Source organism: Streptomyces sp. NPDC054770 (assembly GCF_053611985.1).
On the sequence record NZ_JBSHBL010000015.1, the window covers coordinates 115,344 to 158,986 of the forward strand.

The 43,643-nt window shown below is 70.8% G+C and carries 34 protein-coding genes (1 of these 34 only partly in view); 19 read left to right on the forward strand and 15 right to left on the reverse strand.

The annotated features are described in order from the left end of the window. The 6 genes from ACWGKQ_RS16305 to ACWGKQ_RS16330 all read right to left on the reverse strand — a co-directional run. Positions 1 to 1,222, reverse strand: the 5' portion of a protein-coding gene (locus tag ACWGKQ_RS16305; protein WP_453292572.1) for a dipeptide/oligopeptide/nickel ABC transporter permease/ATP-binding protein. The gene continues 632 nt to the left of window position 1, outside the view; 1,222 of the gene's 1,854 nt are visible here — the first part of the coding sequence; it begins with the start codon at positions 1,220 to 1,222; its stop codon lies off the left edge, out of view. After that, positions 1,219 to 2,160, reverse strand: a complete 942-nt coding sequence (locus ACWGKQ_RS16310; RefSeq protein ID WP_453292573.1) for an ABC transporter permease — start codon at positions 2,158 to 2,160, stop codon at positions 1,219 to 1,221. The genes ACWGKQ_RS16305 and ACWGKQ_RS16310 overlap by 4 nt, the downstream gene beginning before the upstream one ends. A 90-nt stretch (positions 2,161 to 2,250) precedes the next feature. Continuing rightward, positions 2,251 to 3,780 carry an ABC transporter substrate-binding protein gene (locus ACWGKQ_RS16315; protein WP_453292574.1) on the reverse strand — a complete coding sequence of 510 codons (1,530 nt, stop codon included), beginning with the start codon at positions 3,778 to 3,780 and terminating at the stop codon, positions 2,251 to 2,253. Between the two features lie 371 nt (positions 3,781 to 4,151). Continuing rightward, positions 4,152 to 5,147, reverse strand: a complete 996-nt coding sequence (locus ACWGKQ_RS16320; RefSeq protein ID WP_453292575.1) for a LacI family DNA-binding transcriptional regulator — start codon at positions 5,145 to 5,147, stop codon at positions 4,152 to 4,154. A 118-nt stretch (positions 5,148 to 5,265) separates the two neighbouring features. Beyond that, a complete protein-coding gene (locus ACWGKQ_RS16325) occupies positions 5,266 to 5,967 on the reverse strand; it encodes a hypothetical protein (protein WP_453292576.1) in 702 nt (233 codons plus the stop codon). Positions 5,968 to 6,117: 150 nt separating this feature from the next. Next, the gene (locus ACWGKQ_RS16330; RefSeq protein ID WP_453292577.1) at positions 6,118 to 9,765 is read right to left on the reverse strand and encodes a discoidin domain-containing protein; all 3,648 of its coding nucleotides are present in this window, start codon (positions 9,763 to 9,765) and stop codon (positions 6,118 to 6,120) included. 164 nt (positions 9,766 to 9,929) lie between these two features. Here ACWGKQ_RS16330 and ACWGKQ_RS16335 point away from each other — a divergent pair, with 164 nt between their 5' ends. Genes ACWGKQ_RS16335 through ACWGKQ_RS16385 form a run of 11 tightly spaced genes read left to right on the forward strand, consistent with a single transcriptional unit; the run spans position 9,930 to position 22,633 of the window. Beyond that, the gene (locus ACWGKQ_RS16335) at positions 9,930 to 12,155 is read left to right on the forward strand and encodes a glycoside hydrolase family 27 protein (RefSeq protein WP_453292578.1); all 2,226 of its coding nucleotides are present in this window, start codon (positions 9,930 to 9,932) and stop codon (positions 12,153 to 12,155) included. A gap of 14 nt (positions 12,156 to 12,169) precedes the next feature. After that, the gene (locus ACWGKQ_RS16340; RefSeq protein WP_453292579.1) at positions 12,170 to 13,459 is read left to right on the forward strand and encodes an ABC transporter substrate-binding protein; all 1,290 of its coding nucleotides are present in this window, start codon (positions 12,170 to 12,172) and stop codon (positions 13,457 to 13,459) included. Between the two features lies 1 nt (position 13,460). Further along, on the forward strand, positions 13,461 to 14,396 hold the full coding sequence (locus ACWGKQ_RS16345; protein ID WP_453292580.1) for a carbohydrate ABC transporter permease: 936 nt from the start codon (positions 13,461 to 13,463) through the stop codon (positions 14,394 to 14,396). After that, entirely contained in the window at positions 14,396 to 15,268 is an 873-nt protein-coding gene (locus tag ACWGKQ_RS16350) for a carbohydrate ABC transporter permease (protein WP_453292581.1), read from the forward strand. Before ACWGKQ_RS16345 ends, ACWGKQ_RS16350 begins: the two co-directional genes overlap by 1 nt. After that, positions 15,265 to 17,328 carry an alpha-galactosidase gene (locus tag ACWGKQ_RS16355; protein WP_453292582.1) on the forward strand — a complete coding sequence of 688 codons (2,064 nt, stop codon included), beginning with the start codon at positions 15,265 to 15,267 and terminating at the stop codon, positions 17,326 to 17,328. Before ACWGKQ_RS16350 ends, ACWGKQ_RS16355 begins: the two co-directional genes overlap by 4 nt. A 40-nt stretch (positions 17,329 to 17,368) precedes the next feature. Continuing rightward, positions 17,369 to 18,142 (forward strand): SDR family NAD(P)-dependent oxidoreductase, encoded by a 774-nt coding sequence (locus tag ACWGKQ_RS16360; RefSeq protein WP_453292583.1) that lies wholly within the window; start codon positions 17,369 to 17,371, stop codon positions 18,140 to 18,142. Between the two features lie 28 nt (positions 18,143 to 18,170). Beyond that, positions 18,171 to 18,980, forward strand: coding sequence for a FadR/GntR family transcriptional regulator (locus tag ACWGKQ_RS16365; protein ID WP_453292584.1), 810 nt, complete (start codon positions 18,171 to 18,173; stop codon positions 18,978 to 18,980). Beyond that, positions 18,977 to 20,122 carry a galactonate dehydratase gene (gene dgoD / locus ACWGKQ_RS16370; protein WP_453292585.1) on the forward strand — a complete coding sequence of 382 codons (1,146 nt, stop codon included), beginning with the start codon at positions 18,977 to 18,979 and terminating at the stop codon, positions 20,120 to 20,122. The genes ACWGKQ_RS16365 and dgoD overlap by 4 nt, the downstream gene beginning before the upstream one ends. Before the next feature lie 2 nt (positions 20,123 to 20,124). Further along, a complete protein-coding gene (locus tag ACWGKQ_RS16375; protein WP_453292586.1) occupies positions 20,125 to 20,946 on the forward strand; it encodes a hypothetical protein in 822 nt (273 codons plus the stop codon). A 20-nt stretch (positions 20,947 to 20,966) separates the two neighbouring features. Beyond that, the gene (locus ACWGKQ_RS16380) at positions 20,967 to 21,602 is read left to right on the forward strand and encodes a bifunctional 4-hydroxy-2-oxoglutarate aldolase/2-dehydro-3-deoxy-phosphogluconate aldolase (RefSeq protein WP_453292587.1); all 636 of its coding nucleotides are present in this window, start codon (positions 20,967 to 20,969) and stop codon (positions 21,600 to 21,602) included. After that, complete coding sequence (locus ACWGKQ_RS16385) at positions 21,599 to 22,633, forward strand: sugar kinase (protein ID WP_453292588.1); 1,035 nt, start codon at positions 21,599 to 21,601, stop codon at positions 22,631 to 22,633. The genes ACWGKQ_RS16380 and ACWGKQ_RS16385 overlap by 4 nt, the downstream gene beginning before the upstream one ends. Before the next feature lie 21 nt (positions 22,634 to 22,654). Here ACWGKQ_RS16385 and ACWGKQ_RS16390 read toward each other — a convergent pair whose 3' ends face one another. Beyond that, positions 22,655 to 24,775: a CHAT domain-containing WD40 repeat protein gene (locus ACWGKQ_RS16390; RefSeq protein WP_453292589.1), complete on the reverse strand. Its 2,121-nt coding sequence runs from the start codon at positions 24,773 to 24,775 to the stop codon at positions 22,655 to 22,657. A 23-nt stretch (positions 24,776 to 24,798) separates the two neighbouring features. Then, positions 24,799 to 25,494 (reverse strand): hypothetical protein, encoded by a 696-nt coding sequence (locus ACWGKQ_RS16395; protein WP_453292590.1) that lies wholly within the window; start codon positions 25,492 to 25,494, stop codon positions 24,799 to 24,801. A 150-nt stretch (positions 25,495 to 25,644) separates the two neighbouring features. On the opposite strand from ACWGKQ_RS16395, the gene ACWGKQ_RS16400 reads away from it, so the two are divergent. The 3 genes from ACWGKQ_RS16400 to ACWGKQ_RS16410 all read left to right on the forward strand — a co-directional run bounded on the left by ACWGKQ_RS16400 (position 25,645) and on the right by ACWGKQ_RS16410 (position 29,146). Next, a complete protein-coding gene (locus ACWGKQ_RS16400; RefSeq protein WP_453292591.1) occupies positions 25,645 to 25,962 on the forward strand; it encodes a CU044_2847 family protein in 318 nt (105 codons plus the stop codon). Between the two features lie 174 nt (positions 25,963 to 26,136). Next, positions 26,137 to 27,957: an ABC transporter ATP-binding protein gene (locus ACWGKQ_RS16405; RefSeq protein ID WP_453292592.1), complete on the forward strand. Its 1,821-nt coding sequence runs from the start codon at positions 26,137 to 26,139 to the stop codon at positions 27,955 to 27,957. 202 nt (positions 27,958 to 28,159) lie between these two features. Beyond that, entirely contained in the window at positions 28,160 to 29,146 is a 987-nt protein-coding gene (locus tag ACWGKQ_RS16410; RefSeq protein ID WP_453292593.1) for an aldo/keto reductase, read from the forward strand. On the opposite strand, the gene ACWGKQ_RS16415 is transcribed toward ACWGKQ_RS16410, so the two are convergent. From ACWGKQ_RS16415 to iolD, 7 genes are all read right to left on the reverse strand, one after another. After that, positions 29,140 to 31,149, reverse strand: a complete 2,010-nt coding sequence (locus ACWGKQ_RS16415) for a beta-galactosidase (protein WP_453292594.1) — start codon at positions 31,147 to 31,149, stop codon at positions 29,140 to 29,142. The genes ACWGKQ_RS16410 and ACWGKQ_RS16415 overlap by 7 nt on opposite strands. Then, positions 31,146 to 32,468: a glycoside hydrolase family 36 protein gene (locus tag ACWGKQ_RS16420; protein WP_453292595.1), complete on the reverse strand. Its 1,323-nt coding sequence runs from the start codon at positions 32,466 to 32,468 to the stop codon at positions 31,146 to 31,148. The genes ACWGKQ_RS16415 and ACWGKQ_RS16420 overlap by 4 nt, the downstream gene beginning before the upstream one ends. A gap of 26 nt (positions 32,469 to 32,494) precedes the next feature. After that, a complete protein-coding gene (locus tag ACWGKQ_RS16425; protein WP_453292596.1) occupies positions 32,495 to 33,385 on the reverse strand; it encodes a carbohydrate ABC transporter permease in 891 nt (296 codons plus the stop codon). Then, positions 33,382 to 34,362 (reverse strand): carbohydrate ABC transporter permease, encoded by a 981-nt coding sequence (locus ACWGKQ_RS16430; RefSeq protein ID WP_453292597.1) that lies wholly within the window; start codon positions 34,360 to 34,362, stop codon positions 33,382 to 33,384. Before ACWGKQ_RS16430 ends, ACWGKQ_RS16425 begins: the two co-directional genes overlap by 4 nt. Before the next feature lie 9 nt (positions 34,363 to 34,371). After that, on the reverse strand, positions 34,372 to 35,688 hold the full coding sequence (locus ACWGKQ_RS16435; protein WP_453292598.1) for an ABC transporter substrate-binding protein: 1,317 nt from the start codon (positions 35,686 to 35,688) through the stop codon (positions 34,372 to 34,374). Between the two features lie 320 nt (positions 35,689 to 36,008). Then, positions 36,009 to 36,794, reverse strand: coding sequence for a GntR family transcriptional regulator (locus ACWGKQ_RS16440; protein ID WP_453292599.1), 786 nt, complete (start codon positions 36,792 to 36,794; stop codon positions 36,009 to 36,011). A gap of 41 nt (positions 36,795 to 36,835) precedes the next feature. After that, a complete protein-coding gene (gene iolD, locus ACWGKQ_RS16445; protein WP_453292600.1) occupies positions 36,836 to 38,707 on the reverse strand; it encodes a 3D-(3,5/4)-trihydroxycyclohexane-1,2-dione acylhydrolase (decyclizing) in 1,872 nt (623 codons plus the stop codon). Between the two features lie 316 nt (positions 38,708 to 39,023). Between iolD and ACWGKQ_RS16450 the strand changes: the two genes are divergently transcribed. From ACWGKQ_RS16450 to ACWGKQ_RS16470, 5 genes are all read left to right on the forward strand, one after another. Beyond that, complete coding sequence (locus ACWGKQ_RS16450) at positions 39,024 to 40,043, forward strand: sugar ABC transporter substrate-binding protein (RefSeq protein WP_453292601.1); 1,020 nt, start codon at positions 39,024 to 39,026, stop codon at positions 40,041 to 40,043. 5 nt (positions 40,044 to 40,048) lie between these two features. Continuing rightward, on the forward strand, positions 40,049 to 41,119 hold the full coding sequence (locus ACWGKQ_RS16455) for an ABC transporter permease (RefSeq protein ID WP_453292602.1): 1,071 nt from the start codon (positions 40,049 to 40,051) through the stop codon (positions 41,117 to 41,119). A 4-nt stretch (positions 41,120 to 41,123) separates the two neighbouring features. After that, positions 41,124 to 42,035 carry an ATP-binding cassette domain-containing protein gene (locus tag ACWGKQ_RS16460; RefSeq protein WP_453292603.1) on the forward strand — a complete coding sequence of 304 codons (912 nt, stop codon included), beginning with the start codon at positions 41,124 to 41,126 and terminating at the stop codon, positions 42,033 to 42,035. 4 nt (positions 42,036 to 42,039) lie between these two features. Further along, a complete protein-coding gene (locus tag ACWGKQ_RS16465; protein ID WP_453292604.1) occupies positions 42,040 to 42,942 on the forward strand; it encodes a sugar phosphate isomerase/epimerase family protein in 903 nt (300 codons plus the stop codon). A 129-nt stretch (positions 42,943 to 43,071) separates the two neighbouring features. Next, positions 43,072 to 43,242, forward strand: a complete 171-nt coding sequence (locus tag ACWGKQ_RS16470) for a hypothetical protein (RefSeq protein WP_453292605.1) — start codon at positions 43,072 to 43,074, stop codon at positions 43,240 to 43,242. Positions 43,243 to 43,643 lie beyond the last annotated feature (401 nt).

A 43,643-nucleotide genomic window follows, 5' to 3' on the forward strand; every position in this document is an offset into this window, starting at 1 on the left:
GGTTCAGCTCCGCGCGGCCGAGCCCCGCCAGCTCCTTGCCGTCGAACACCAGTCGGCCGCTGGAGACCCGGGCCTCCCGGGGCAGCAGACCGAGGACGGCGAAGGCGGTCTGGCTCTTGCCCGAGCCCGATTCCCCCACGAGTCCGAGGACTTCACCCCGGCGCACCGTCAGGGAGACACCGTCGACGACCGTCTTCTCTCCCACGGCCCTCGGATAGGAGACCGTCAGGCCTTCGAGGACGAGCAGGGCGTCGTCCGCCGCGGTGGTCTCGGCGGTGACGGGCGGTGCCTTCTTGTCCGCGACCTGCTTGCGGGCCGCAGCGCCGCGCGGCCGCCGCCCGCCGGTCGCGCTCCCGTCCAGCGCATCCCGCAGGGCGTTGCCCAGCAGACCGAACGCTGCGACGGTCACCGCGAGCGCCACTCCGGGCCAGACCATCAGGACCGGCTTGGTGTAGATGTTGCCGAAGGCGTCGTTGAGCATGGAGCCCCAGCTCGCCTGGCTCGCCGAGCCCAGGCCGAGGAACTCGAGCCCGGACTGGATGACGATGCCGAGACCGAGCATCTGGGCGGCCTGGATGATGGTCGGCGCCTGTACGACGGGCAGGATGTGCCGGCGGATGATCCGGGGGTCGGTCAGGCCGGACACCCGCGCCGCGTCCACGTACAGCTCCTCGCGTACGGAGATCACCGAGGCGCGGATCAGCCGGAAGACACCCGGCGACATCAGCACGCCGAAGACCGCCATGGCGACGTACGTGTTCTGCCCCACCGCGGACATCACGACCAGCAGCACGATGATCGCCGGCACGGCCATCAGCAGGTTGGACAGCCAACTGCTCACGGCGTCGAACCACTTGCGGTAGTAGCCGGCCACCAGACCGGCGGGAACACCGATCACCAGGGCGACGGCCACCGCGAGCAGGGCTCCCAGCAGGCTCGTACGAGTGCCGTAGAGCAGCCGGGCCAGGACGTCACGGCCGACGCCGTCACCGCCCAGGGGATGCCTGCCGCTCATCGGGGCCAGGCTGTCGGTCAGTGAGGTGTGGGCCGGGTCCTGGCTGGTCAGGAGCGGGGCGAACAGGCCGGCCAGCGAGATGAGCGCGAGGAGCAGCAGACAGGCCACGGCCACCGGGTCGCGCAGCAGCCGGCGCAGGAGTCCGGCCCGCCCTGATGCGGCGACGGCCACCGTGCGGGCCGTTTCTTCGGGCTGAGGGAGCGTCATCCGACACGCACCTTCGGGTTGAGCCATCCGTACGCGAGGTCCATCAGGATGTTCACCACCACGACGAGGGCGACCATCACCACGACGACGCCCATGACGACCGGGGTGTCGCCCTGGGATCCGGCGGTTGTCGCCTGGCTGCCGATCCCGTTGAGGCCGAAGACCTTCTCGACGACCACCGCGCCGCCGACCAGGCCGATGAACTGCAGGGCCAGCACGGTCAGCGCGGCCGGGGCCGCGTTGCGCAGGGCATGCCGGAACAGCAGGCTCCGCTCGCTGACGCCACGGCTGCGGAGAGTGCGTATGTAGTCGGCGCGCAGTACGTCGACCATGGAGCCGCGCACCTGCTGGGCGGTGGCCGCGATCGCTCCGACGGCGAGCGACAACGCCGGGAGGGTGATCGACCGGAGCCAGCCACCCGCCGAGTCCGCCAGCGGCACGTAACCGGTCGCGGGCAGCCAGCCCAGGTCGACGCCGATCACCACGGCGAACACCAGGGCGACCAGGAAGCTGGGCACGGCGAACCCGAGGACCGCGAGGAACTGCACCAACTGGTCCAGTACGCCCCGGCGGACCGCGGCGGCCGCTCCCAGCACCGTGCTCAGTACCGCCGACAGCAGCAGCGCCGCCAGCACGATCGACAGCGTGACCGGCAGCTTGTTGGCGAGTGAACTCGTCACGGACTCACCGCTGAACCACGAGCTGCCGAGGTTGCCGTGCACCGCGTCCGCGAGCCAGTGCCCGTAGCGGACCACGAAGGGCTGGTCGAGTCCGAGTTCGGCGGACTTGGCGGCCACCTGCTGCCGGGTGGCGGTCTGCCCCACGATCTGGCGCACCGGATCGGAACCGGTGAGACCCATCAACGCGAAGGTCGTGGTCGCGATCACCAGGACCAGGACCAGTCCGGCGGCGATGCGCCGGACCAAGAAAACAATCATCAGTCTCTCCACCTTGCCTTTCCCTGACCGGTGTTGACCGGCGGCCGGGTGGGAGCGGGGCCACCACCCCCGCCCGGCCCGCCGCCCGGCTCAGCCGGCGGGCTTGAAGTTGTAGATCGGCGGAACGGCGGCGAACTCCTGCGGGGTGAAGGTGACGCCCTTGGTCGTCGCGTAGGTGGCCACCACGGAGTCCCAGGGCGCGTTCCACGCCTGGTCGACGAGGTAGGTGTTGAGCTGCTTGAACAGCGCGTCCTGGGCGGCGCCGGTCGCCGACCGGGCCTTGGTGACGAGGTCGGTGACCTTGGCGTCCTCGGTGTGCAGCGGATTCCACAGCGCGCTCTTGGCCACCTCGATCTGGATGGTGTCCCAGGGGCGGAAGGAGGCCAGGGTCATGTAGGACAGCGGGTACTTGCCCGCGAGAAGGGCGCTGATGAACTGGGCGACCGGGATCTTGTCGACCTTGACCTTGATCCCGATGTCCTCCAACTGCTGGACCATGGCCGCCTGCTGGTCCGGGAAGACCGCCGAGACATCCGGGACGGTGACCGAGAAGCCGTGCGGATAGCCCGCCTCGGCCAGCAACTGCTTGGCCTTCGCCGGGTCGTAGGGGTACTTGGAGTTCAGCGAGCTGTCGAAGGCCGAGCCCGCCGGGTTGAAGATCTGGGTCGTCGCCTTGCCCAGCCCCTGCTTCGCCGTCCTGACGATCGTGGAACGGTCGAAGGCGTAGTTCAGGGCCTGGCGGACCCGGACGTCGCCGAGCGCCTTGACGATCTTTCCTGCGCGGTCCCAGATGTACACACCCTCGACGTCACCGGAGGTGTACTCGGTGACGTTCAGCCCGCTGCTCCTGGCCGGTGCGATGTTCTTGGCGCTCGCCAGCAGCGCCCCGTTGACCTGTCCCGAGCGCAGCGCGTTGAGCACGGCGGTCGGATCGGTCAGCGGCTTCAGGACGATCTTGTCGAAGGGGAAGGCGGCCTTGTTCCAGTAGCCCGGATTGCGTACGAAGGTGTACGTGCTGCCCGCCGTGGTGGCGGACTTGTCCAGGGTGTACGGGCCGGAGCCCACCGGGGTGGTCTTGATCGTCCCCGCGGCGATGGCCTTGGGGCTGGCCATCATGCCGGCCACGTTGCCGAGGTTCGGCACCAGCGAGGGGTCGGGGGCCGAGAGCTTGATCGCGACCGTGCTGGCGTTGACCACGTCGACGCCGCTGATGCTCGTGAGCTGGCCCGCCGCCTCGCTGCTGCCCCCCTTGGTGTGCAGCAGATTGGCCTTGACCGCCGCCGCGTCCAGGGCGGTGCCGTCGGTGAACTTGACGCCGCTGCGCAAGGTCAGCGTGAGTACCGTGCGAGCCGCGTTGTACGACCACTTGGTGGCCAGGTTGGGCTTGACCTCGGCCGTCGGGGACAGCCGGAACAGCGAGTCGTACACGGGCTGGTAGTACTGCGCGTTGTTGCCGAGTCCGGCGTCGGCCAGGTCCCACGGCTGCGCCGCGACGAGGGGGGCCAGGGTGAGGGTGCCGCCGGTGGCCGCGTTGCCCGAACCGGAACCTGAGCCCGAGCCGCACGCGGCCGCGGACAACATCAGGGCCGCGGATACGGCCGTCAGCGCGATTCTTCGCATGGGTGCTCCGCTGGTGAGTTGATGACCGGGCGGCGTCGGGCATCGAGCCGCCCGCAAGGGCCTCGGAGGTAAGGGGGGAACCAGGTCCTGACGCGGCCTGGACCGCTCTTGGCGGTCAGCCGTACCTGGCGGGAGGGGTTCTGCCGCCACCGTTTGCGATGGGTTGAAACCAGCCACTGATACGTACAAGTGAAACGTATGCGTAACGTAGCCCCGCCCTAGGCGGGCCACAAGACCCTTGCATCAAGCGTTTTCCGGAAAGCCGGAAATCGGCGGAGCGGCGGCATGACGCGCCGGGGGATGATCTTGGCCGGAATCCGCCCGGAGGAGTCCTGGCCGGGCCGGCGCCCGCGGGGCCCGGCCTGCGTCCGTCAGGCCGACTCGCGTACGACCAGGCTCAGCGGAGTCGCCTGGGGCGGCGTCGGCAGCGATCGGCCGGTCACGCCACTGACGATCATCCGGGCCGCGCGGCCCACGACGACATCGAGGTTGTTGTCGATCGTCGTCAGTGGCGGCATCGCGAAGGGCGCCAGCTTGTCGTTGTCGACACCGATCACGGCCAGGTCGCGGGGGGCGGAGAGGCCCACCCGGCGCATGCCCGCGAGAAGGGCGAAAGCCGTCTCGTCGTTGTACGCGCACACTCCCGTGACGGCTGGGACGGCCGAGTGCCAGTGCTCGGCCGCCGCGGCGGCGGCCGAGATGTCGAGGGGCACCTCCAGCACCACGGGGGGTTCGAGGCCGAGTTCGGCACAGGCGGCGCGGGCGCCGTCGAGCCGCAGGGTCAAGAAGCCCTGGAGCCGGGGGTCCCCGGGAGCGGCATAGCCGACGAGCGTGTGCCCCGTCGCCGCCAGCCGCTCGACCTGCATGGTGCCGATGAGACGCTGGGGAATGGTCAGGACGCCCGGGTCGACCGACGGGCCCATCCCGGCGCTGACCACGTGGATGCCGGCCGCCCTCATGCTGGCCACGTCCTCGGCGGAGACGTCGAAGGTCGTCATCACGGCCGCCGGCATGAGTTCCCGCCACAGCGACTCGAGCGGGGCGTGCCGTTCGCGCCGCGTGACGAGGTTCAGGCCGTGGCGCTCCAGCTCGTCGCCGAGCAGCTCCACCAGGGTCGTCAGGGTGCCGCCCACGGGAACGTCCGGAAGGAACATCAGCACCAGATCGCTGCGGCCCAGGCGGAGCGCGCGTGCGGCGGCCGACGGCTTGTAGCCCAGTTTGGCCACCGCATCCAGCACTTTGCGCCGGGTCTGCTCGGAGATCTTCTGGTGCGGCACGTCGTTCAGCACATAGCTGACCGTGGTCTGCGAGACCCCTGCCTCCTTGGCGACGTCGGTCGCCGTCACGCGGCCGGTGCTGCGCGCCATGGGAGCCTCCCGGGAACATCTTGGACAAGCCGATACAGCGCGCTCGACTCGACGGTGAGCATCACTGAATCGTAACAGTGAGGATGCGGCGGTGTCCGAGAACCCGGACATGACCGGGCTACGCCTGGATGAGGACAGTGAGCCATTCGGCTTCCCGGGGCCGGTACCCGTAGCGATCCCACAGTCCCGACACGATCGCCGGGACGTGGCCGGCTCCGTAGACGACGGCCACCCGGATCGGCTGGGCGCCGCGCTCCGCGTGGATCTCGCCGAGCGCGTCGAGCAACCGCTGGTCGCGCCGCCCCGTCATCGCCTGCTCCACGGGATTGTCGGCCATCATCTCCGCCCGCAGTGTCGAGGGCAGATCCTCGACCGCCAGGTCTTCGTCGAAGAAGACGCTCGGACCGCGCAGGGCGAACACCAGGCCCATCACCGGGGCCGCGACCATGAGCAGCAGGTACATCCACCGCGGCAGTGTCTTCAGGTCCGCGATCGCCTCGGTCGCGGTCACGTCCGGGTTGATGACCGGCACGCCCTTGGGAAGCAGGAACTCGTCGCGCTGTTCCTGCAGGCCGTTGCGCCGTCGGCGGGGGGCGAACCGGTAGGCAAGCGTGAGGGCGCTCACTCCGGCGGACTTCCCCCGGATTCCCTCGAGGACGATGAGGTCGCATTCCCTGAGCCTGAGCCGGACCTGGGAGTAGAACGTCGGCGAGGCCACATGCAGCATCGGGAAGATCACGAACTCGAGCGGCGCCCCCGTCCGCCGCATGGTGATCACAGCAGATCGGACGGAATACCCGGTCACCTCGATGATCTGCATGATTCCCCCGCGAACCTCGCCCGGTCTCGCTTCCGTCCGTATCAGGACACGAGCCTGCCCGGAGCCGCGGTTCCCTCCCGGCGTCCCGGTGCCGGATCCCGCCCGCCGCGGCCTGCGCGTCGGCGGGAGGTTTCCGGCACACCCCCTTGCTCATGGTGTGGTGGTGCGGAGGACGTTGTAGCCCTCGACCCGCACACTCGGCCGGGTGACCGGCAGGCCGGCCTGCCAGGTGGCGGTGACGGTCCGGGACTCTCCCGGGAGCAGCCACAGGTAGTTGTCGCTGTACAGCGTCGGCAGCACGCGGTGTCCCGAGCGGGCGTCGAGGAGGGAGACCCGGAGCATGGCCGCCACGGCCCGGCCCCGGTTGGTCACCCGGGCGGTCACCGTGCGGCGGCCGGGGCGGGTGACGTCGACGGAGACCCGCGTCCGCGCCATGCCGTTCAGGGCCCGCATGGCCTCGGGGGAGCGATAGCGCCAGTACGTGTTCTCCGAGAGCAACGCGCCCCGTGCGTCCGTGAGGCGCAGCCGCAGCAGGTGGAGGTCCGGCAGGTCGTCCTGCACGGGCGCGGTGAACGCGGTGGTGGTGGCGGACGGCGCGATGTCGACGGTGGCGCGCCGCTCGGGGGTGACCTGCCGGCCCGTGAGGTCGTACCAGCGGGCGGTCACGGTCGCGCCGCCGACCGGCCGCGGGGTGTGGTTCACCGCGATCACCCGGCCGTCGACGGGACCGGCCTGCACATGGACCGGTTCCGCGGCCTTCCGGGCACCGTAGTAGGCGCCGTTGACGTCGAAGTCGTAGTCGTAGGTCTGCCAGACCGTGCTGTACCAGGCAGGGTGCGACATCCACAGCATCAGCCCGCTCGCGTCGTCCCAGAGCCGGGCGTTCCAGGCCTCGAACATGGCCCGGAAGTTCTCGTAGTTGACGAACTGCGCCTTGCGGCAGAAGTCGTCCAGGTCCGTCGCCGTTCCGAGGCGGGACTCGATGGCGGCCCGGTAGTTCTGCGGTGCCTGGTTCCCCTTGGTGCTCCAGTCGTGCAGGTACCAGGCGCCGCCGACGGGCCACTCGGGCTCGTCGCCGACGAGGCGGCGCATCGTCTCGGCGGTCGGCACCACCGGCATGCCGATCTCCGTGTGGAAGCCGAAGCTCCCGCCGCCGTAGGTCGAGGGGGACGAGTAGCGCTCGGGCTCGATCCAGCCGTACGGGCCGCCGCCGGAGACGATCCCGGCCGCGGAGTTGTTCTGGTAGAGGACTCCGGGCGCCTCCTCACGGACCGCGGCGCGCATGCCGTCGTCGACCGGGCCGGGCGGGTTGCCCTCGTTGGCGCCGCACCACACGACCACACTGGGGTGGATCCGGTAGCGCCGGACGGTGTCCCGGGCGAGGTCGAGGAACGCCTGGTGGTCCGGCGGGTCCATGGCCCAGGCGTTGGGGAAGTCGTTCCACACGAGCAGCCCGTGCTCGTCGCAACTGGCGTAGAACTCCTCGCGGTTGCTGCTGCCCACCCAGTTGCGGACCATCGTGAGGTTCATGTCGCGGTGCATCCGCACGGCCGTGTCCATGCGCGCGGCCGGCATCCGCCGCAGCAGTTCGTCCCAGCCCCAGTTGCCGCCGCGGCAGAACACCCGGACGCCGTTGACACTGATCTTCAGCGGCACGGTGGAGTTGTCCACGGACCGTACGTCGGTCCAGTCGGAGCCGTCGTCGGAGGCCTGGACGGTGTACGTCCGTGCGTACGCCGTCTCCCAGGTGATGACGACCCGGTCGAAGGACACCGCGCTCCCCAGGTCGACCTGGATCCACTGGTCGTCCTCGAAGGCGGACGACCAGCGGGTGCCCGGGTCGCCGTCGGTGGCGTTGCCCGGCCCGTGCCCGGGGTCGTCGACGGAGGACGCGGTGGCCGCCCGGTGCAGGGCCAGATCGGTGTCCGGCGCCGCGCTGTCCAGCACCGCCAGGCTCCACATCGACACGCCCCAGCCCGTGGCGCGGGTGCCGCACCGGACGCGTACGTACCGTGCCGTCCGCCGGTCGAGGTCCACGGTCTGCGCGACCGAGTTGCCGCCGGGCGGGAAAGTGAGCGGAACCTCGTACTCGTAGCCGAACTGGCGTATCCCGAAGCGGGTCGTGCGCCGGTCGCTCTCCTCGCCCGCGACGGCGGCGGTGAGGGTCAGCCGGTGCAGGGCCGGCTCACCGTAGCCGTTGGGCCACCACAACTCGGGCTCATTTAGGCGTAGTTGGGGATGGTCGGCGGGGGTGAGGACGACGTCGGCGGTCTCGCCCGCGGCGACGGTCACCGTCTGCGAGACCCGTACGTCCCCGAAGGCGGCGGTGACGGTGACGCGCGCGGACCCGGTGCCGGTGTTGCGCACCGGGGCCACGACGGTCAGCTCGGCCGTGCGCGTGTCGGGCAGGTCGGGCAGCCTGGTGTCCACCCGGGGGTCGCCGAGCACCGCCGGGCCGGTCGAGCGCAGCCGGACGTGGTTCCAGATGCCGGCCGCCCGGTCCCGGACCGCCGGCATCCAGTCCCAGCCCGAAGCGGCCAGGTACGTGGGCGAGTTGCGGTTCATCATGTTGGCGCCCGCGTCCACGAAGGCCAGCCCGGCCGGGCCCTTGTCGGCGGGGCTGCCCGGGAAGGGCATCGGGGTGATCCGGACGGCGAGGGTCTGCGACGCCGGGCCGTCGGCGAGCAGCTCCGTGACGTCGAAGGCGGCGCGGGCGAAGGGGAAGGTCAGGTCACCGACCCGGCCGCCGTTGAACCAGACCTCGGCCCGGTGGTTGATCCCGTCGAACTCAAGCCAGACCCGGCGTCCGGCGCCGGTGCGCAGGCCCCCGGGGAGGCGGAACTCGCGCCGGTACCACCAGGAGTGCCGTGACAGCGCCTCCGGGACCCGGAGGTTGTGCAGGCCGGACACCGGGTCGGGCAGCTTGCCCTGGTCGACGAGCGAGGTCAGTACGGTGCCGGGCACCGTGGCCGGCAGCCAACGGCTGGTGTCCACCGAGGACTTGGACAGCGCGGTGCCGTCGCCGTCGGCCCAGTCGTCCAGGGTCAGGTCCCAGCCGGACTCCAGCGGGACGGTGCCGTCGGCCGCGACGTGCAGGGGTTCGGGGGTGCGGGGATGCCTGCCCCAGTCCGTCCAGCCGGTGGCGTCGGGGCGCGGCGCGCGGCACGTGCCGTACACCTGGAACCCGTTGAGCCCCAGCGGGTTGGTGTTGGAGCGCCGGTGCACCGTCATGCGCACCCAGCGTGCGTCCACCGGTTCGGACAGGGCGATCTCCACGACCCCGCCGGTGCCGGAGTCGGTGCGGTGCACCGTGGTCCAGGAGCCGCCCTCGCGCGAGGTCTCGATGACGAAGCCGACCGCGCAACTCGACAGGATCTCCTGTCCCGTCGTGTCGTTGCGCGGGCTGCCGCTGGGCGAGTCGGTGAACGGCGGGTCGTCCACGGTCGCCTCGAAGACGAGCCGCAGTGACTCGACCCGGCACAGGGCCTGGAGGTCGACGGAGATCCACTGCGGGTCGCCGGCGGCGGCCCGCCATCCGGAGCCCCGGACGCCGGCCGTGCCGAGCCCGTCCACGGCGAACTCCGCGGGCGTGGCCGCGTAGTCCGTGGAGGACACCGAGACCGGCCGGTAGGCGGCGAGTTCGCTGCCGGAGGCCCCTGAGGAGCCTTGCTGCGACTGTCCGGATCCGGCCGTGGCGACGGTGGCGAACGGACCCATGCCGAGCCCGAATCCGGCCAGCAGGGTGGATCCGGCCGAGAGCACGGAACGGCGGGACGGCGGAGTTGACTGATCCGACATGGACGAGGCCTCCGATCAGGGGAGTTCGTGCCGGGCACCAGGGCGATGACAACGTTGCCATCGCCCGTGACAACGTTGCCGAACATTGCCGTCGCGAGGTGGGCCTGTCAAGACTCCGTGCGCACCTCCGTGCTGCTTCTATTAAATTAGTAATTATTCTTGACATGGTTTCGGCCGCAGGCCACAGTCTTCGCCGTGACGCCGTAGGCCCGCTCCGGCAGAGCGGCCCGCGTCCCGTTCTCCTGCTTCCCGACCCCTGGGAGACGTACGTGACCTCGCACCCGCCCGCACCGAGATCCCCGCACCACCGGTTCACCCGGCCCGCCCTCGCGGCCGCCGTCGCGGTGGTCCTGGCCGCCACCGTGACCCCCGACGCCTTCGCACGGACGGCCGTCGACCAAGGCGCACCCGCCGGCTACGACAGCGGCCTCGCGCCGACGCCCTACATGGGCTGGAACACCTACTACGGGCTCGGCGCGCCCACCGAGAAGGAGGTGCGCGCCGTCGCCGACAAGCTGGTCAGCAGCGGTCTGCGGGACGCCGGCTACGACATCGTGTGGCTGGACGGCGGCTGGCAGGCCGACAACCCCCGCGACGCGCAGGGCCGTCTGACGGCCAACCCGGACCGCTTCCCCTCCGGCATTCCGGCTCTCGTCTCCTACCTGCACAAGCGCGGACTCAGGGCCGGCATCTACACCGATGCCGGTACCTACGACGGCGGCAAGAGCTGCGGTCTCGGCAGCCGTGGGTACTACGACCAGGACGCACGGCAGTTCGCGAGCTGGAAGATCGACGCGATCAAGGTCGACTTCCTGTGCGGGATCGGTGCGAAGCTCGATCCGGGGCCCGCGTACAAGGAGTTCAGCGACGCGGTCGCCAAGTCCGGCCGCAAGATGCTGCTGAACCTCTGCAACCCGCTCACCGACGACTGGGGCCTGCCGCACACCCCCGAGCAGGACGCCCACAACACCTACGTCTACGCCCCCGAGATCGCCGACTCCTGGCGCACCGGCACCGACATCGCCTGGGGCACCCCGAGCCCCGGCGAGTGGCCCAACATCCTGCGCAACATGGACGCCAACGCCTGGCACCCCGAGGCGCAGGGCCCCGGCCACTACAACGACCCCGACTACCTCATCCCCATGCGGAAGATGACCGACGGGACGTACGAGCTCACACAGGAGGAGTCCACCACCCAGTTCGTGATGTGGGCCGAGATGGGCTCCCCGCTGATGCTGGGGTCCGACCCGCGCACCCTGTCCGACTCGATGCTCGGGACCCTCCGCAACCCGGAGATCATCGCCGTCGACCAGGACCCCCTCGCCGTCCAGGGCGTACGGATCGCGACCGACTCCGTCGGCGACGTCTACAGCAAGGTCCTCCAGGGACACGGCCGGCGCGCGGTCGTCCTGCTCAACCGCTCCGACCAGCCGGCCCAGCGCACCGTGCAGTTCGCCGACACCGGCCTCGGCGGGCCGGTGCGGGTCCGTGACCTGCGGGCGCGTGCCGACCGGGGCACGCACACCGGGTCTTACACCGTCGAGGTCCCCGCGCACGGCACCGCGTTCCTCACGCTGACCGGCGCCGACGCGCTGCCGGGGACGGACCTGGGCGCGACGGCCACCGCGAGCCCGGCCGTGACGAGCGACGGCAGCACGTTCTTCCGGGGGCCGCACGGCTCGCTCGTCGAGAAGACCGGCGGGCGGACACAGGACCTCGGCGGCCCCGCACAGGGCAGGATCCTCGGCCAGCCCGCCGCCTACGCCTCCGCCGGCGGCCGGATCGACGTCTTCGTGCGCGGCGCCGACTCGCGGGCCTACCGGCGGGTCTACGCCGACGGCCGCTGGGGGCACTGGCAGTCCCTGGGCGGCGAGCTGACCGACGCGCCGTCCGTGGCCTTCACCGATCCCGCGCACTGGACGCTGTTCGCACGCGGCGCCGACGGCACGGTCGTGCAGCGCGGTCCGGCGACCGGCTGGTCCTCGCTCGGCGCGCCCGCCGGCGTGCAGGTCTCCGGCCGGCCGTCCGCCGCCGTCGACGCGCAGGGACGCGTCCACGTCGTTGTCCGCACCACCGCCGACGACGTGTGGACCCGGACCCGGGACACCTCGGGGGAGTGGTCCGACTGGACCTCCCTCGGCGGGACCGTCAGCGGCAGCCCGACGCTGGTCGCCGCCGGAGACGCGGTGCTGCTCTACGCGCGGGCCGCCGACTACACGCTCTGGCAGCAGCGGTACGCCGACGGCGCCTGGCAGGGCTGGAGCAAGCGGCAGGAGTTCCCGAGCGCCGCGTTCGACGGAGCGCTCGGCGCGGTCGCCGGCCCGGACGGAGCCGTGGACGCGGTCTTCCGCGGAGTCGACGGCCACGTGTACCGGACCCAATTCAAGTGAACGAGGAATCCAACATGGCCAACCCCCAGACCAGCAGGCGGCGGTTCCTCGCCGGAGTCGGTGCCGCCGGGACCGCGGCACTGCTCAGCGGCTGCGTCACCTCCACCTCCTCCGGCAAGGGCTCCTCGAAGGGCGCGGTGACCCTCCAGTCCAACCTGTCCGCCCCGCAGGCCAAGACCGCGATGGAGGACCTGGTCGCGGCGTACGGCAAGAAGGGGTCCGGCAGGGCGAGCCTGAACACGGTCGCCGCCGAGACCTTCCGCACCCAGCTGCCGACCTACCTCACCTCGGCCAACCCGCCGGACGTGTACACCTGGTACCCCGGCTCGGTGGCGGACGCCTACGCCAAGAAGAACCTGCTCCTCGACCTCGACGAGGCGTGGAGCTCCTCGCCCGACCTCAAGCGGTACACCAAGGCCCTGCACTCGCTGTGCACCGCGAGCTCCGGCAAGAAGGTCTTCGTGCCCAACACCTACTACTGGTGGGGCATGTTCTACCGGAAGTCCAACTTCGCCAAGTGGGGCGTGAGCGTGCCCACCAGCTGGGACGGCTTCCTCGACCTGTGCGACAAGCTCAAGGGCAAGGGCGTCGCCCCGATCGGGCTCGGCGCGGGCGGCAACACCCCCTGGGTGGCGTCGGCCTGGTTCGACTACCTGGACATCCGGATCAACGGCGCCCAGTACCACCGCGAACTCCTCGCCGGGAAGCACCGGTTCGACGACCCCGAGGTGCGCAAGGTCTTCGACCGCTGGCAGGAGGTGCTGCCGTACTTCGACCCGAACGGCACCGCCCTCGCCTTCCAGGACGCCACGACCGCGCTGCTGGGCGGCAAGACCGGCATGATGCTCATCGGCACCTTCTTCGCCGACTCGGCACCCAAGAGCGCCCTGGACGACATCGACTTCTTCCGCTTCCCGGTCATCGACTCCAAGGTCCCGCTCGCCGAGGAGGCGCCGGTCGACGGCTACTTCGCCAGCGCCCGCACCGGCCGCCGCGACCAGGTCATCGACCTGATGAAGTACCTCGCCACCGCCGAGGCCCAGGAGATCTACATCAAGGGCTCCTCCGGCACCGTCCTGCCCTGCAACCCGGACGCCAAGGACGCCGGCACCGCACTGGTGAAGAAGGGCCGCGCACACGTCGCCGAGGCCGCCGAGATCACCCAGTTCTTCAACCGCGACTCCAGCGACGCCCTCCAGCCCACCGCGGACACCGCCCTGACCAAGTTCCTGGCCAAGCCGAAGCAGATCGGCAGCATCCTGACCGACTGGCAGCGCGATGCCCAGAAGATCTGGAACGCCTGACGTGGCTGTGCTGACCGCCCCCGACCGGAAGTCCCCGGCCCGCCTGCCCGTCAGCGGCAGGCGGCCCCGGGGCCCCCGGCGCACCCCGCCGATGGTCCTCGCGTTCGTCCTGGTCCCGCTGCTCGCGGAGGCCCTGTGGGTGTTCTGGCCCGCGCTCCAGGGCTTCTACCTCGCCCTCACCAAGTGGGACGGCGTCTCCCCGCCGCAGTTCGTCGGCCTGGACAACTTCCGGGAGATGGCCCACGACGACGTCTTCCGCAGCGCGCTCGGCCACACCGTGCTGTGGCTGGTCCTCTTCGGCGGCCTGTCCGCCGTCCTGGGGCTCGCCGCCGCGCTGCTGCTCCAGCAGGAACGGCGCGGCGTCGGCTTCTACCGGGCCGCCCTGTTCCTGCCCGTCGTCTTCTCGCTGGTCGCCACCGCCCTCGTCTGGCAGGCGATCTACCAGCCCGACGGCGTCCTGAACCGGGTCCTTGGCGGGGTCGGCCTCGGCAGCCTCCGGCACGCCTGGCTCGCCGACCAGGACACCGCCCTGTACGCGGTGATCGTGCCCGCCCTGTGGCGCCAGATCGGCTACGTCATGGTCCTGTACCTGGCCGGCCTCAAGGGCATCGACCCGGCGCTCTACGAGGCCGCCAAGGTCGACGGCGCGAGCGCCTGGCAGCGGTTCCGGCACGTCACACTGCCCCAACTGCGCAGTGTCAACGCGGTGGTCCTGTCGGTCATCATCATCGACTCGCTGCGCTCCTTCGACGTCGTCTGGTCACTCACCCGCGGCGGCCCCTACCACTCGTCCGAGCTGCTGAGCACCTACATGTACTCGACCGCCTTCCAGTCCCTGCGACTCGGCTACGGCTCCGCCCTGGCCGTCGTCATCTTCGTCCTGGCCTTCGGGGTCATCGCCTCCTACCTCGTGCGCGCCTTCCGGGAGGCCGACTGATGTCCGCCGACGCCACAGCCGGCTCCACGGCCAACTCCACGGCGCTGCGCCGCAGAAGAGCGGCCACCGCCGGATTCCACCTCGGCGCCGGCGCCCTGGCCGTGCTGTGGCTGCTGCCCATCGCCCTGGTCCTGGTGACCAGCCTGCGCTCCTTCGACGACATCGCCGCCCACGGCCTGGGCAGCTGGCCGCGCTCCTTCACCCTGGCCAACTTCGGCCAGGCCTGGACCGACGGCGGCCAGCAGCAGGCCCTGATCAACAGCCTGATCGTCACCATCCCCTGCGTCCTGGTGACCCTGGCCCTCGCCGCGATGGCCGCGTTCGCCCTCAGCCGCTACGAACTCCGCTTCCGGCGCTCCCTGTTGCTGCTCATGCTCGGCGGCAACCTGCTGCCGCCGCAGATCCTGCTCATCCCGGTGTCCAAGCTCAGCGAGGTGATGGGCGTCTACGACACCCTGCCCGCGCTGATCGGCGTGCAGATCGGCTTCGGCGTCGGCTTCTACGTCTTCGTCCTGCACGGGTTCATGCGGTCGATCCCGATGGAGATCCAGCAGGCGGCGGTCGTCGACGGCGCCGGGCCCTGGCAGATCTTCTGGCGGATCATCCTCCCGCTGACCCGGCCCGCCCTGGCCGCCCTCAGCGCCCTGTCCTTCACCTGGATCTTCAACGACCTGCTCTGGGCGATCACCGTCCTGCGCAGCGACACCAAGATGCCGATCACCGCCGCCCTCATCGGACTCCAGGGCCAGTACGTGTCGGAGTGGAACGTGATCGCCGCCGGATCGGTCATCGCCGCCGCGCCCACGGTCGCCGTCTTCCTGCGCTTCCAGCGGCACTTCGTGGCGGGCCTCAACCTGGGAGCGGTCAAGTGACGTACCAGCGCTGGACCTTGCGGACGGAGCACACCAGCTACACCGTCCGCATTTCCCCGGACGGGCCGTGGGCCGAGCTCGACGCCTGGGGCCCGCTCGGCGTCGAGGACGGGCCGTCCGCCCTGGACTGGTCGCACCGCACCCACTTCATCACGCCCGCCGACGCGGCCCCGGCCGAGTACCTGCCCTACGGGCTGCGGCCGTTCACCGGATCCGAACTGGTGGTGGCACGTCCGGGCGCGGACCGGGGCGTGTGGTGGGAGTTCGACGGCGCCGAGGAGACGGACGGGAGCCTGCGACTCGCGTTCGCCGACGAGGTGACCGGCCTGCGGACGGTCCTCTGCTACCGGACCGTCCCCGGCACCGACGTGATCCTCCGCTGGGCCGAGTTCACCGCCACGGCCGAACTCCGCCTGGAGCGGCTCGACTCGGCCGCCGTCACGATCCCGGTCACGGGCCCGGCCCGGCTGACCTACCTCACCGGACAGTGGTCGCAGGAGTTCCAGCGCACCCAACTCGACCTCACCAGAGGCACGTTCACCATCGGCAGCCTGCAGAGTGTGCCCGGCCACGCCTACGCGCCCTGGCTCGCCGTGCAGGACGGGGACGCCACCTACGGTGTCGCCCTCGAATGGCCGGGCAACTGGCACATCACGGCGGAGGCCGAACCGGGCGGGACCGTCCGGATCCGGGCCGGCCGGGTCCCGCACGAGGGCGCCGTACACCTGACCCCCGGGGAGACCCTCGCGACCCCGCGCCTCGCCTGCGCCTTCAGCCCGGACGGACTCGACGGCCTGTCCCGGGTCTGGCACCGCTACGAGCGCCGCCTCACCTGCGACCGGCTGCACCGCCCCCGCAAGGTGCTCTACAACTCCTGGGAGGCCACCGGCTTCGACGTCGACGCGGCCGGGCAGCTGGAGCTGGCGAAGGCGGCCGCCGACATCGGGGCCGAGCTGTTCGTCGTGGACGACGGCTGGTTCACCGGCCGCGCCGACGACACCGGGGGACTGGGCGACTGGTACCCGGACCCGGCGGCGTTCCCGCAGGGCTTCGACCGGTTCGTGGCCGACGTCCGCGCCCTCGGCCTGGACTTCGGCCTGTGGGTGGAGCCGGAGGCGGTCAGCCCCGGCAGCCGGCTGTACGCCGAACACCCCGAGTGGGTCTACCGCATCGACGGCCGCCCGGCCCGCCTGGTCCGCAACCAGCTGCTGCTCGACCTGGGCCGCACCGACGTCCAGGACTTCGTCATCGGCACCCTCGACCGGTTGCTCGGCACCTACGGCATCGGCTATCTGAAGTGGGACATGAACCGCCCGCCCACCGAACGCGGCCGCCCCGGCGCCGGTCCCGCCGACCAGGTCGACCTGGACGCCGAGCACGTCGCCGGATACCTGCGGGTCCTTGACCACCTGCGCGCCGCCCACCCCGGCGTCACCGTCGAGGGCTGCGCCGGTGGCGGCGGCCGGATCGAGCACGCCACCCTCGCCCGGACCGACGTGGTCTGGCCCAGCGACAACACCGCGCCGCTGGACCGGCTGCGCATCCAGTACGGCTTCCTGCACGCCCACGCACCCCACGTCATGAGCTCCTGGGTCACCGACGCCCCCGGCATCTTCGACCCGCGCCCGCGCAGCCTCGCCTTCCGCTTCGTCAACGCCATGTGCGGAGTCCTCGGGATCGGCGCCGACCTGCGCGCCTGGAACCCGGAGCAGCGGGCCGAGGCCGCCCGGTGGATCGCCCGGTACAAGGAGGTGCGGGACGTCGTCCACCACGGGGAGGCCCGGCTGCTCGGCACGCCGGACGACCCCACCTGCGGCGTGCAGTACGACGCCGGTGACCGGACCGTCGTCGCCGCGCTCTCCACCGGTCGCCTCGACGGCGCACCGCTGGTGCCCGGCCGCCCCGCCCGGCTGCGGCTGCGCGGCCTGGACCCGGCGGCGCGCTACCGGGACACGGCGACCGGAACGCCGTACAGCGGAGCCCATCTGCTCCACCACGGACTGCCGTTCGCGTGGACTGCCGAGCACGACGCCGACCTGGTGGTGCTGAGGCGCCTGTAGGACGCATATGTTTCCAGCAGCTCACCCTCTAAGGAGCCCGATGGACCAGTCCGTACGACGGTACGGTGCCCGCTACACCGGCCGTACCGCCGTGGTGACCGGCGCCGCCTCCGGCATCGGAGCCGCCACCGCCGCACGTCTCGCCGGGGAGGGCGCGGCCGTCGTGCTCGCCGACATCGCGGACGAACGCGGCCAGGCCGTGGTGGACGGGATCGAGAAGGACGGCGGCCGGGCCCGGTACGTGCACGCGGACGTCGCCGCCGAGGACGACTGGGCGCGGATCGTGACCGCCGCCCACGCCTTCGGCCCGGTCGACGTGCTCGTCAGCAACGCCTACACCGTCGAGGTCCGGCCGGCCGACGAGATGACCCTGCCGTCCTGGCAGCGGCAGCTCGCCGTCAACCTCACCGGCAGCTTCCTCGGCGTGAAGGCGGTCCTGCCCGACCTGCGCGCCCGTCACGGCGCGGTGCTGCTCACCTCGTCGGTGCACGCCCACGCGGGCATCCCCGGCCACCCCGCCTACGCCGCGGCCAAGGGCGGCCTGCTGTCCCTGTGCGGGCAGCTCGCCGTCGAGTACGGGCCCGAGGTACGCGTCAACGCGGTACTCCCCGGGCCCATCCTGACCGGGGCCTGGAACCGGGTGCCGCCCGACGAACGGCAACGCAGCATCGCCCAAACGGCCGCCCGCCGCTTCGGCACCCCCGAGGAGGTCGCCGCGGCGATCGCGTTCCTCTGCGCCGACGAGGCCTCCTACATCACCGGGTCCAGTCTCGTCGTGGACGGCGGCTGGAGCGTCGTGAAGGCCTCCGCATGATGCCCTTTGAACAGAAAGGCTGTACGACATGACGCCCTACGCCCGCCGCGGTGTGCACGGCCAGACCGTGGAGGCCCTGGCGCGCCGCATCCTCGGCGGCGAGATCCCGGAAGGGGCCACGCTCGACCTGGTGGCGTTGCAGAGCGAACTGGACGTCAGCCTCACCGCCCTGCGCGAGTCCCTCAAGGTGCTCGCCGCCAAGGGCATGGTCGACGCCCGCCAGAAACGCGGCACCTTCGTGCGGGCCCGCGCGGACTGGAACCTGCTCGACGCCGACGTGCTGCGCTGGCAGTTCGAGGGCGGCGGGACGACCGGCGCGGAATGGTCGCTGCTGCGCAACCTCGCCGAGGTCCGCGCCATCATCGAGCCGGCCGCCGTCCGGCTCGCCGCCGAGCGCCGCACCGAGGCCGACCTGCTGTTGCTGGAGACGGCCGTGGAGGCGATGGCGCGGGAGGGCGCCGACCCGGGCCACGCCGTCGACGCCGACCTCGCCTTCCACCGCGCCCTGCTCGCCGCCACCCACAACGAACTGCTCGAACGCATGGAGATGGTGATCGAGTCGGGGCTGGCCCACCGCGACCGGATCGTGCACAGCTCCCCGCACAGCGAGGACCCCGTGCCGGCCCACCGCGCCGTCCTGGACGCCGTGCGCGACCGCGACCCACAGGCGGCCGAGACCGCCATGCGGGCCCTGCTCGACCAGGCGGGCCGCGACCTGGCCCGGCTCGACGGCCCCGAGGACGAGACCGGACCCGAAGCGGCGACCGGACCCGGAGAAACGACCGGGACCGAAGAAACGACCGGGACCGACGACACGAAAGGCAACGGCGGCCAGTGAAGATCGACCGGATAGAGACCTTCCTCGTCCCGCCGCGCTGGCTCTTCTGCCGCGTCGAGACCGACGACGGGGTGGTCGGCTGGGGCGAGCCCGTCGTCGAGGGCCGCGCCGAGGTCGTCCGCGCGGCCGTCGACGTCCTCGCCGAATACCTGCTGGGGCAGGACCCGTTGCGCATCCAGGACCACTGGCAGGTGCTCACCAAGGGCGGCTTCTACCGGGGCGGTCCGGTGCTGTCGAGCGCCGTCGCGGGCCTCGACCAGGCCCTGTGGGACATCGCAGGCAAGACCTACGGCGCGCCCGTGCACGCCCTGCTGGGCGGTCCGGTGCGCGACCGGGCGAGGGTCTACGCCTGGGTCGGCGGCGACGAACCAGCCCAGCTGACCGAGCAGATATCGGCCCAGGTCGAGGCGGGCTTCACCGCGGTCAAGATGAACGCCGCCGGGGCCACCTCACCGCTGACCACGGTGGCGGAGACGGCGGCCGTGGTCGCCCGGGTGAGTGCCGCCCGGGACGCCCTCGGCCCGGACCGGGACGTCGCCGTCGACTTCCACGGCCGCTTCACCGCCGCCAGCGCCCGCCGCGTCCTCACCGAACTCGCCCCGCTGCACCCGCTGTTCGTGGAGGAACCGGTCCTCCCCGAGCAGGGCCACCTGCTGCCCGGTCTGGTCACCGCGAGTTCGGTGCCGCTGGCCACCGGCGAACGCCTGTACTCGCGCGCCGAGTTCCTGCCCGCCCTGGCCGCCGGCATCGCGGTCGCCCAGCCGGACCTCTCGCACGCCGGCGGCATCTCCGAGGTGCACCGCATCGCCTCGCTCGCCGAGACCTACGGCGCCCAGCTCGCCCCGCACTGCCCGCTCGGCCCCATCGCCCTCGCCGCCAGCCTCCAAGTCGCCTTCGCCACACCGAACTTCTTGATCCAGGAGCAGAGCCGCGGCATCCACTACAACAAGGACGCCGACCTCCTCTCCTACCTCGTCGACCCCGAGCCCTTCCGCTTCGTGGACGGGCACGCGCACCGCGGTGACGCCCCCGGGCTCGGCATCACCATCGACGAGGCGGCCGTACGCGCGGCCGACCGCACGGGCCACCGGTGGCGCAACCCGGTCTGGCGGCACGCCGACGGCTCCTTCGCGGAGTGGTGACCATGCCCCTCGACGTCGTGACCGACCTCGCGCACGGCGGCCGCTGGACCTCGCTGCGGCACGGTGGCCGCGAGTGGCTGTGGCGGCGCGACAGCCCCGAACGCCGCCGCGTCACACCGGGCGAGGCGTTCGTGGACGCGGGCGGACTGGAGGAGTGCGTCCCCACCGTCCGCGGCACCCCCGACCACGGCGACGCCTGGTCCCGGCCCTGGACGCGCGACGAGGACGGCACCGGGGAGACCGTCCACTGCGAGCGCTTCGTCCTGACCCGCACGCTGCGTGGCACGGCCGACGGTGTGGAGGCCGACTATGTGCTGACGGCCGACCCCGGCTTCCGTTTCGTCTGGGCCGCCCACGCGCTCCTCGACCTCTCCGAGGAGGCCGTCCTGCGGGTCCGGGAGGGCGCGCCCACCCGGCTGTTCCCGGAGGCCGCGCCCCTGCTGGACCGTCCCTGGCCGGACGGCGCCCCCTGGGTGGCGGGCACCTGGCCCGCGCCCCTGGGGCTGCGGCTCGACCGCTTCGGGCCGGACGACGGTACGGCCGTCGGGGCCGTGGTCGACGGCGGCCGCTGCTGTGTGCACGACGGCCCGGACCAACTCGCCTTCGCCGTCGAGGCGGAGGGGCAGCCGCTCTCCGTCGCCCTGTGGCGCAACCTCGGCGGCTTCCCCGCCGACCGGCCCTACCGCAGTACGGGCGTCGAGCCGATGCTCGGCCGCGTCTTCGACCTCGCCGACGCGGGCCCGGACGACGCCGCCCGCGTCCCCGCCTCGGGCGAGGTCCGCTGGCGGCTCACCGTCGGCGCCGACTGCCCGTGCACCCGCTGACCATGGAAGGAGCCCCGCTCGTGGATCTGCGAGCCGCCCTCGCCGCCCGTCGCCTGCTCGCCATCGTGCGCGGCGGCGACCCGGACGCCGCCCTGCGCACCGTACTGACCCTCGCCGAGGAGGGCATCGAACTGATCGAGGTGTCGCTCAGCGGCGCCGACGCACTCACCGTCATCGCCCGGGCCCACAAGGAACTCGGCCCCGGCCGGCCGCTGGGCGCCGGCACGGTGCTGACCGCCGCCGACGCACACGCCGCCCATCGCGCGGGCGCCGGCTTCGCGGTCACTCCCGGTCTCGGCGCCGGCGCCGACACCGCGCGGCAGCTCGGCATGCCGGTCCTGGCGGGCGTGCTGACCCCCACCGACGTGATCGCGGCGCAGGCCGGCGGCGCCGCGGCCCTGAAGCTCTTCCCGGCCGCCGAGGCCGGGGGAGCGGCGTACCTGAAGGCGCTGCGCGGGCCGTTCCCCGACACCGCGTTCGTCCCGGTCAGCGGTGTCGACGTGCCGGCCGCGCGGGCCTACCTGGCCGCCGGGGCGACCGCCGTCGGCGTCGGCTCACCGCTCGTCGGCGACGCGGCGGACGGCGGCAGCATCAGCGACCTGCGCGACCGGGCCCGCGCGTTCCGGGCCGCCGTACCGGAGGAGGGACCGGCATGACGGCCTCCTGGTGTCCGGCCCCTGGCCCGGTCGTCTGCCTCGGCGAGACCATGGCCGCCCTCGCCCCCGACCCGCCCCGGCCGCTGGCGGACGCCGAGCAACTGCGGGTGTCCGTCGCGGGAGCGGAGTCCAACGTGGCCATGTACCTCGCGGACCACGGCGTCCCGGCCCGCTGGCTCTCGGCCGTCGGTGACGATCCGCTGGGCCGCCGGGTGCGCGCCGCGGTCGCCGCCGCCGGGGTCGACGTGACGCACGTCCGCACCGACCCGCACCGGCCCACCGGCCTCCTTCTCAAGAACCCGGGCCCCGCCGGCACCCGCGTCCACTACTACCGCACCGGCTCGGCGGCCTCGGCCCTCGGCCCCGGCCTGCTCGACGGCGAACCCCTGCGCTCGGCGGCCCTCCTGCACCTCACCGGGATCACCCCCGCCCTCTCCGCGTCCTGCCGCGCCCTGGTGACCCGGGTCCTCGACACGCCCGCCGCCGAACGGCCGTACGCCGTCAGTTTCGACGTCAACCACCGGGCCGCGCTGTGGCCGGACGGCACCGCACCCGTGGTGCTGCGCGCCCTCGCGGACCAGGCTGACATCGTTTTCGTGGGCCTCGACGAGGCCCAGGAACTGTGGGGCGGCGACCTGACCGTCACCGGCCTGCGGGACCTGCTGCCCGGCCCGCGGATCCTCGTCGTCAAGGACGGCGCCCGGTCCGCGACCGCGGTCACCGCGAACGGCGTGTGCACGGTGCCCGCGCTGCGGACGGCCGTGGTGGAACCGGTCGGCGCGGGCGACGCGTTCGCGGCGGGCTTCCTGGCCGGCCTGCTGCGCGCCGAGACGATGACGCGTGCCCTGCGGCTCGGCCACCTCACCGCTGTCTCCGCCCTCAAGGTGACGGGGGACCACGGACCGCTGCCCGGGCTGACGGACATCACCCGGCTCCTCGGACTTACGGACGGAGACTGGCAGCGGTACGACGACGGATCGGCAGCGGGACCAACGCACGCGGGTCGGCAACGACTCTGCCCGCAGGCCTGAAATACGCCACGGGACGGGCATTCATCTGGGCTCGGGCAGTCCTACACTGCGGATGACCTTGGCCTCGCCCGCGCTGGCGAGGAAGCGGCCGTCCGGATAGTAGGCCAGGGCATTCACCGAACGGTTGTGCTTGTCGGTGAGCAGGCACTGCCCCGTGTCGGCCTGCCACACGCATACCGCGCCGTCCTCGCCGCCCGTGGCGAGCACGGTGCTGTCGGGGCTGAACGCCACCGCCCGCAGACCGCCGTTGTGCTCCACTTGGAACAACTGGGTCCAGGTCTCCGTTTCCCTCACCTGGGCGGTGCGGTCCTGGCTGCACGTGGCGATCTTCCGCCCGTCCGGTGAGAAGGCGACACCGAGTACGAAATCCTGGTGCGGGAACCGGGCCTCCAGCCGGCCGGTGTCCACGTCCCAGACGTACGCGTTCTTGTCCTCGGACGCCGTGAGCAGCCAGCGGCCGTCCGGGCTGAACCCGACGGCCTTGACCGCGCGGGCATGGCACAGGGACAACAGGCGGATCCCGGTACTGAGATCCCACACGCAGGCCGTCGCATCCGCGCTGCCGGTGGCCAGGCGTCTGCCCGTGGCGTCGAAGTCCACCGCGTTGACGAAATGACGGTGGGCCAGTTCGGCGGTCACGGACCGGGTCGTCATCTCCCAGACCCGAGCCAGGTTGTCCGTGCTGCCGGTCGCCAGCCTGTCGCCGTCGGGGCTGAAGGCGATCGCGTTGACCATCGTGCTCCACCCGCCGAGCCGACGCTCCCACGTCGACTGGCCGCTGACCACGTCCCAGACGCGCACCAGCTTGCGGGACCCGGTGGCGAGCAGGCGCCCCTGCGGATGGACAGCCAGGCTGACCACCCAGTGTCCGGTTTCGATCGTCGGACGTGGTGTGAGGCCGGGCGGAGGAATCAGGCGGGCAGGAGCGGTTCGCCCGGACTCGGGCTTCCCCTTGTCTTCCGCGTCCTCCTTGTCCTCCTTGTTCTCCTTGTCCTCCTCGATCTTGTTGGTCTGCGTGACCACCGTCTCCGCGGCAGTGGACGGGAGGGGATGGGTGAGGTCGAAGAGCCGGGCGTCACCGCTGCGCTGGTAGAGGACGGGCGTGAAGCATTCGAGGCTGTCGTCCTTGTCGGCCCGCAGTGCGACACGACCGGTGCGTACCGCCTCGTCGACCGGTCGGTTCGCCGCCAGGGCCTGGTAGAAGGCCCGGGAGAAGAGCACGGCCGCCTTGTCGGTGACCGGGAACTGCATGGCCACCACGGCCGGCACGGTGAACTCCAGCTTGGCTGCCGTGCTGGAGAACAGATCCTGCGCGTGGGAGGTCCCCGTCTCGCAGCTGTTGAGTACGACGAGGCGCGGTGCGGGCTCGGCGATGCTGAGGAGCGCGCCGAGCGCTTCGGCGTGCAGCGGGTCCTCCCGGCCCTGCTCGTCGGTGAAGACGATCATCCCTTGGCGCCGGTGGTCGTCGAACCTTCCGTGACCGATGAAATGGAAGATGTGGCAGCCGCGCAGCAGCGATCGGAGGAGATCCGACTTGGTCTCTCCGCGCACCCAGTCCAGCCGGACCATTCCCTCGTCCATGAGCGGCTTGAGCGCGGCACCCAGACTCTCCCGCTCGGCCTCCGCGTTCAGCCGGCCGAGGGAGCCGGGGAGCGACACCATGCCAAGGACGCGCAACGGAGGGTCCACGTGCAGCGGCGAGACCGGCTCCAGCATCTCCACGTAGCGAATGATCGGGTGATGCAGGCACAGATAGCCGCCGAGCTTCTCGTCGTAGAGAAGTTCCCAGGGCAGTGCCGCGAGCTCCGGTGAGCGCACTCGGAGAACCATCCGCAGCCGCCGCCCGTGTTCCTGCGCCCGCTGCCTGCTGGACAGATACAGCGCTTTGACCGGGCTCTGCAGCACGGCGTCACACAGTATGCCGCCGACCTGCCGGGCGGGTGCCTCCAGTGCGGACTGCATGCCGCGGGAACGCGCGGCGGAACCCAGCACGGCCATCTCCAGAGAGGGCAGTCGATCCAGCAGTTCCCGGGCGTCGATGTCGGCAATGGATCGGTCCTCGCCGCACGGCGAGGACACGTCGATGCAATAGCCGTGAGGCGCCTCGCTCATTTCGAGTACGAAGTCAAATTCCGCCGCCATGGCGCTCTTCCCTCAGGGCCGGATCAGGATCCGGACGCGATGGTGTGCGAAGGCGTGGGCGGGGTGGTGTTCTCATCCCCTACGGGTTCGGGCTGCGAGGTGCGATCGACCCATTTCTGGAACTCGGCGAAATGCTGCGGATCGTCGGTCTGGGCCCATACCACGATGTTGAAACGCCGGTCCGTGTACATGGCCACCGTGGTCTTTCCGCTCACGTAGCAGGCCTGGTCGCCGACCGTTTTTGATTCATCGCTGAAGTAGTACGACACCTTGCCTCCCGTCTGGTAGTCCTGCAGGGTCTTACAGTTGGACCCAGTGAGGTCCGACGGGGTCACCTGGCTGATCCAGTAGTCCTGCATGGAGTTCACATCGGGGAACATGACGTACCAGGCCTGATACGAGACGCTGTCCGCGTTGCAGGCCATTTCCACGGCTCCCTTCGGGGATTCGCTGCCTTCCGTGCAGGTGAGCGCCGATTTGACGTCGGACGGAACGTGAGCCCGGAGGTCGGCCAGTGTGGGCCCGCGCTTCTCTGTCTGGGTCACCCCCCACACCCCGCCGACCAGCAGCAGCACACCCAGAATGGCGATCACGATACGGGGTGTCCGATGCATCTTCGGAATGGTCATAAGGCGCCTGGAAATGCCACTGCCGATCAGAGCGGCCGCCAGGAGGAGAATCCCGATCACGATAAGAACGATCTCGACGGCGCGTGACATCGCTCAGCTCCCTTCGCGGATGGGCTGCATCCACGGCCGAAGCCCACTGGCCCGGTCCTTGCCTTCTGCGTACACGTCCGGGAAATGAAAGAAAGGTCAACCATCTGGCGATATACGGCATTTCGTGTTAATCCATAGTTTATGGCAATCATGGAATTCTCGCTAGGCGAGGGCGGCAGTGTGCTCGTCAGGGTCTCCGACGAGCCGGACGCGGCCGCGGTCGTCACCCGCGGTGGTTCGATGTCTGCGGTCATCGAGAAGGCCGAGGGCACGTTCGACTCCGTCATGCAATCCGTGCGGGCGGTGGCCCGGGGCGTCTCCGCGCAGGTGGAGGACTTCGGGCAGCGTCCGGACGCGCTGGTCGTGCAGTTCGGCGTCGAGTTGAGCGCCCAGGCGGGGGCGATCATCACGGCGGCCGGAGCCTCGGCACAACTGACCGTGACTCTGACCTGGAACCGGACGGAGTGACCGGGTCCGGACGGCGGCGACGCGTGTTCGCTGCGTAGTCGTCGGCGGAAAAACACGTGGACTCCGCGGCCGTCCTCGCGGCACACTTCCCTTTCCTGACCTGCCGATTCCAGGCCGCCGCGGACCATGTGGCGGCCGACTCGGCATGCCGTACGACGACTACACAGGGTTGAGATGACATCCTCAGTCGATTTACCTGCGACCGGACCCCGGCAGGGCGCGGTCCTGCTCGCGCTCCGCTACTACGGACGGGAGCTGGCCCGGCTCAAGTGGCTCACGCTGCCCGGAATGCTGCTGCCGGCGCTCGGCAACATCGGAATCAACTACCTGGCACCGCTGGTGGTGGCCAGGCTCGTCGGCCGGATCGCCGACGGCCACGGCCTGGACCTCGGCGCCGCACTGCCGTACGTCCTCGGCTTCGGCGGTGTCCTGCTGCTGGCGGAGGCACTGTGGCGGATCGGTCTGCACTGTCTGAACCGTCTGGACGCCCTCGGCATCGAGCAGTTGTACGTCATCGGAATGGACGAACTGTTCGCCAAGGACGCCGCGTTCTTCCACGACAACTTCGCCGGGTCGCTCACCAAGCGGGTGCTGAGCTTCGCCACCCGCTTCGAGGAGTTCGCGGACACGCTGACCTTCAACATCGTCGGCAGCTTCGTACCGCTCGCGTTCGGGTCGGTGGTGCTGTGGCGCTATGAACCGCTCCTGGTCGTCGGGCTGCTGACGATGATCGCGGTCACCGGCGTGTGCGTGGTGCCGCTGATCCGCCACCGGCAGCGGCTGGTCGCCCAGCGCGAGGACGCCATCGCCCGGGTGTCCGGGCATGTCGCCGACAGCCTGATGAACATGGACACGGTCCGGGCGTTCGCCGCGGAGGAGCGGGAGGCCGCCGAACACCGGTCGCGGGTCGCCGAGTCACGGCGGCGCCAGCTGCGCTCGTGGGACTACGGCAACCTGCGCATCGACACCTTCGTCGCGCCGATGTCCGTGGCGACCAACGCGCTGGGGCTGCTGCTCGCGGTGGCGCTGGCCGGTGGCGGGCACAGTGTGGAGGCGGTCGTGGTCGCCTTCACGTACTACTCCAACGCGACCCGGATCATGTTCGAGTTCAACCAGATCTACCGGCGCATGGAGAGCTCCATGACCGAGGCGGCCCAGTTCACCGAACTGCTCCTGGAGCCCCCGACCGTGGTCGACCCGGAGGCTCCGGAACCGCTCGCGCCGCGGGCCGCCGGCGTCCGCTTCGAGAAGGTCTCCTTCACCCACGCGGGTGCGAAACCGCTGTTCGAAGGGCTTGAACTGGACGTGCCCAGCGGGTCGAAGTTCGGCTTCGTCGGCCGGTCGGGCGGCGGCAAGACCACGCTCACCCGGCTGCTGCTGCGGATGACCGACATCGACGCCGGCCGGATCATGGTCGGCGGCCAGGACATCAGCCGGCTGCGCCAGGCCGACCTGCGCAGCCAGATCGCCTACGTCCCGCAGGACCCGGCGATGTTCCACCGCACCCTGCGGGAGAACATCGCCTTCGCCCGGCCGGACGCCACCGACGCCGAGATCCGGCTGGCCGCCGAGGCCGCGCACGTCACGGAGTTCGCCGACGCGCTGCCGGACGGGTTCGACACCATGGTGGGGGAGCGCGGCATCAAGCTCTCCGGCGGCCAGCGCCAGCGGGTCGCGCTGGCCCGGGCGATCCTGCGGGACGCCCCGATCCTGCTCCTGGACGAGGCGACCAGCGCGCTGGACTCGGAGAGCGAGATCCTGGTCCAGGAGGCGCTGTGGCGGCTCATGGAGGGCCGCACGGCACTGGTGGTGGCGCACCGCCTGAGCACGGTCGCCTCGATGGACCGCCTGGTGGTCCTGGACCGCGGCCGGATCGTCGAACAGGGCACGCACCACGAACTGCTCGCCGCGGAGGGCGCCTACGCCAAGCTGTGGCAGCACCAGTCGGGCGGGTTCCTGGACGAGGGGCCTGCGGCGCGGGCCGAAGTGGGCTAGGCGCTCGGCTGTTTGGGGCCGGGGAGATACGTCGTCGGTTGGCTGCGGCATCGTTGTGGCTGGTCGCGCAGTTCCCCGCGCCCCTTCGGGGCGCTGTCCAACCGGGGCGCTGCTGTCAACCGGCTTGACCTGAAGCGCACTTCAAGATGAAGACTCGCCGTCGTGCGCCCGGACCCGGGTGTGCGGACGGAGGAGACGGCACATGAAGTACCGCACCATCGGCACCGACCCGAAGACCCGGCGCGAGGTGAGTGTCCTCGCGCTCGGGGCCATGCTGTTCGGGTCCCGGACCGACGAGCAGACCTCATTCGCCGTCCTCGACCGCTATGTCGAGGCCGGCGGGAACTTCATCGACACGTCCGACAACTACGCCTTCTGGGAGGACGGCGGCCAGGGCGGCCAGAGCGAGGAACTGCTCGGCCGCTGGCGCCGCAGCCGCGGGATCGGCGACGAAATCGTCATCGCCACCAAGCTCGGCGCCCGCCCGCTCGCCCCCGGGACCAGCTACACCGACAACGCCGAGGGGCTGTCCGCGAAGGTGATCCGGGAGTCGGCCGAGCGCAGTCGCGAACGCCTCGGCGTGGAGAAGCTCGACCTGCTGTACGCCCACATAGAGGACCCCGCCGTCCCGCTCCGCGAGACCGTCGAGGGGTTCGCGGCGCTCGTCGCGGAGGGCACCGTCGGCCTGCTCGGCGCCAGCAACCACGCCGTCTGGCGACTGGAGCGCGCCCGCGCCCTGGCCGCCGCGGCCGGGCTGCCCGGCTACGAGGTGCTCCAGTACCAGCACAGCTATCTGCGCCCGCGCACCGACATCCCCGACGACCTGTTCCCGGACGGCGGTCTCGGCGGCACCGACGCCCAGCTGCGCAGCTATCTGCGTGCGGAGCCGGACCTCACCCTGGTGGCCTACTCACCGCTGCTCAAGGGCGCCTACACCCAGCCCGGCAAGGCGCTGCCCGCCGACCACGACCACCCCGGCACCCCGGCCCGCCTCGCCGCGCTGGGCGAGGTGGCCCGGGAGACCGGGGCCACCCTCAACCAGGTGGTGCTGGCCTGGCTGCTGGGCGGGCCGCTGCCGGTCGTCCCGCTGGCCGGGGTGTCGTCCGTGGCCCAGCTGGAGGAGAACCTCGCCGCCGTGGACCTGGAGCTGACGCCCGGCCAGCGGGCCCGCCTGGACGCGGCTCACTGACCGCGCGGCTCCCGTACGACGGCGATCTCGCCCGGCGCCACGGTGACCGTGCCGTCGGCCGGCTTGCCGGACAGCAGCTCCACCGACCCTGCCGCCACCGGGAGTTCGGCACCCTTGCCGGTGTGGTCGATCACGAACACGTAGTCCGCGTCCGCACCGCGCCGCACGACGACCTCCACGCCCGCCGGTGCGGTGCGGCCCGCGGCCACGCCCGCCTCGGCACGGATCCGGCCGAGCAGCCCCGCCAGGGTCTCCGGGTCCGGGAGCGTCGCCACGTACCAGGCGGTGCCCGCGCCGTACCCGTGCCGGGTCACCGCCGGTACCCCGGCCAGCGGCCCGTCGGCGTACGACGTCACCGCCGTCGCGCCCGCCAGACCCACCCGCTCCGACCAGAGCGAGCCGGTGCCGCCCTCGCTCAGCGTCACCCGCTCCTCGGGCAGCAGCGGGAACAGCTCGTCGGTGCGCACACCCAGCAGCTCCCGGAAGGCACCCGGGTAACCGCCCAGCCGCACATGGCAGTTCTCGTCCACGGCGCCGCTGTGGAAGCCGACGGCCAGGGTGCCGCCGGCCTCCGCGAAGGCGGTCAGGTTCGCCGCGCCGGTGTCGTCCACCAGGTACAGGCTCGGGGCCAGGACCGCCTTGTACGCCGACAGATCGGCGTCCGGGCGGACGAAGTCCACCGCCACGCCCGCCCGCCACAGCGGCTCGTACCAGGCGCGGACGAGGTCCAGGTAGCGCAGCTTCTCGCTGGGCTGCGAGGGCAGTTCGACGGCCCAGCGGGCGTCCCAGTCCCAGACGACGGCCACCTCGGCCGTGCCGGTACTGCCGCGCACCTCGGCAAGTGCCGTGAGATCGGCGCCCAGCCGGACCACGTCCTGCCAGATCTGGCTGTCGGTCCCGGCGTGCGGCAGCATCGCCGAGTGCCACTGCTCGGCACCCGCCTTCGCCGCCCGCCACTGGAAGTAGCAGATGCCGTCCGCGCCGTGCGCCACATGCGCGAGCGCGTTGCGGCGCAACTCGCCCGCCGTCTTGGCCCGGTTGACGGGCTGCCAGTTGACCGCGCCGGTCGAGTGCTCCATCAGCAGCCACGGGCCGCCGGCGAGCGACCGCATCAGGTCGCCGCTCAGCGCGACGTCGATCTGCGACTCCGGGTCGGCCGACATCAGGTAGTGGTCGTTGGCCACCACGTCCAGCTCCGGTGCCCAGCGCCAGTAGTCGAGGGCGTCGAAGTTGTGCATCACCATGAAGTTGGTGGTGGCGGGGATCGCGGGGGCCGCCGCCCGGAGCACGTCCCGCTCCGCCGTGTACAGCGAGAGCAGCTCGTCCGAGCAGAACCGCCGCCAGTCCAGCTGGTGCGTCGGGTTGGGGACCGCGCCGGTCGCGCGGGGCGGCAGGATCTCCTCCCAGTCGTAGTACCACTGGCTCCAGAAGGTGGTGCCCCAGGCCTGGTTGAGGGCGGCCAGGTCGTCGGCGTACTTCGCCCGCAGCCAGCGGCGGAAGGAGGCCGCGCTGGTGTCGCAGTAGCAGGCCGCGTTGTGGCAGCCGTACTCGTTGTGGACGTGCCACATCTTCACGGCCGGATGGCTCGCGTACCGGTCGGCGATCGCGCCGGCGATCCGGAGCGCGGCCTCGCGGTAGGCGGGGCTGCTCGGGCAGAACGTCTGCCGGCTGCCGTACGACAGGGTGCGGCCGTCGTGGTCCACCGGGAGCGCCCCGGGGTGGGCGCGGAAGAACCAGGCCGGCGGGGCGGCCGTCGGGGTGGCGAGGTCGGCGGCGATGCCGTTCTCGTGGAGCAGGCCGAGGATCCGGTCCATGCGCGAGAAGTCGTAGACGCCCTCGGACGGTTCCATGAGGGCCCACGAGAAGATGCCCACGCTGACCATGTTCACGCCCGCCTCGCGCATCAGGCGGACGTCCTCGGCCCACACCTCCTCGGGCCACTGCTCGGGGTTGTAGTCGCCGCCGTAGGCGATGCCCGGGACGGAGAGGGTGCGGTCGCTCATCGGTTGACTCCGGTAACTCCGGTGAGAAGGCGGCGGGTTGTCTCCACGCCCCACTGGTCGAGGGAGAGCAGCCGGTCGCTGGAGGCGACCAGGCCGCCGACGGCCTCCACATGCGCCGCCCAGCGCGCACGGGTCTCCACGGCGGGGCGCGCCATCAGGCAGTCGGGGTCGTTGACCCAGAGCCGGCCGTGCTGCCACTGGCGGCCGACCCCGGTGAACTCGGCGGCGGCCTGGCCGGGTTGGCTGAAGTCGTCGGCCTCGGGACGGCGGTGCGGAGCCGTGTCCGGGCTGACCCGCATCGCGTCGAACAGGCCGATCGAGGGCAGCACCGGCGCGCCGCAGCCGAGGAGGTAGGCGTCCGCACCGATCGCCTCCCGGATCAGGCCGATGCCGAGCCGGTACGCCGTGAGCGCGTCCGCGCCCGAGTGCCGTACGCCGTCCATCGCGCCCGCGTAGAGGAAGTCGGCCTTGAAGTAGTCGTAGCCCTCGGCGCGCAGCGTCCTGAAGACGTCGGTGAGGTAGGCCGCGGCGGCCGGGTGGGTGGTGTCCAGGACGTACAGCGCGTGACCCCAGTTGCGGCCCGCGCGCAGTGCTCTGCCGTCGGGGTCGCGGACCAGCCAGTCCGGGTAGGTCTCGGCGAGATCGCTGCCCGGGTCCACCAGGAAGGGCGCGGTCCAGATGCCCGCCCGGCGGCCGCGGGCGCGGATGGCGTCCGCGATGCCCCGCCGGGAGCGGAAACGGCCGGACAGGGTCAGCCAGTCGCCCAGCGCGCTCTGGTAGCCGTCGTCGATCTGCACCACGTCGATCGGCAGGTCGAGGGTGTCCATCGCCCGCAGGTTCTCGTGGATGTCGTCCTCGGTGACGGCCGTGAAGTACTCGTACCAGGAGCACCAGACGGTGGGCGCGGGGCGGGGCGCCGGCAGGGCCAGGGCGGCGGCCCAGTCGGCCAGTACGGACTGGATGCCCGAGCCGGTCCACTCCTTGACCGGACCGTCGGCCTCGACCTCCGCGACCCCGGCCGCGACGGTCAGCCGGATCGAGGGCACCTCGTGCAGCGGGTCGGCCGCCGCCCAGAGCCGGACCGGGGAGCCGTCGCCCGGGTCGAGCGCCAGCAGGCCCTCGCCCTGGAAGGCGCCGGCGGGCACGCTGCGGCCGGGGCGGTAGCACACGGTCGCCCAGTTGTCGTTCGTCGGGCGGTACGGGGCCGTACCGAGGGCGTAGGCGCCACTGGGCGACCAGGACTGCCAGCCCTCTTCATGGACACGGGCGCCACGCGTGTCCACGGCCACCGAGGTGACCGGGGTGAACGGGTTGTGCACGAGGTTCTCTTTCGGACGGGGCCGGATCAGCCCTTGGCGGAGCCCAGTGTCAGACCGCTGACGAACTGCTTCTGGAGCGCGAAGTACACGAGCAGCGTCGGGATCGCGGTGAGCAGGGAACCGGCGGCGATCAGGTTCGGGTCGGTGAAGAACTGGCCGGAGAGGTTGTTCAGCGCCGAGGTGATCGGCATGTTGTCACCCGTCGAGATCAGCACCAGGGCCCAGAAGAAGTCGTTGTAGATCCAGATCGACAACAGGGTCGCCAGGGCCGCCATCGCCGGCTTGCACAGCGGCAGCGTGACCTGCCAGTACAGCCGCCACACCGAGGCACCGTCCACCAGCGCGGCCTCGGTCAGCTCGTGCGGCAGCGACCGCATGTAGTTGCTGAGCACGAACGCGCAGAACCCGGACTGGAACGCCACATGGATCAGCACCAGACCGAGCGCCGAGTCGTACAGCTTGCCGCTCGCGGTGATCCCCGGCAGGTTCGTCAGCAGGTACATCCGGTACAGCGGGGTGATGATGACCTGCTGCGGCAGCAGGTTGCCGGCCGTGAAGACCAGCAGCAGGAAGAGGTTGACCCGGAAGTCGAAGCGGGCGACGTAGAACGCGACCATCGACGACAGGAACAGCGTGAGCAGCACGGACGGGACCGCGATGACCAGCGTGTTCATGAAGTAGTGGGTCATGTCCGACTGCTCGAACGCGTTCTTGAAGTTGTCGAAGTTCAGCGTGTGCGGCCAGGACACGTAGCCGCGGTTGCTGGTCTCGCTGTACGGGCGCATGGCCGAGAAGATCGCCCACAGCAGCGGGGCGAGCCAGGCCAGGGCCGTACCCGCCAGGAACACGTGCAGCAGGACACGGGCCGGGCGGATCGGGTTGCGCTGCTTGGGCAGCGCGCTGCTCACGGTGCTCATGCGCGCCGCTCCTTCCGGAAGGTCGCGATCAGATAGGGAATGATCACGATCAGGGAGATGAACAGCAGCACCACCGCGATCGCCGAGCCGTAACCGATGCGGCTGGACTCGCCGATGATGTTGTTGGTCACCAGGATGGAGAGCAACTCGGTGCCCTGTGCGCCCTTGTTGAAGACGAAGACCAGGTCGAAGGCGCGCAGTGACTCGATGATCGTCACGACCAGGACGATGGTGTTGGTCGGCCGCAGCGTCGGGAAGATGACGTTCTTGAACGTCTGCCACTCGTTGGCGCCGTCGAGGGCCGAGGCCTCCCGCAGCGACGGGTCGACGCTCTTCAGGCCGGCCAGGTACAGGATCATCATGTACCCGGTGTGCCGCCAGGACGCGGCCACCAGCACGGCCCACAGGTTGAGGTTCGGGTCACCGATCCAGTCGATGTAGTGGCCCGGCTTGTTGGCGCCGATGAGGCTGTTGATCAGGCCCGTGTCCGGGTTGTAGATCAGCTGCCAGACGAACCCGATGCACGCCAGGGAGATGACGACCGGGAGGAAGAACGCCGTCTGGTAGACCCGGCTGAACCTGATCTTCTTGTCCAACTGCACGGCCAGGAACAGGCCGAACGGGGTCGGGATCAGGATGAGCACCACGAACCAGATGATGTTGTGCTCGACGGCCGGCCAGAACTGCGGGTTGTCGGTGAAGAGTTGCTTGAAGTTGTCGAGCCCGACCCACTTGATGGAGTCGAAGCCGATGCCGTCCCAGGAGGTGAAGGCCAGCAGGATCGAGGCCAGGGCGGTCACCCAGACCAGGAGGACATGGAGGACCGTCGGCACGCCCGCCATGAAGGCGAGCGTGATCCGGTCGCGGCGGGTCAGCAGGCGCCGGTGGCCCTGCGGGATCCGCTTCTTCTCGGACGCGCGCCCAGGAGGCGGCACGGCGGCCGCCTCCTGGGACTTCGGGGGGGTGTCAGTCGTCATTCAGCAGGCTCACTCGGACGCGAAGATCGTCTTCTTCTGCCGCTCGATGGACGAGAGCAGGCTGTCGATCCCCTTCGGGTTCTGCAGGAACTTCTGCAGACCGGGCTGCATCACCGTGGAGGTGAAGTCCGGGCGGGAGTCGCGGTCCATGAACTGGGTGAGGCTCTTGGCGGCGCCGATCATGTCGTACGCCTTCTTCTGCAGCGCCGAGTACGACGACGTGCTGGCCTTGTTGGAGGCCGCCACCACGCTCGGGTCGCCCTTGAGGTAGAGCTCCTCGGCGGCCGGGGTGCCGAGGTACTCCAGCAGCTTCACGACACCGTCGTGGTTCTTCGGGGACTTGCTGACCATGAAGCCGTCGGTGGGCGCCTCCACGGTCTCCTGGCCGTACGCGGAGTTGATCTCCGGGAAGGCGAAGAAGTCGAGGTCGTCCAGGTCGGCCTTGTTGGTGAACTGCTGGGCCACGAAGGAGCCGAGGAGGTACATGCCGGACTTCTTCGACACCAGGCCCTGGGCGGCGTCCTGCCAGGTACGGCCCATGAAGCCGTCCTGGTGGTAGGGGAGCAGCTCGGCCCAGTGGTCGAAGACGGCCTTGACCTTGGCGTCGGTCCAGGCGGCCTTGCCCGCCATCAGCTGGACGTGGAAGTCGTAGCCGTTGAGACGGAAGTTGATCTGGTCGAAGGTGCCCATCGCCGGCCAGGCGTCCTTGTCGCCGAAGGCGATCGGGACCAGGCCGTCCTTCTTCATCTGCTTGCACAGGGCCACCAGTTCGTCCCAGGTGGTGGGGACCGTGTAGCCGTGCTGCTGGAAGACGCTCTTGCGGTAGAAGACCGCCCACGGGTACGTGTTCAGCGGCACGAAGTAGTACTTGCCGTCCGCGCCCTTGCTGAGCTTCTTCATCGCGTCCGGGAAGTTGGCCCCGATCTTCTCCCACACGTCGTCGATCGGGGAGGCCAGGCCCTTCTGCGCGAAGAACTGCATGCGGTAGCCCGCGAACCAGTTGAACACGTCGTCCGGCGTGCCCTGCAGGTACGAGTTGATCTGCTCCTGGAAGGTGTTGTGGTCCTTGGTGTTCACCTTGACAGAGATGCCGGACTGCTTGGTGAAGGCCGTGTAGAGGGCTCCGTAGGCCTTCTTCGGCACGGCGTCGGACTGGTTGGAGCCGAGGCTGACGGTCTTCGAGTCCGAGGAGGAGGACCCGCTGCCCCCGCAGGCGGACAGCAGGGGTATGCCGGCACCGGCGAGCAGAGCGGCCGAACCGGCGCCGCGCAGGACGTTACGGCGGCTCGGACCCGGAACGTGAAGACCGGACGGGGAGATGCGCATGGCGGCTCCTGAGTAACAGGGTTCGGCAAGGGGAAGAGTTGATCTTCGAAAGGTCCCGAAACCGATCAGAAACCAACTCGGCCGAACATCGTGGGCGCAATAACAGCCGCTTGTCCGCTCATGCGTCAATAGCCTGCGGCTCTATCGCCCGTCTCTTGCCCGAAACGTAATCGACATGGTCGCCTACCGGTTTGTTGAACAAAGTGGTACGACGGAGCCCCCACGGGACAAACTCCGTGGGGGCTCGTGTGCGGGCGTGTTGGTTTCGGGTGGCCGGACCAGTGGTTAAACCCGGTGCAACCAGCCCGGCACGCCATGTTCTACGGCCGTACGAGCAGCTGGAAGTCGAAGGCGTACCGGGACGCCCGGTAGACATGGCTGCCGTACTCCACCGGCCGCCCGGTGTCGTCGTACGCCGTGCGCTGCATGGTGAGCAGGGCCGCGCCCTCCTGCTCGTCGAGCCGGACGGCCTCCTCGGCCGTGGCGCGGCGGGCCCCCACCGTCTGCCGGGCGCTGTGCAGGGTGATGCCCGCCGTGCGCATCATCCGGTACAGGCCGGTCGACTCCAGGCGCTCCGTGTCGAGTTCGATCAGGGCGGCCGGCAGGTAGTTGCACAGGAACGCCACCGGCTGGCCGTGCGTGCAGCGCAGCCGCTCCAGGACGACCACCTCCGCGCCCTCCGCGATCCCGAGCGCGGCGGCCACCTCCGCGCTCGCCGGGATCCGCTCGTTGCGCAGCACCCGGGTGGTCGGGCCCTGCCCGGCCGACTCCAGGTCGTCGTAGAGGCTGCTGAGCTCCAGCGGCCGCTTGACCTGGCTGTGCACCACCTGGGTGCCCACGCCCCGGCGGCGCACCAACAGCCCCTTGTCGACGAGGGACTGGATGGCCTGGCGGACCGTGGGCCGGGACAGGCCGAGCCGCACCGACAGGTCGATCTCGTTGCCCAGGAGGTTGCCCGGGGCGAGCACTCCGTGCTCTATGGCCTCCTCCAGCTGCTGGGCGAGCTGGTAGTAGAGCGGCACCGGACTGCCGCGGTCCAGGGCGAAGTCCAGGGCGTCGAGTGCCGAGACGGTCGCGGTGCGGGCGGAGTCCTTGGTACGGGTCACCGGGACACCTCCTTTCGGGGTCTTTCGGGGTTCGGGGGGACTCACAGATGCCGGCGGCGGTCGGCGACCTGCCGGTCGTAGTCCTCGCGGGCCCGTACGGCGGCCTCGCGCTCGGCGGTCTCGGCGACCGGCACGTCCCACCAGGCCTCGGCCGGGGGAGCGGTGGGCGCCGGGTCCGTCTCCACGTACACACACGTCGGCCGGTCGCTCGCGCGGGCCGCGGCGAGCGCCTCGCGCAGCTCCCGCACGGTCTTGGCGCGCAGCACCTCCATGCCGAGGCTGGCCGCGTTGGCGGCGAGGTCCACCGGCAGCGGGGCCCCGCCGAAGGTGCCGTCGGCGGAGCGGAAGCGGTAGGCGGTGCCGAACCGCTCGCCGCCCACCGTCTCGGAGAGGCCGCCGATGGAGGCGTACCCGTGGTTCTGGATGAGGACCAGGTTGACGGGCAGACCCTCCTGGACGGCGGTGACGATCTCGGTCGGCATCATCAGATAGGTGCCGTCGCCGACCAGCGACCAGACCGCGATGTCCGGGGCCGCCTGCTGGACGCCGATGCCGGCCGGGATCTCGTAGCCCATGCAGGAGTAGCCGTACTCCAGGTGGTACTGGCGCGGCGAGCGGGCCCGCCACAGCTTGTGCAGGTCGCCCGGGAGCGAGCCGGCCGCGTTGATGACAACGTCGTCATCGCCGACGACCGCGTCAAGGGCGCCGAGCACCTGGGTCTGTGTGGGGGCGGCGTCCTCGTCGTCCGCGCGGTAGGCGGCCTCGACGACGGCCTCCCAGCGCTCCTTGCCGGCCCGGTACTCGGCCGCGTAGTCCGCGGCGACCCGGTGCCCGGACAGGGCCTCCGCGAGGGCCGTGAGCCCGGCCCGCGCGTCGCAGACGAGCGTGCGCGCGGCCAGCTTGTGGGCGTCGAACCCGGTGATGTTCAGGTTCAGGAAGCGGACGTCCGGGTTCTGGAAGAGGGTGCCGGAGGCCGTGGTGAAGTCCGAGTACCGGGTGCCGACGCCGATGACCAGGTCGGCGGTGCGGGCCAGGTCGTCGGCGACCGCGGTGCCGGTGTGCCCGATACCGCCCAGATCGGCCGGATGGTCGTGGCGCAGCGAGCCCTTGCCCGCCTGCGTCGAGGCGACGGGGATGCCAGTGGCCTCCACAAGGGCCCTCAGAGCGTCTTCCGCGCGGCTGTGGTGGATTCCGCCGCCCGCGACGATCAACGGCCGCTCGGCGGCCCTCACGGCCCGTACCGCGTCCGCCAGCTCGACCGGGTCGGGGGCCGGCCGCCGGACCCGCCAGACGCGCTCGGCGAAGAACTCCTCCGGCCAGTCGTACGCCTCCGCCTGGACGTCCTGGGGGAGGGCGAGGGTGACCGCGCCGGTCTCCGCCGGGTCGGCGAGGACCCGCATGGCGTTGAGCGCGGAGGGGATCAGCGCCTCGGGGCGGGTGATCCGGTCGAAGTAGCGGGAGACCGGACGCAGGGTGTCGTTGACGGAGACGTCGAACTCGGTCGGGTGCTCCAGCTGCTGCAGCAGCGGGTCGGGCGCGTGGCTCGCGAAGTAGTCGCCGGGGAGCAGCAGCACGGGGAGCCGGTTGATCGTGGCGAGGGCGGCGCCGGTCACCAGGTTGGTGGCGCCCGGGCCGATGGAGGTGGTCACCGCCTGCGCCGAGAGCCGGTCCAGCTGGCGGGCGTGGCCGACCGCCGCGTGCACCATCGACTGCTCGTTGCGGCCCTGGTGGTACGGCATGACGTCGCCGTACTCCAGGAGCGCCTGGCCGATCCCCGCCACATTGCCGTGGCCGAAGATGCCCCAGGTGCCGGCGATCAGCCGGTGCCGGACGCCGTCGCGCTCGGTGTACTGGGCGGACAGGAACCGCACCAGCGCCTGGGCGACGGTCAGGCGGGTGGTCGGCTGGCTCATGGGAGACCTCATTCGGACGGGGTGGTGTCGGTGTGGAGGGGCGGGCGGGCGTCGGCGGACCGGGTCAGGGGTACGCCGGGTGGGAGCGGGTAGGGCACGTGGGCGGATGCCCCTCAGGTGTAGATCGGGGCAGGTCGCGCTGTCAATGGTTTGTACTTACATTCGGACCTGAGTGTGAAATGATGTCTTAACAAAGTATTGACAGCGGGCCGCGCAGGGACTTGTATCCCGTCCCAACGCACAGCAGTGACCCGGACCACCTTCCTCGGCCCGGGTCCGCCGATCTTCCCCCGCAGCACAGTGAGGTGCAGGAAAGATGGACCGTTCTTCCCACTCCCGTTCGCGCCGGCTGGCCCCGATCGTGGCCGTCGCCGCGGCGGCAGCCCTGACCCTCGCCGGCTGCTCCAGCAGCTCCGGAGGAAAGAAGTCCGAAGAGGGGGGAGCGGCGGCCTCGGCAGGCAAGGCCTCCACCCCTCGGATGACGGTCGCGCTGGTCACCCACCAGTCGCCCGGTGACACCTTCTGGGACATCGTCCGCAAGGGCGCCCAGGCCGCCGCGGACAAGGACAACATCAAGCTCGTCTACTCCGCCGACCCGAACGCCGGCAACCAGGCCAACCTGGTGCAGAACGCGATCGACCAGAAGGTCGACGGGATCGCCGTCACCCTCGCCAAGCCGGACGCCATGAAGGACGTCATCGCCAAGGCCAACTCCGCGAAGATCCCGATCGTCGGCCTCAACTCCGGTCTGAGCGACTGGAAGAAGCTCGGCCTGCTGGAGTTCTTCGGCCAGGACGAGACGGTCGCGGGCGAGGCGCTCGGCAGCCGGCTGAACTCCGAGGGCGCGAAGAAGGTCGTCTGCGTCATCCAGGAGCAGGGCAACGTCGGCCTCACCCAGCGCTGCGACGGTGTGAAGAAGACGTTCTCGGGGACCACGGAGACCCTGTACGTCGACGGCACGTCCCCGACCTCGGTCAAGTCGACGATCACCGCCAAGCTCACGCAGGACAAGGCCATCGACCACGTGGTCACGCTCGGCGCCCCGATCGCGCTGATCGCCGTCCAGTCGGCGTCCGACGCGGGCAGCAAGGCGAAGGTCGCCACCTTCGACCTCAACAAGGACCTGACCACAGCCATCGGCAAGGGGACCATCGAGTTCGCCGTGGACCAGCAGCCCTACCTCCAGGGCTACCTGGCGGTCGACTCGCTGTGGCTCTACAAGAACAACGGCAACTACAGCGGCGGCGGTGAGCAGCCGGTGCTGACCGGCCCGGCCTTCGTCGACAAGTCCAACGTCGCCAAGGTCGCCGAGTTCGCCGCGAAGGGCACTCGGTGATCGAGATGAGTCAGGAGACCCAGCCGGCGGTGGCCACACCGCCGGCCTCCGGTCCGAAGGAGAAGGACGGCCGGACCGCCCAGCGCCCGCTGGCGCTCAGGCTGCTGGCCCGCCCCGACGTCGGCGTCTTCCTCGGCGCGGCCGCGGTGTACGTGTTCTTCCTGATCGCGGCCCCGCCGGTGCGGGAAGCCAGCTCGATGGCGAACATCCTGTACCAGTCGTCGACCATCGGCATCATGGCACTGCCGGTGGCGCTGCTGATGATCGGCGGGGAGTTCGACCTGTCGGCGGGTGTCGCGGTGATCACCTCGGCGCTCACCGCCGCCATGCTCAGCTACCAGCTGACCATGAACGTGTGGGTCGGTGTGATCGCCGCGCTGGTCGTGTCGCTGGGGATCGGGTTCCTCAACGGCTGGCTGGTGGTCAAGACGGGACTGCCCAGCTTCCTGATCACCCTGGGCAGCTTCCTGATCCTGCAGGGCGTGAACCTCGCCGTGACCAAGCTGGTCACCGGGAACGTCGCCACCGACGACATCAGCAACATGGACGGCTTCTCCCAGGCGCAGAAGGTCTTCGCGTCGTCCTTCGACATCGGCGGCGTCCAGGTGAAGATCACCGTCGTCTACTGGCTGGTGTTCGCGGCCATCGCCACCTGGGTGCTGCTGCGTACGAAGTACGGCAACTGGACGTTCGCGGTCGGCGGCAACAAGGACAGCGCCCGCGCGGTCGGTGTCCCGGTGAACTTCACCAAGATCTCGCTGTTCATGCTGGTCGGCTTCGGCGCCTGGTTCGTCGGCATGCACCAGCTGTTCTCCTTCAACACCGTGCAGTCCGGCGAGGGCGTGGGCCAGGAGCTGATCTACATCTCCGCCGCGGTCATCGGCGGCTGCCTCCTGACCGGCGGTGCCGGCTCGGCGATCGGCCCGGTCTTCGGCGCCTTCATGTTCGGCATGGTCCAGCAGGGCATCGTCTACGCGGGCTGGAACCCCGACTGGTTCAAGGCCTTCCTCGGCGTCATGCTCCTGGGCGCCGTGATGATCAACCTGTGGGTGCAGCGCACCGCGACCAGGAGGTGACCCGATGACAGACAACACCACCGGAACCCACGGTGCCGTCCTTGCGGACGAGGCCCCCGTCGACGGCACCCCGATCGTCGAACTGCGCTCCACCGGCAAGTCCTACGGCAACATCCGCGCCCTGCACGGCGTCGACCTCAAGGTCTTCCCCAACCAGGTGACCTGCGTGCTGGGCGACAACGGCGCCGGCAAGTCCACCCTCATCAAGATCATATCGGGGCTGCACCAGCACACCGAGGGCGACCTGCTCGTCGACGGCGAGCCGGTGCGCTTCGCCAGCCCCCGGGACGCCCTGGACAAGGGCATCGCCACCGTCTACCAGGACCTCGCCACCGTGCCCCTGATGCCGGTGTGGCGCAACTTCTTCCTCGGCTCCGAGATGACCAAGGGCCCCTGGCCCGTGCGCCGTCTCGACATCCAGAAGATGAAGGAGACCGCCGACCGCGAACTGCGCAACATGGGCATCATCCTGGACGACCTGGACCAGCCCATCGGCACCCTCTCCGGCGGCCAGCGCCAGTGCGTGGCCATCGCCCGCGCCGTCTACTTCGGCGCCCGCGTCCTCATCCTGGACGAGCCCACCGCCGCCCTCGGCGTCAAGCAGTCCGGCGTGGTCCTCAAATACATCGCCGCCGCCCGCGAACGCGGCCTCGGCGTCATCTTCATCACCCACAACCCCCACCACGCCTACATGGTCGGCGACCACTTCAGCGTCCTGCGCCTCGGCACCCTCGAACTCTCCGCCGAACGCAGCGCCATCACCCTGGAGGAACTCACCAACCACATGGCCGGCGGCGCCGAACTCGCCGCCCTCAAGCACGAGCTGTCCCAGGTACGCGGAGTCGACGTCGAAGAACTTCCCGAAGAGGAAGACCTCACCGCCCCCGTCGGGACCGGCCCGGAAGGAAAGTCCTGAGCCCATGACCGACGCTCTCGACCGCATCCGGGTCGGCTCGGCTCCCGACTCCTGGGGCGTCTGGTTCCCGGACGACCCCCGGCAGGTCCCCTGGGAACGCTTCCTCGACGAGGTCGCCGAGGCCGGCTACTCCTGGATCGAACTCGGCCCGTACGGCTACCTCCCGACCGACCCGGCCCGGCTCACCGACGAGATCGCCAAGCGCGACCTGTTGGTCTCGGCGGGCACGGTCTTCACGGGCCTGCACCGCGGGCCGGCCGTCTGGGAGTCGACCTGGGAGCACGTCAGCCAGGTCGCCGCGCTCACCCAGGCGATGGGGGCGAAGCACCTGGTGGTCATCCCGTCCTTCTGGCGGGACGACAAGACCGCCGAGATCCTGGAGCCGCCGGAGCTGACCGGCGAGCAGTGGGCCCACCTCACCAAGGGCATGGAACGGCTCGGCCACGAGGTGAAGGAGGCGTACGGCCTGGACATCGTCGTCCACCCGCACGCCGACACCCACATCGACACCGAGGACCACGTCGAGCACTTCCTCGACTCGACCGACACGGACCTGGTCAACCTCTGCCTGGACACCGGTCACTACGCCTACTGCGGCGGCGACAGCGTCAAGCTGATCGAGACGTACGGCGAGCGGATCGGCTACCTGCACCTCAAGCAGGTGGACCCGGCGATCCTCGCCGACGTCCAGGCCAAGGGCACCCCGTTCGGGCCGGCCGTGGCCCAGGGCGTGATGTGCGAACCGCCGGCCGGTGTGCCGGAGCTGGCGCCGGTGCTGTCCGCGGCGCAGCGGCTGGGGGTCGAACTGTTCGCGATCGTCGAGCAGGACATGTACCCCTGCGAGCCGGACAAGCCGCTGCCCATCGCGGTGCGCACCCGGAAGTTCCTGCGGTCCTGCGGCGCCTGACAGCCGCATCCCGGGACCCGCGGAGAGATCCGCGGGTCCCCGCGCGCCCCGGCGGGTTCGGGAACATCCGCCGGGGCGCGCGCGTTTGCCAGATGACGGGTGACGTCCGCTACGACGGGGAGGACGAGCATGAGCCACGAGGAGACCGCGGCCGAGGCCGTGACACGCAAGGAGCGCTTCGGCGCGCTGCCCGAGCGGATACGCCCGGAAGACATGGTGGAGACCACGCCGGCGGTCCAGCACGACCCGGACCGGGACGCCTACGACCCCGACGAGTTCGCGATGCGCTTCGGCCTCTGAACCGCCGCGGGGACGCGGACCGCGCCGCGGGCGACCAGGCTCTCGGCGCAGTCCAGCACCGTCTGCCGGGCCGGGCAGCGAGGGGTCCCGGAAGCGGGCCGCGAGCCGTACGGCGAAGTCCGGCAGCCGGCGGGTGGTGCCTCCCGCCCGCGCTCGCCGAGGCCCTCCCGCGGCACCCGACCCATGTCCGCCATCCACCCGAACTCGCCGGGGGCGAGGAAGCGTTCGCCCGCCGCAGGCGGTGAGGTCCCCGGCACGCGGAGACGCGGGCGGCGCGGATCCCGGGCCTGATCGTGGACGGGCTGCGGACCTGACACGACGGACGGCGGGGCGGGGACTCGTACGCCACGAGCACCGCGTACGCGGCCAGCGGCTTGGTCACCGAGGCCAGGGGGAAGCGG

Excerpts from the sequence above, each read along its gene's own strand:
- ACWGKQ_RS16310 (WP_453292573.1), bottom strand. The coding sequence starts at position 2,160 with ATGATTGTTTTCTTGGTCCGGCGCATCGCCGCCGGACTGGTCCTGGTC.
- ACWGKQ_RS16315 (WP_453292574.1), bottom strand. The coding sequence starts at position 3,780 with ATGCGAAGAATCGCGCTGACGGCCGTATCCGCGGCCCTGATGTTGTCC.
- ACWGKQ_RS16320 (WP_453292575.1), bottom strand. The coding sequence starts at position 5,147 with ATGGCGCGCAGCACCGGCCGCGTGACGGCGACCGACGTCGCCAAGGAG.
- ACWGKQ_RS16325 (WP_453292576.1), bottom strand. The coding sequence starts at position 5,967 with ATGCAGATCATCGAGGTGACCGGGTATTCCGTCCGATCTGCTGTGATC.
- ACWGKQ_RS16330 (WP_453292577.1), bottom strand. The coding sequence starts at position 9,765 with ATGTCGGATCAGTCAACTCCGCCGTCCCGCCGTTCCGTGCTCTCGGCC.
- ACWGKQ_RS16335 (WP_453292578.1), top strand. The coding sequence starts at position 9,930 with ATGGTTTCGGCCGCAGGCCACAGTCTTCGCCGTGACGCCGTAGGCCCG.
- ACWGKQ_RS16340 (WP_453292579.1), top strand. The coding sequence starts at position 12,170 with ATGGCCAACCCCCAGACCAGCAGGCGGCGGTTCCTCGCCGGAGTCGGT.
- ACWGKQ_RS16350 (WP_453292581.1), top strand. The coding sequence starts at position 14,396 with ATGTCCGCCGACGCCACAGCCGGCTCCACGGCCAACTCCACGGCGCTG.
- ACWGKQ_RS16360 (WP_453292583.1), top strand. The coding sequence starts at position 17,369 with ATGGACCAGTCCGTACGACGGTACGGTGCCCGCTACACCGGCCGTACC.
- ACWGKQ_RS16365 (WP_453292584.1), top strand. The coding sequence starts at position 18,171 with ATGACGCCCTACGCCCGCCGCGGTGTGCACGGCCAGACCGTGGAGGCC.
- ACWGKQ_RS16375 (WP_453292586.1), top strand. The coding sequence starts at position 20,125 with ATGCCCCTCGACGTCGTGACCGACCTCGCGCACGGCGGCCGCTGGACC.
- ACWGKQ_RS16385 (WP_453292588.1), top strand. The coding sequence starts at position 21,599 with ATGACGGCCTCCTGGTGTCCGGCCCCTGGCCCGGTCGTCTGCCTCGGC.
- ACWGKQ_RS16390 (WP_453292589.1), bottom strand. The coding sequence starts at position 24,775 with ATGGCGGCGGAATTTGACTTCGTACTCGAAATGAGCGAGGCGCCTCAC.
- ACWGKQ_RS16395 (WP_453292590.1), bottom strand. The coding sequence starts at position 25,494 with ATGTCACGCGCCGTCGAGATCGTTCTTATCGTGATCGGGATTCTCCTC.
- ACWGKQ_RS16400 (WP_453292591.1), top strand. The coding sequence starts at position 25,645 with ATGGAATTCTCGCTAGGCGAGGGCGGCAGTGTGCTCGTCAGGGTCTCC.
- ACWGKQ_RS16405 (WP_453292592.1), top strand. The coding sequence starts at position 26,137 with ATGACATCCTCAGTCGATTTACCTGCGACCGGACCCCGGCAGGGCGCG.
- ACWGKQ_RS16410 (WP_453292593.1), top strand. The coding sequence starts at position 28,160 with ATGAAGTACCGCACCATCGGCACCGACCCGAAGACCCGGCGCGAGGTG.
- ACWGKQ_RS16415 (WP_453292594.1), bottom strand. The coding sequence starts at position 31,149 with ATGAGCGACCGCACCCTCTCCGTCCCGGGCATCGCCTACGGCGGCGAC.
- ACWGKQ_RS16425 (WP_453292596.1), bottom strand. The coding sequence starts at position 33,385 with ATGAGCACCGTGAGCAGCGCGCTGCCCAAGCAGCGCAACCCGATCCGC.
- ACWGKQ_RS16430 (WP_453292597.1), bottom strand. The coding sequence starts at position 34,362 with ATGACGACTGACACCCCCCCGAAGTCCCAGGAGGCGGCCGCCGTGCCG.
- ACWGKQ_RS16435 (WP_453292598.1), bottom strand. The coding sequence starts at position 35,688 with ATGCGCATCTCCCCGTCCGGTCTTCACGTTCCGGGTCCGAGCCGCCGT.
- iolD (WP_453292600.1), bottom strand. The coding sequence starts at position 38,707 with ATGAGCCAGCCGACCACCCGCCTGACCGTCGCCCAGGCGCTGGTGCGG.
- ACWGKQ_RS16450 (WP_453292601.1), top strand. The coding sequence starts at position 39,024 with ATGGACCGTTCTTCCCACTCCCGTTCGCGCCGGCTGGCCCCGATCGTG.
- ACWGKQ_RS16455 (WP_453292602.1), top strand. The coding sequence starts at position 40,049 with ATGAGTCAGGAGACCCAGCCGGCGGTGGCCACACCGCCGGCCTCCGGT.
- ACWGKQ_RS16460 (WP_453292603.1), top strand. The coding sequence starts at position 41,124 with ATGACAGACAACACCACCGGAACCCACGGTGCCGTCCTTGCGGACGAG.
- ACWGKQ_RS16465 (WP_453292604.1), top strand. The coding sequence starts at position 42,040 with ATGACCGACGCTCTCGACCGCATCCGGGTCGGCTCGGCTCCCGACTCC.
- ACWGKQ_RS16470 (WP_453292605.1), top strand. The coding sequence starts at position 43,072 with ATGAGCCACGAGGAGACCGCGGCCGAGGCCGTGACACGCAAGGAGCGC.